49 protein-coding genes and 1 tRNA gene (1 of these 50 running past the window's edge) are annotated in these 46,615 nt (G+C 64.3%); 34 read left to right on the top strand and 16 right to left on the bottom strand.

Annotated elements, in window-relative coordinates:
• The 4 genes from I6F09_RS20030 to I6F09_RS20015 all read left to right on the top strand — a co-directional run.
• The coding region (locus I6F09_RS20030) for a phosphatase PAP2 family protein (protein ID WP_225188854.1) at positions 1–1,068 on the top strand (1,068 nt) is incomplete at its 5' end.
• A 36-nt stretch (positions 1,069–1,104) separates the two neighbouring features.
• A complete protein-coding gene (locus I6F09_RS20025; RefSeq protein ID WP_225170953.1) occupies positions 1,105–3,105 on the top strand; it encodes a hypothetical protein in 2,001 nt (666 codons plus the stop codon).
• A gap of 259 nt (positions 3,106–3,364) precedes the next feature.
• Positions 3,365–3,595: a hypothetical protein gene (locus I6F09_RS20020; protein WP_225147205.1), complete on the top strand. Its 231-nt coding sequence runs from the start codon at positions 3,365–3,367 to the stop codon at positions 3,593–3,595.
• Positions 3,596–3,597: 2 nt separating this feature from the next.
• On the top strand, positions 3,598–3,852 hold the full coding sequence (locus I6F09_RS20015; RefSeq protein ID WP_225140098.1) for a hypothetical protein: 255 nt from the start codon (positions 3,598–3,600) through the stop codon (positions 3,850–3,852).
• Here I6F09_RS20015 and I6F09_RS20010 read toward each other — a convergent pair.
• Complete coding sequence (locus I6F09_RS20010; protein WP_225156958.1) at positions 3,794–4,951, bottom strand: MFS transporter; 1,158 nt, start codon at positions 4,949–4,951, stop codon at positions 3,794–3,796. The two genes, I6F09_RS20015 and I6F09_RS20010, sit on opposite strands and share 59 nt — an antisense overlap.
• Positions 4,952–5,115: 164 nt before the next feature.
• Between I6F09_RS20010 and I6F09_RS20005 the strand changes: the two genes are divergently transcribed.
• A complete protein-coding gene (locus I6F09_RS20005) occupies positions 5,116–6,375 on the top strand; it encodes an adenylate/guanylate cyclase domain-containing protein (protein ID WP_036014983.1) in 1,260 nt (419 codons plus the stop codon).
• 114 nt (positions 6,376–6,489) lie between these two features.
• Here I6F09_RS20005 and I6F09_RS20000 read toward each other — a convergent pair whose 3' ends face one another.
• Positions 6,490–7,734 (bottom strand): MFS transporter, encoded by a 1,245-nt coding sequence (locus I6F09_RS20000; protein WP_225170952.1) that lies wholly within the window; start codon positions 7,732–7,734, stop codon positions 6,490–6,492.
• 169 nt (positions 7,735–7,903) lie between these two features.
• Here I6F09_RS20000 and I6F09_RS19995 point away from each other — a divergent pair, with 169 nt between their 5' ends.
• The gene (locus I6F09_RS19995) at positions 7,904–9,256 is read left to right on the top strand and encodes an Nramp family divalent metal transporter (protein WP_225113061.1); all 1,353 of its coding nucleotides are present in this window, start codon (positions 7,904–7,906) and stop codon (positions 9,254–9,256) included.
• Between the two features lie 56 nt (positions 9,257–9,312).
• Here I6F09_RS19995 and I6F09_RS19990 read toward each other — a convergent pair whose 3' ends face one another.
• The 3 genes from I6F09_RS19990 to hemB all read right to left on the bottom strand — a co-directional run bounded on the left by I6F09_RS19990 (position 9,313) and on the right by hemB (position 11,991).
• Entirely contained in the window at positions 9,313–10,089 is a 777-nt protein-coding gene (locus tag I6F09_RS19990) for an arginyltransferase (protein WP_036014979.1), read from the bottom strand.
• Between the two features lie 68 nt (positions 10,090–10,157).
• Positions 10,158–10,700: an RDD family protein gene (locus I6F09_RS19985; protein WP_074448003.1), complete on the bottom strand. Its 543-nt coding sequence runs from the start codon at positions 10,698–10,700 to the stop codon at positions 10,158–10,160.
• A 229-nt stretch (positions 10,701–10,929) separates the two neighbouring features.
• Entirely contained in the window at positions 10,930–11,991 is a 1,062-nt protein-coding gene (gene hemB / locus I6F09_RS19980; RefSeq protein ID WP_036025484.1) for a porphobilinogen synthase, read from the bottom strand.
• Between the two features lie 138 nt (positions 11,992–12,129).
• Between hemB and I6F09_RS19975 the strand changes: the two genes are divergently transcribed.
• From I6F09_RS19975 to I6F09_RS19920, 12 genes are all read left to right on the top strand, one after another.
• On the top strand, positions 12,130–12,633 hold the full coding sequence (locus I6F09_RS19975) for a DUF6163 family protein (RefSeq protein ID WP_025036697.1): 504 nt from the start codon (positions 12,130–12,132) through the stop codon (positions 12,631–12,633).
• Between the two features lie 516 nt (positions 12,634–13,149).
• The gene (locus I6F09_RS19970; protein WP_025036696.1) at positions 13,150–13,668 is read left to right on the top strand and encodes a MarR family winged helix-turn-helix transcriptional regulator; all 519 of its coding nucleotides are present in this window, start codon (positions 13,150–13,152) and stop codon (positions 13,666–13,668) included.
• Between the two features lie 202 nt (positions 13,669–13,870).
• Positions 13,871–14,107 carry a hypothetical protein gene (locus I6F09_RS19965; RefSeq protein ID WP_036010478.1) on the top strand — a complete coding sequence of 79 codons (237 nt, stop codon included), beginning with the start codon at positions 13,871–13,873 and terminating at the stop codon, positions 14,105–14,107.
• Positions 14,108–14,144: 37 nt separating this feature from the next.
• Positions 14,145–14,366, top strand: coding sequence for a hypothetical protein (locus I6F09_RS19960; RefSeq protein WP_025036694.1), 222 nt, complete (start codon positions 14,145–14,147; stop codon positions 14,364–14,366).
• 263 nt (positions 14,367–14,629) lie between these two features.
• Positions 14,630–15,928, top strand: a complete 1,299-nt coding sequence (glyA, locus tag I6F09_RS19955) for a serine hydroxymethyltransferase (protein WP_036010474.1) — start codon at positions 14,630–14,632, stop codon at positions 15,926–15,928.
• Between the two features lie 70 nt (positions 15,929–15,998).
• Complete coding sequence (gene nrdR / locus I6F09_RS19950) at positions 15,999–16,481, top strand: transcriptional regulator NrdR (protein WP_011087793.1); 483 nt, start codon at positions 15,999–16,001, stop codon at positions 16,479–16,481.
• Positions 16,478–17,626 (top strand): bifunctional diaminohydroxyphosphoribosylaminopyrimidine deaminase/5-amino-6-(5-phosphoribosylamino)uracil reductase RibD, encoded by a 1,149-nt coding sequence (gene ribD, locus I6F09_RS19945; RefSeq protein WP_225188853.1) that lies wholly within the window; start codon positions 16,478–16,480, stop codon positions 17,624–17,626. Before nrdR ends, ribD begins: the two co-directional genes overlap by 4 nt.
• Entirely contained in the window at positions 17,626–18,255 is a 630-nt protein-coding gene (locus I6F09_RS19940; protein WP_225188852.1) for a riboflavin synthase, read from the top strand. The genes ribD and I6F09_RS19940 overlap by 1 nt, the downstream gene beginning before the upstream one ends.
• Before the next feature lie 62 nt (positions 18,256–18,317).
• The gene (gene ribH, locus I6F09_RS19935) at positions 18,318–18,809 is read left to right on the top strand and encodes a 6,7-dimethyl-8-ribityllumazine synthase (RefSeq protein ID WP_036010456.1); all 492 of its coding nucleotides are present in this window, start codon (positions 18,318–18,320) and stop codon (positions 18,807–18,809) included.
• A 4-nt stretch (positions 18,810–18,813) separates the two neighbouring features.
• Entirely contained in the window at positions 18,814–19,311 is a 498-nt protein-coding gene (gene nusB, locus I6F09_RS19930; protein ID WP_036010453.1) for a transcription antitermination factor NusB, read from the top strand.
• A 175-nt stretch (positions 19,312–19,486) separates the two neighbouring features.
• The gene (gene thiL / locus I6F09_RS19925) at positions 19,487–20,485 is read left to right on the top strand and encodes a thiamine-phosphate kinase (protein WP_225133824.1); all 999 of its coding nucleotides are present in this window, start codon (positions 19,487–19,489) and stop codon (positions 20,483–20,485) included.
• 236 nt (positions 20,486–20,721) lie between these two features.
• Entirely contained in the window at positions 20,722–22,842 is a 2,121-nt protein-coding gene (locus I6F09_RS19920; RefSeq protein ID WP_109143543.1) for a sodium-translocating pyrophosphatase, read from the top strand.
• A 175-nt stretch (positions 22,843–23,017) separates the two neighbouring features.
• Here I6F09_RS19920 and I6F09_RS19915 read toward each other — a convergent pair whose 3' ends face one another.
• Both I6F09_RS19915 and I6F09_RS19910 read right to left on the bottom strand, forming a co-directional pair.
• Positions 23,018–24,019 (bottom strand): tripartite tricarboxylate transporter substrate binding protein, encoded by a 1,002-nt coding sequence (locus I6F09_RS19915; RefSeq protein WP_036010447.1) that lies wholly within the window; start codon positions 24,017–24,019, stop codon positions 23,018–23,020.
• Positions 24,020–24,235: 216 nt separating this feature from the next.
• Positions 24,236–24,721: an outer membrane protein assembly factor BamE gene (locus I6F09_RS19910; RefSeq protein ID WP_036010444.1), complete on the bottom strand. Its 486-nt coding sequence runs from the start codon at positions 24,719–24,721 to the stop codon at positions 24,236–24,238.
• 98 nt (positions 24,722–24,819) lie between these two features.
• Here I6F09_RS19910 and I6F09_RS19905 point away from each other — a divergent pair, with 98 nt between their 5' ends.
• The 9 genes from I6F09_RS19905 to I6F09_RS19865 all read left to right on the top strand — a co-directional run bounded on the left by I6F09_RS19905 (position 24,820) and on the right by I6F09_RS19865 (position 31,258).
• Positions 24,820–25,371 carry a ubiquinol-cytochrome C chaperone family protein gene (locus tag I6F09_RS19905; RefSeq protein WP_225188851.1) on the top strand — a complete coding sequence of 184 codons (552 nt, stop codon included), beginning with the start codon at positions 24,820–24,822 and terminating at the stop codon, positions 25,369–25,371.
• Entirely contained in the window at positions 25,368–25,931 is a 564-nt protein-coding gene (locus I6F09_RS19900; RefSeq protein ID WP_036025465.1) for a DUF177 domain-containing protein, read from the top strand. Before I6F09_RS19905 ends, I6F09_RS19900 begins: the two co-directional genes overlap by 4 nt.
• A gap of 299 nt (positions 25,932–26,230) precedes the next feature.
• Positions 26,231–27,292, top strand: a complete 1,062-nt coding sequence (gene plsX / locus I6F09_RS19895; RefSeq protein WP_036010436.1) for a phosphate acyltransferase PlsX — start codon at positions 26,231–26,233, stop codon at positions 27,290–27,292.
• A complete protein-coding gene (locus I6F09_RS19890) occupies positions 27,289–28,269 on the top strand; it encodes a beta-ketoacyl-ACP synthase III (RefSeq protein ID WP_036010434.1) in 981 nt (326 codons plus the stop codon). Before plsX ends, I6F09_RS19890 begins: the two co-directional genes overlap by 4 nt.
• Before the next feature lie 132 nt (positions 28,270–28,401).
• The gene (locus tag I6F09_RS19885) at positions 28,402–28,743 is read left to right on the top strand and encodes an integration host factor subunit alpha (RefSeq protein ID WP_225140090.1); all 342 of its coding nucleotides are present in this window, start codon (positions 28,402–28,404) and stop codon (positions 28,741–28,743) included.
• Positions 28,744–28,767: 24 nt separating this feature from the next.
• Entirely contained in the window at positions 28,768–29,343 is a 576-nt protein-coding gene (locus tag I6F09_RS19880) for a MerR family transcriptional regulator (RefSeq protein WP_225188850.1), read from the top strand.
• Positions 29,344–29,452: 109 nt separating this feature from the next.
• Positions 29,453–29,530 (top strand) — tRNA-Pro (locus I6F09_RS19875).
• A gap of 83 nt (positions 29,531–29,613) precedes the next feature.
• Positions 29,614–30,570: an outer membrane beta-barrel protein gene (locus I6F09_RS19870; protein WP_346730122.1), complete on the top strand. Its 957-nt coding sequence runs from the start codon at positions 29,614–29,616 to the stop codon at positions 30,568–30,570.
• Between the two features lie 196 nt (positions 30,571–30,766).
• Positions 30,767–31,258 carry a YetF domain-containing protein gene (locus tag I6F09_RS19865; protein ID WP_225188848.1) on the top strand — a complete coding sequence of 164 codons (492 nt, stop codon included), beginning with the start codon at positions 30,767–30,769 and terminating at the stop codon, positions 31,256–31,258.
• A 251-nt stretch (positions 31,259–31,509) separates the two neighbouring features.
• Here I6F09_RS19865 and I6F09_RS19860 read toward each other — a convergent pair whose 3' ends face one another.
• The 4 genes from I6F09_RS19860 to I6F09_RS19845 form a co-directional block, all read right to left on the bottom strand.
• Positions 31,510–32,016 (bottom strand): septal ring lytic transglycosylase RlpA family protein, encoded by a 507-nt coding sequence (locus I6F09_RS19860; protein ID WP_225188847.1) that lies wholly within the window; start codon positions 32,014–32,016, stop codon positions 31,510–31,512.
• A gap of 274 nt (positions 32,017–32,290) precedes the next feature.
• The gene (locus I6F09_RS19855; RefSeq protein WP_249784550.1) at positions 32,291–32,671 is read right to left on the bottom strand and encodes a hypothetical protein; all 381 of its coding nucleotides are present in this window, start codon (positions 32,669–32,671) and stop codon (positions 32,291–32,293) included.
• Between the two features lie 54 nt (positions 32,672–32,725).
• Positions 32,726–33,979 carry an OpgC domain-containing protein gene (locus I6F09_RS19850; RefSeq protein ID WP_225188846.1) on the bottom strand — a complete coding sequence of 418 codons (1,254 nt, stop codon included), beginning with the start codon at positions 33,977–33,979 and terminating at the stop codon, positions 32,726–32,728.
• Between the two features lie 368 nt (positions 33,980–34,347).
• Positions 34,348–34,968, bottom strand: a complete 621-nt coding sequence (locus tag I6F09_RS19845; protein ID WP_225188845.1) for a TetR/AcrR family transcriptional regulator — start codon at positions 34,966–34,968, stop codon at positions 34,348–34,350.
• A 115-nt stretch (positions 34,969–35,083) separates the two neighbouring features.
• On the opposite strand from I6F09_RS19845, the gene I6F09_RS19840 reads away from it, so the two are divergent.
• On the top strand, positions 35,084–36,055 hold the full coding sequence (locus tag I6F09_RS19840; RefSeq protein ID WP_225188844.1) for an alpha/beta fold hydrolase: 972 nt from the start codon (positions 35,084–35,086) through the stop codon (positions 36,053–36,055).
• A 151-nt stretch (positions 36,056–36,206) separates the two neighbouring features.
• Here the strand turns inward: I6F09_RS19840 and I6F09_RS19835 are convergent, their stop codons facing one another.
• Complete coding sequence (locus tag I6F09_RS19835; protein ID WP_025036674.1) at positions 36,207–36,446, bottom strand: hypothetical protein; 240 nt, start codon at positions 36,444–36,446, stop codon at positions 36,207–36,209.
• A gap of 406 nt (positions 36,447–36,852) precedes the next feature.
• Here I6F09_RS19835 and I6F09_RS19830 point away from each other — a divergent pair, with 406 nt between their 5' ends.
• Both I6F09_RS19830 and I6F09_RS19825 read left to right on the top strand, forming a co-directional pair.
• The gene (locus I6F09_RS19830) at positions 36,853–37,824 is read left to right on the top strand and encodes an SDR family NAD(P)-dependent oxidoreductase (protein ID WP_225188843.1); all 972 of its coding nucleotides are present in this window, start codon (positions 36,853–36,855) and stop codon (positions 37,822–37,824) included.
• 354 nt (positions 37,825–38,178) lie between these two features.
• The gene (locus tag I6F09_RS19825) at positions 38,179–39,291 is read left to right on the top strand and encodes an alpha/beta hydrolase (protein ID WP_036010398.1); all 1,113 of its coding nucleotides are present in this window, start codon (positions 38,179–38,181) and stop codon (positions 39,289–39,291) included.
• 10 nt (positions 39,292–39,301) lie between these two features.
• Here I6F09_RS19825 and I6F09_RS19820 read toward each other — a convergent pair whose 3' ends face one another.
• Entirely contained in the window at positions 39,302–39,808 is a 507-nt protein-coding gene (locus I6F09_RS19820) for a MarR family transcriptional regulator (protein ID WP_036010395.1), read from the bottom strand.
• Positions 39,809–40,215: 407 nt separating this feature from the next.
• Between I6F09_RS19820 and I6F09_RS19815 the strand changes: the two genes are divergently transcribed.
• Positions 40,216–41,703, top strand: a complete 1,488-nt coding sequence (locus I6F09_RS19815; protein ID WP_225188842.1) for a porin — start codon at positions 40,216–40,218, stop codon at positions 41,701–41,703.
• Positions 41,704–41,973: 270 nt separating this feature from the next.
• Here I6F09_RS19815 and I6F09_RS19810 read toward each other — a convergent pair whose 3' ends face one another.
• The 3 genes from I6F09_RS19810 to I6F09_RS19800 all read right to left on the bottom strand — a co-directional run bounded on the left by I6F09_RS19810 (position 41,974) and on the right by I6F09_RS19800 (position 43,868).
• On the bottom strand, positions 41,974–42,453 hold the full coding sequence (locus I6F09_RS19810; protein ID WP_036010389.1) for a GcrA family cell cycle regulator: 480 nt from the start codon (positions 42,451–42,453) through the stop codon (positions 41,974–41,976).
• Between the two features lie 75 nt (positions 42,454–42,528).
• Complete coding sequence (locus I6F09_RS19805) at positions 42,529–42,726, bottom strand: hypothetical protein (protein ID WP_024341172.1); 198 nt, start codon at positions 42,724–42,726, stop codon at positions 42,529–42,531.
• Between the two features lie 200 nt (positions 42,727–42,926).
• Entirely contained in the window at positions 42,927–43,868 is a 942-nt protein-coding gene (locus I6F09_RS19800; protein WP_225188841.1) for an acetamidase/formamidase family protein, read from the bottom strand.
• A gap of 168 nt (positions 43,869–44,036) precedes the next feature.
• On the opposite strand from I6F09_RS19800, the gene I6F09_RS19795 reads away from it, so the two are divergent.
• The 3 genes in view from I6F09_RS19795 to I6F09_RS19785 are tightly spaced (at most 55 nt apart) and all read left to right on the top strand, a layout consistent with a single transcriptional unit that may run on beyond the window.
• The gene (locus I6F09_RS19795; protein WP_036010382.1) at positions 44,037–44,804 is read left to right on the top strand and encodes a YdcF family protein; all 768 of its coding nucleotides are present in this window, start codon (positions 44,037–44,039) and stop codon (positions 44,802–44,804) included.
• 55 nt (positions 44,805–44,859) lie between these two features.
• Positions 44,860–45,642 (top strand): DUF169 domain-containing protein, encoded by a 783-nt coding sequence (locus I6F09_RS19790; RefSeq protein WP_225113075.1) that lies wholly within the window; start codon positions 44,860–44,862, stop codon positions 45,640–45,642.
• 9 nt (positions 45,643–45,651) lie between these two features.
• Positions 45,652–46,615: the 5' portion of a saccharopine dehydrogenase NADP-binding domain-containing protein gene (locus I6F09_RS19785; RefSeq protein WP_225125136.1), read on the top strand. The gene runs 215 nt beyond the window's last position; the window shows 964 of its 1,179 coding nt (coding positions 1–964); the start codon lies at positions 45,652–45,654; its stop codon lies off the right edge, out of view.

Below are 46,615 nucleotides of genomic sequence, written 5' to 3'. Positions count from 1 at the left end.
GGTGCAGGCGGAGCGGGCGGCGCTGGAGGGGCCGGTGGGGCGATAATTGGCACGCTCGGCGACGTCTGGGCCAATCCCATCATGGTGGATGCACTCATCCACGCTCGCGAAGGGACAATCGTTGTTCCGGAGCGACCGACCTCTCCGTATTTTTACTACTACGCGCCGGCCTTGCCGGCGATCGAAGACCCAGCCCAATTGGATCGCTGGGAGCCGTGGGTGCGCGCCTACACAGCGGTCGGGGAGATGCTGCAGGGCATCACCCTTCAGGTGTCGGGCGCCGATCCGAACGCATTCCTGGTTCGCTCGCCCGCATACGTGATTGCGGAGTTAGGGCGTCCGGTCCAATCGACGTTTCAAGACCAGATTGAGATGGTCGTGAGCTGGGCCGAGCTGCGCAACGAACGCGCCACAGAAATCATGGCGCAGATCGATCCCCAGTATGCCTTCTGGTCCTCGATCGTCTACCTGCATCCCGAGAGGACCAGGCGGACATTCGAGCTCATCAACATGGTCCTGCAATTCTGCGTTTACGTGGAAATGCGCTTCAAGCATGCGCTGGGGTGCTCGCGTCCCGTGGAATACAACGCCCAGGTTCAGCCGATGATCACGACGCCGGGACACGGAAGTTTCCCGAGCGGACATGCGACGCAGGCTTACGCGGTAGCCTACGTGCTGAAACGGCTATTGAGCCTGCACAAGACGACATCCGGATTCCCGGAGATCGTCGAGCAGCTCGACCGGCAGGCCGCACGAATCGCAACCAATCGGGTCGTGGCCGGAGTCCATTTTCCAGTCGACAGCATGGCAGGGCGGATGCTGGGTATCGCCTTGGGCGAGTACTTCGTCGGCCGTTGTCTCGGGAGCACGGCAACCAAGAGCCGCAAATTCAACGCCAGCCACGCCGACAGTAACTCTCGCACGGATTTCAATCCCTTCCATGCTGACCAGGCGCTCAATGCCAACAAGTTCTATTCGGAAACCACAGGAGGGACTGTTACGCAGTCCCTCCTGATGAAGGAACTATGGGACAAGGCCTACTACGAAGTTTCGACAAGATTTCCGTAGGAAACACGTCCCTGCAACCGAAGTGGAGAGCATTCCATGGCCGAGGAATTGCCGAGATGCTTCGACCCGTACCTCCGGTACGCAATCGCGAGCGAATTTAAGAACTTCGATTTTTTCGACAAGCAGGAGTCCAAGCTATTCCTGTTCGTGGAGCTTAAGCACGTCGGGCTGGCCGATAATTTTGTGAGAGCCATGAGTCCTAGTGACTTCGGCGCCGAATTCGGGCTGACCAGCCCGAACTCGCGATATCTGACCATGCGGGCTTACATAAGGGCTGTCGAGAAGGACAGTTTCCGGGCGTGGGACGACAACGTATCCCGGGTCGAGCTGTCCCTCCCGTTGAAGCCGACGGCCATACAAAAGGGTGCGCAGCGCAACAGGTCCGCGAGCGAACAACCACCGACACCTCTCCTCATCGGCGTGATCGACGATGGCTGTCCGTTCGCGGCCGCTCAGTTTGTCAAAAGGATCGCGGGTGTCGCATCCGGGACACGCGTGCGCGGTGTCTGGGATCAGAACGAGCACGCAGGCCGAGTCCCGATTCCGGTAGGTGCCGACGTCTTTGGCGAGAAGCCGTTCGATTTCAATTACGGCCTCGAGTTCCTTCGAGACTCCATATCCGGCGTGGTTGGGCTCAACGACTGGATCCAGTTGCACAAGAGGGCAAACACGATCGACGAGGATGGCTGCTACGCGCGTGGAGGTTTCAAGACCCTCAACCATCAGGCCTCGCATGGTGCACATGTAATGGATGTCCTCGCCGGACGCATTCCGCTCTCGGCACGCATCGCGCGCCGCGATCCGCCAAGTTGGCAGCCCGGAGATCCCCTGACCGATCCCGCTTGCGAAGCAGATATCGTGTTCGTGCAGTTTCCCGAGAGCTGCCTTCGTGACGCGACCGGCGTCTGGCTGAAGGGTTACGTCGCCGATGCAGTCGATTACATCATGTCATTTGTCGATTCTGGCACAACGAACGTGGTGATCAATGTCAGCTACGGGCCGACAACCGGACCTCACAACGGCACGTCGGAGCTCGAGGGCAAGCTGAGGGAGCTTGTCACCCACTATGACGGCGTTTCCGTAAGTCCAAAGCTCGACGTCTTCCTGCCTGCCGGCAACAACTATCTGAGCGATGGGCACATCCATTTCGTCAGGCAAACCATGGCAGAGCCCGACCATGTCGAATGGACGTGGCGCCTTCCCCCCGACAATACCGTGCTCTGCTTTGCCGAAGTCTGGATGAAGAAGAACTGCACGGACAATGTCATTGTTACGCTCACCTCGCCCGGCGGTCGTAGCTCCTCGTCGACTGCCGGTCCAGCGCCTCCCGGTCCCCCACCCCCGCCGCCCGCTGCACCGGCGCTTCCGCCCTATACCGGTGCGTATGCCCCCGTTGACTGGGGTGACAACAGGGTGTGGCTGATTGCGGTCGAGCCCACCATCGCGGGAGCCGGCATGGTGCCCGAGCATGGGAATTGGAAGATCAAGGTGGAGGGCATCGAGTTGGGGAGCGAGGTTCATGCCTATGTGGCACGTACCGATCCAAACATGAACATGCGCACGGGTGCGAAGCGTTCGTACTTCATCGACGCCGGATGGGAGGCGGGCCGCGCGGCCGAGGCCGGCTGCACGTATGCCGGTGGGGAATTTGACAAGACCGGCTCGCTTGTTTCTCGCCTGGGCACCCTCAACGGGATCGGTACGGACAGCGTCGCGGGTGTGCACGTGGCCGGCGGCTACATTCTGTCGGCGCCGAAACGCAAGTCGCCTTATTCGTCGGCGGGCCCCGCACGAACCGGGCCGCTCCCACGGCGAGTTGGTCCCGACTATGCGCTGTTCTGCGACGAGTCAGATGCTCTGCAGGGTGTACGTGCCGGGGGCAATCGAAGCGGCGTGGTGTTTCGGCTCATCGGTACCAGCGCCGCCGCGCCGCAGCTGGCGCGATTGGTTGCGGATCGGCGACCGTTGACGGTGCACGATGCTCCAGCCAGCCCTCCGGACGAGAAGCGAGGTGATGGCGATCTCTATCCGCCGTGATGTGGGCGAAGAGCGCGCCAGCTGGAAGGGCATCCGGTCGGGGCAAGCTTCCGGCCGCCGCCGGCCTCGATGCAGAAGATCGCAGACACGCTCGCCAAGGAGAAGGCGCAGCTCTGGATCAACCACGACAACCGCCCAGCGCGACAGCCAGAGGATGGCGCCGGAGTTTTACCGACTGACCTTTCCCTGAGGCCGCTGCCACAAGGGTGGCAACAGCATCATGCTAGGGCCCGCGAAAGCTCCGTGACAGGAGAAGGTCGTGGGCGAGTGGGGCGGAGTTACGATCGCGCTTGTCTCGAGCAGCTTCGGCGGGACTGCCGCGGCCGTCACCCGCTACCTCGTCGGCGGCGCCGATCCCGTCCTGCTCGCGGCCCTGCGTTGGGGGATCGGCTTTCTCTGCCTGTTGCCTTGCGCGTTTCTGCTCGGCGTGTCGGCGGCGCTGGCGGCTGGCCTCGCGCAAAGCCCACCGGGCGCATGGCGCGGCGAGTGATCATGACCGGTGCGGTGTTCTGCATGGCGTTCTACAACGTGCTGTCGCGACCGCTGATGCAGCGCTCGAGCGCGCTCGGTTTTCTCACCGTCGGCATGGGCGCGGGCGCCGTCGTACTGGTGCTGGCGGGGTTGGCGAAAGGCAGCTTTGCAGCGCTCGAGCACTTCACGGCGGCGCAATGGATTGCCGGCGTGCTGGTCAATCCGGCCGCCGGCCGGCGCGGATCAGGAACAGCGCGGCCAGCGCCGAGAGGCTGAGCGCGGATGAGACGATCAGCACCTTGGCGCCCATGAGGTCGATGAGCAGGCCAAAGGCGAGCGGCGCCACCGCCTGCGCCATCCGTGCCGGCGCGCCGATGATGCCGAGGCGATAGCCGAAATCCTTCGGGCCGAAGATCGACAGCGGCAGGGTGCCGCGGGCGATCGTCAGGATGCCGTTGCCGGAGCCGTGGAACAACGCGAACGCGCTCGCCGCAGCGCCGCCAAAGATTGCGACGGTCACGGCGCCGAGCGGGTGGGTGAGGCTGGCGAGCCGCGTCGACCACAGCGGATGGAAGCGGCTGAGGAAGCCGGCCTCCAGCATGCGGGCACCAACTTGCGCCGGCCCGATCAATGCGCCGGCCGCGATCGCCTCGGCTGGCGTTGCCCCCATCGTTTCCAGGATGCGCGGGAAATGCGCGGCCATCGCGCCGGTGACAGTCCAGACCGCCGCGAAGATGAAGGCCAGCAACATCATGGTGCGGTCGAGCGGCACATGCGGCTTCGCGGCCGCGGCTGCCGCCTGCTTGGCGCCCTTGATGACCGGCAGCATGAAGAAATTGAGCGGCAGGCCGATCAGGATATTGGCGGCGGCCCAGGCAAAACAGGTTTCGCGCCAGCCGATATGCGACAGGCCCCAGGCGGTGAGCGGCCAGCCGACGGTGGAGGCGAAGCCCGCCATCAGCGTGATGCCGGTGATCGGCCTGCGCGCCTCGGTGCCGTAGATGCGCCCCAAAGCGGCGAAGGCGGCATCGTAGAGCCCCATTGCCATGCCGATGCCGAGCACCAGCCAGGCGATCGCCATCACCATCACCGACTGCGAGATGCCAAGCAGCACGAGGCCGGCGGCAATGGTCACGTTGGACGCCGACAGCACCTGACGGCCGCCGACGAGATCGATCTGCCGTCCAATGCGCGGGCCCAGCATTGCGGAGATCACCAGCGCGGCCGAAAACGCACCGAAGATCCAGTTGGAGGAGACACCGAGCTCGCGTCCCATTGGGTCGGCGAGCAGCGCCGGCAGATAATAACTGGAGGCCCAGGCGAGGGTCTGCGTGGTGCCGAGCGCCAGGATGATCGGGAGCTGGCGCTGGGTCATGTCCTCGTATTTCTGATCGGCCGTGTCATCGGCGCATTTGCAGCTCGCGGCGAGAGCGCGTCAACCGCGTCTGCGGCATATTCGACCTGCTGCCGGCGGGGAGCCTTTGGGTTGTATGCAGACATCCGCCTTCCGCTCGTCACGAATGCACGCCATAATGGCGCATGCAATTGACCTCGCGCCTTACGCTGATGAACTGGCTGACCGGCCAGGGGCTCACGGGCCTGCCTGAAATTGAACTGCTCCGCGGCTTCTGCGAGCGTTGCTGCGCCGAGGGGCTGGAACTGTCGCGTGGCCTCGTCGTCATCGACACGCTGCATCCGATCTATGAAGGCCGCGGCTTCCGCTGGAGCGATCGTCCCAGCAACGAGAGCGATGCCTTCGAATACGGCTCGACCGCCGACGGCGACGCCGCCAAGAGCTGGCGCCGCTCGGTGTTCTTCCACATGCTCGAGAATGGCCACGACGAGATGGTGATCGATCTCGCCGATGCGCCGTCGATGGATTTCTCGCAGATCGGCGAACTCGCCGAGAAGGGCCACAAGCACTATCTCGCATTCGTCCACCGCTTCGGCGAGAACGGGGCGCTCGGCCTGATGGATTGCCTCTATTCCTGCTGGACCACCCGCCGCGCGAGCGGGTTCTCCGGACTGGAGCTGGAAGCGCTGCGCGATCTGGTTCCGGTGTTGGGGCTCGCGATCAAGTCGGCGCAGCAGGTCGACATCGCGCGCACGCTCGGCCGGGTCTATCTCGGCCGCGACGCCTCCGAGCAGGTGCTGCGCGGGCGCATCTCGCGCGGCGTCACCGAGCGCATCAATGCCGTGCTTTGGTATTCGGACCTGCGCGGCTCGACCGGCATCAGCGAGAGCATCGGTCCCGACGAGATCATCCCGTTCCTCAACGACTATGCGCAGGCCGTGATCGATCCGATCCACGAAGCCGGCGGCGACGTACTGAAGCTGATCGGCGACGGCGTGCTCGCGATGTTCTGGGGCGAGGACATGGCGGATGCGCGGCGGGCCGCGCTCCGCGCCGAGCACCTGTTCCGCAAGAATGTCGCTGCGCTGAACGAACGGCGGGCGGCGGAGGGCCGTCCGACCACGTCAGCCTATATCGGCCTGCATGTCGGCGAGGTCTTCTACGGCAATATCGGCAGCGAGGACCGGCTTGATTTCACCGTGGTCGGCCCGACCGTCAACGAGGTCAGCCGCATCGCCTCGATGAGCCGCTCGGTGGATCGCGAGCTCTTGGCCTCGTCCGAATTCTACAAGGGCCTAGATGCCGCCGGCCGCCGCTACCTCGTCTCCACCGGCCGCTACGCGCTGCGCGGCATCGGCCGCGCGCAGGATCTCTACACGCTCGATCCGGAAGTCGACGCGAGCGAGCCGGTCAGGGGCAGCTACGAGCGCTATCTGGCGGGTTAGTCTCCGCGGCCTCAACAGGCGCCGTCATTGCGAGCGCAGCGAAGCAATCCAGAGTCCCTCAACGGAGGGACCCTGGATTGCGTCGTCGCTACGCTCCTCGCAATGCACTTGTGGTCAGCACCGCGCCGCCACCTCATCTCCCACCATGTCCGGCTGCCGGTCCAGTCCCACTGCCGGTGACAGCAGGATCACCAGCGCCTGCACGCCGAATATCGCCGCGGCGAGATAGAGGCATGCCTCCGCGCTCCAGAGGCCGCCGACGAGCGCGCCCAGCACTGAACCGAGCGGGCGGGCGCCGTAGCTCATGATGTTGATGGCGGAGACGCGCCCGAGCAGTCTCGGCGGCGTCACGGACTGACGCAGCGTCGTGGTCGAGATCACCCACAGGATCGGGCCGACGCCGAGCAGGAAGAAGCTCAAGCCCGCGAGCCAGGGCGAGGGGACCAGCACCGTCAGCGCCATCACCAAGGCGGCGACGAAGCCCGTGACCGGGCCGAGCCCCACCACGGTGCCAAAGGCGATGCGCTTCATCACGCGCGTGGCGAGGAGCGCGCCGATCACCATGCCGACGCCGTACATCGTCAGCACCGTGCCGACACCGGCGGCGCTCAGACCGAGATGGCGCACGGCGTAAGGCACGAACACCGCAATTTGCAGGAACCAGCCGGTGTTGAAGATGAACTGGGTGATGAAGACCGGCCGCAGCAGCGGATGGTGAAACACGAAGGCCGCGCCCTCGCGGATCTCTTGGAGCGGATGCCGCCGGGGCGCTGGCGCACGTGCGGGCTCGTAGATGCCGGAGAGCAGCACGACCGCGATGGCGGAGAGCGCCGCGGCAAAGCCGAACGCCGGGCTCGCGCCCCACCACCCAACCAGCGCACCGCCGAGTGCAGGCCCGCTGGCGAAGGCGATGGTGCGCGCCAGCTCGATGCGCGCATTCGCCGCCGGCAACAGGTTGGAACTCACCAGCGAGGGCACCAGCGCCGGCGCGGCCACGCTGTAAACCACGGTGCCGCACACGGCGGCGAAGCCGAGCAGGGCCAGCAGCGGCAGGTTGAGGGCTCCCAGCGCGAGCAGCAGCACGACGGCCGCGAGCGCCACCGCCCGCAGCGCCTCGGCGCTCGCCATCAGCCTGCGGCGGGAAATGCGGTCTGCAAGCACGCCGGCGGGGATGGCGAACAGGACGAAGGGCAGGGTGAGCGCGGTCTGCAGCAGGCCGGTCTGGCCTTCGGCCACCCCCAGCGTCAGCACGGCGACGATGGGCGCTGCCGCGAGCGCAATCTGCTCGGCCGATTGCGCCGCGAGATTGGACCAGGCGAGGCGGTTGAAGGTGTCCGGGAGGCGAGACGGCGTTGACATAGCGCATATCCTGCTGAGGCGAATTCGCGCCAATGTTCGGCCTCGATGATCACGAAACCCACCCGCTTCCCGACAAGAGGCGATCTCCGCGGTCGGCGGCGGGAATGCCCGCCGCTAGATGCAGTTGCAAATGAGTTGCAATAAGAATGAACTTGGGTATTCTGCCGATATGGATGCCCGATCACCCCACATGACTCCCGACCTCGCCGGCTGGCGCGCCGACGCCCCCATCACCAAGAGCCTCGCTGAGGTCAATTCCACAGTCGCCATTCCGGCCGCCGGCCGGTGGTGGCGGCGGTTGCTGGCCTTCGTGGGGCCGGGCTACCTCGTCTCGGTCGGCTATATGGACCCCGGCAATTGGGCGACCGATCTCGCCGGCGGGTCGAAGTTCGGCTACACGCTGCTCTCCGTCATCCTGATCTCGAACTTGATGGCGATCCTGCTCCAGTCGCTGGCGGCTCGGCTCGGCATCGTCACCGACCGCGATCTCGCGCAGGCCTGCCGCGCCTCCTATCCCCGGGTGGTGAACTTCCTGCTCTGGCTCGCCTGCGAGGCGGCCATCATCGCCTGCGATCTCGCCGAGGTGATCGGCACGGCGATCGCGCTGAAGCTGCTGTTCGGCATTCCCCTGATTGGCGGCGCATTGATTGCAGCCCTCGACGCCTTCCTGCTGCTGCTGCTGATGAACCGGGGCTTCCGCTTCCTGGAGGCTTTCGTCATCGCGCTGCTGGTGGTGATCGCCGTTTGCTTCGCGGTGCAGATCGCGGCGGCGGCTCCGCCGGTGGCAGAGGTCTTGCGGGGCTTCGTGCCCAAGAGCGAGATCTTCACCAATTCCGACATGCTCTACATCGCGATCGGCATCATCGGCGCCACCGTGATGCCGCACAATCTCTACCTGCACTCCTCGATCGTGCAGACGCGCGCTTATGAACGCAACGACACCGGCCGGCGCGAAGCGATCAAATGGGCGACGACGGACTCGACCATCGCGCTGATGCTGGCGCTGTTCATCAACGCCGCGATCCTTGTCGTCGCTGCTGCGACCTTCCACAAGAGCGGCCACTCCGACGTGGCCGGGATTGAGCAGGCGTTCGAACTGCTGTCGCCGCTGCTCGGCCTCGGCATCGCCTCGACGCTGTTCGCGGTGGCGCTGCTCGCCTCGGGCCTCAACTCGACGGTCACCGCGACGCTCGCTGGCCAGATCGTGATGGAGGGCTTTCTCGACCTGCGCCTGCCGAGCTGGGCGCGCCGCCTCTTGACCCGCGGCATCGCCATCATTCCCGTGATCATCGTCACCGCGATCTACGGTGAGCGCGGCACCGCGGATTTGCTTGTGTTCAGCCAGGTCGTGCTGTCGATGCAGCTGCCTTTCGCGGTGATCCCGCTGGTGCGCTTCGTCTCGGATCGGCGCAAGATGGGCAAGTTCGCGATCCCGATGTCGGTTGCCGCGGTCGCCTGGATCGTCGCGGGCATCATCGTGATTTTGAATCTGAAGTTGCTGGCAGATACGTTCTTTGGGTGAGTGGCGAATGGCGAGTAGCGAGTGGGGGCGTTCTCCTATTCGCTACTCGCCATTCACTAATCCTGCGGCTCGGACGCCGTGTCGCCCTGCGCGTCGATGCGCAGCCAGCCTGAGGGGGCGAGGCGCTGCTGCGGCAGGAAGCGGGCCTTGTAGTCCATCTTCTTGGAGCCTTCGATCCAGTAGCCGAGATAGACGTAAGGCAGCCCTTGCCGTCGCGCACGGGCGATATGGTCGAGGATCATGAAGGTGCCCATCGAGCGGCTGACCTGGCCAGGCTCGAAGAACGAATAGACCATCGACAGGCCGTCGCTGAGAACGTCGGTGAGCGCCACTGCGATCAGCTCCTCGCCGCGGCCGGTGATGCCGCTGTCGGGGCCGCGCTTGCGGTATTCGATGATGCGGGTCTCGACGTGGCTGTCCTCGACCATCATGGCGTAGTCGAGCACGGTCATGTCGGCCATCCCGCCGTGGCGGTGGCGGGCGTCGAGATAGGCGCGGAACACCGAATATTGCTCGGAGGTCGGCACCGCGCTGCGCTGCTCGCCGATGATGTCGGCGTTGCGGGCCATCACCTTGCGGAAGTTGCGCGAGGGGCGGAACTCGTTGGCGATGACCCGGACCGAGACGCAGGCCCGGCACTGGTCGCAGGCGGGACGGTAGGCGATCGACTGGCTGCGGCGGAAACCGCCATGGGTGAGCAGGTCGTTGAGGTCACCGGCGCGGTCCCCGACCAGATGCGTGAACACCTTGCGCTCATGTCGGCCCGGCAAATACGGGCAGGGCGAGGGCGCCGTGAGGTAAAACTGGGGGGTGTCGCGCGAGTGCTGGGTCAAGGGACGTCGTGGGCCTCCGAAACAGGCATCAGCATCGCGCTCCAAAAGCCCCCGGTCAATCGATTAGCTCACCACGTCCGCGCCGCCTGCGGAGTGGGTATGCGAACCGAATTGTTGATCACGACCGTTCCCAGCACGAAATCGTGCAGCAGGCGACGGCGGCCGTTGAACAGGCCGACCAGCACCACGAACGGCGACAGGAACGAGACCGTCACCCAGAACAGCACGGCATGGGTGGCGCCGAGCACGAAGTAGCCGGGCGCGCCGTACCAGGTGCGCAGCTCCAGGTCCATCAGGCGCATGCCGACCGTGGCGGAGGACGCACCGCCGATGCTGGCGCCGTAATAGACGATAGCCCAGATCACGGAGGCCGGCCAGGCGATCCAGAACAGCGCCCAGCCGATGCCGAGGGTGACCACGCCGAACAAGGCGATGAAGATGTAGCCGAGGATCACCGGCACCGAGATCACGACCATGTCGATAAGGAAGGCGAACACCCGCCGCGTCGCGACGCCCCGGAACAGTTCCGGATGCAGGTCAGGGTCGTAGGCATGCGGTTGCATGGCGCCGTCATCGCGCCAGCCTCCTGAATTGCCCGAGTTGTACGACATGGACCGTTCTCCCAGCGAAGCCCCCCCGCAGGACATGGGAACAGGCCATGCCCGTGCCAAGGGCGCGCGGGCGGCAGCAAGCCGAAATATTCCGGCGATTCGGGGGCGGCGGATCGGGCGGTCCTCTAGGGTGGGCCAAGGCGCGCTTGCGCCGTGCCCACCATTGCCCGCCGACTTACACGATGGATGAATCGGTGGGCCCGCTTCGCTTGGCCCACCCTACGACAGCTTACGTCTGGCCCCGCAGCTTCTCCGCTGCCTTCGGCGCAAAATAGCTCAACACACCGTCGGCGCCGGCGCGTTTGAAGGCGAGCAGGCTTTCCATCATGGCACGGTCGCCGTCGAGCCAGCCGTTGTTTGCGGCTGCGGCGATCATCGCGTATTCGCCGGAGACCTGATAGGCGAAGGTCGGCATCGCAAACGTGTCCTTCACGCGGCGGACCACGTCGAGATAGGGCATGCCGGGCTTCACCATCACCATGTCGGCGCCCTCGGCGATGTCGAGCTCGACCTCGCGCAGCGCTTCATCGGTGTTGGCGCTATCCATCTGATAGGTGCGCTTGTCGCCGGTGAGCGTCTTGGCCGAGCCGATGGCGTCGCGGAACGGGCCATAGAAGGCGGAGGCGTATTTCGCGGCATAGGCCATGATCTGCACGTCGAGCAGGCCGGCGCGGTCCAGCCCCTCGCGGATCGCGGCGACGCGGCCGTCCATCATGTCGGAGGGCGCGATGATGTCGCAGCCGGCTTCGGCCTGCACCAAGGCCTGACGCACCAGCACGGCGACCGTCTCGTCATTCAGGATCTTGCCGTCGGAGATCAGGCCGTCATGGCCGTGGCTGGTGAAGGGATCGAGCGCGACGTCGCAGAGGATACCGATCTCCGGAAACTCCTTCTTGATCGCGCGCACGGCCTGGCAGACCAGGTTGTTCGGGTTGGTGGCTTCCGAGCCTTCCTCGTCGCGCAGGGACGGATCGGTGTAGGGAAACAGCGCGATGCAGGGGATGGTCAGCTTCATCGCGCGCTCGGCCTCGCGCACGGCCTGGTCGACGCTGAGGCGGTCGACGCCGGGCATCGAGGCGACCTGCTCGCGCTTGTTGGTGCCGTCGATCAGGAACAGCGGCCAGATCAGGTCGTCGGTGGTGAGGACGTTCTCGCGCACCATGCGCCGGGCCCACTCGGCCTTGCGGTTGCGGCGCGGACGGACGGTCAGATCGAGGGCATGCGGCACTGCCGTGCTGTCCCGGCGCGAAACGTCGCGCAATTCGATCGGACGTCCGTATTTGATCGCCATCACTCTTCCTCCGGCTGGAATTATTCTTATACCAGCTCGCATGGTTCCCGTCACCGCGGCTTGACCTGCCGCAAGGCAGATCTGAACCTGACTTGGGCAGCCGATTGATTTTGCGGGCCGAAGCAGCCAGAAGGGGCCATGTCCGAGATCTCCACCCGCGATGCGGCCCAAGGCGGCGCCAATGCCAGGGACGCTGCCCGTGACACTGCCCGAGAGAGCGCGCTCTCAGTGGCGGCGATCTCCTCGGAGCGCTCGGAGTCCGACGACAATGTCTGGACCCGACGGCTGGTGCTGTTCCTGCGGGTGATGGCGCTGCTCTCGATCCTGAAAGGCCTCTATCACTGGGCGCAGGTCACGGGCTTCGTCGGCGGCGAGGACGAGGCGTTCGAGAACCAGTCGATGGCCTGGCAGGCCGCGACGGTCTACTTCGCGGTGATCGAGCTCGTCGCCGCCGTCGGCCTCTGGCTGGCGACGCCCTGGGGCGCGGTGGTGTGGCTGACGACCGTGGTGTCGATGGCCGTGATCGAGCTGATGTTCCCGGGAATCTACGGCGGCAGCCTCGTCGTGGTCGGCGTCGAGGTCTTCATGCTGGCCGCTTATCTTGCGCTCGCCTGGATGGCCGCGCGCGAGCGGCCGCCGTAGCGCGCAGAGATTCACGCTCACGCTCTCGTGCCCCGGACGCAATGCAGCACGCCGAAGTTTGCGGCGTGATGCGTTGCAGAGCCGGGGCCCATCTTTCCGATATCTCGCTTTTGGCTTCTGGGATCCCGGGTCTGCGCGCCGCTTGCTGCGCTTGTCCGGGACAGGAGAATGTTGCGTTTGGTTGACCGCTGGTTGCCTAAAATTCGCGGTAAGTTTTCATTGACCAGCCGGTTCCGCCACAGCTCTTACGCGTGCGTTTCGAAACGGGGCGGGGCTGTTCTGGAATGCGACAACAGCGGCGGACGGAGGGTGAACAGGACCTTGCGAAGGTCAACAGAGGCTTTCAAAAAGTACTTGTGGCACAGGCTTAATGCGCAATTCACTGTCTTAAATTCATGATCTCTTTATTCTCTTATTTAAGCCGATCTTCAAACGCCCCTCTTAAGTTGCACCTATCAGACGGGACACAAGTTTCGTCGAATAAGTGTCGATAAAAACGACAACAGGGGAAGTGTCATGATGAAAGCCGTCGCAACTGCGGCAGATACCGCAGAGCGCGTCTCCGGCCAGCAGGGTTCGGTGCAGTCGCTCTATCTGGAAGCTTTGACTCTGGTGGAGCGGCTGCATCGCCGGCTCCTCGACGTGATCAAGGACGAATTCGATCGCCGCGGCCGCGCGGACATCAACTCGGTCCAGGCGCTCTTGCTCTACAACATCGGCGACAAGGAGCTGACCGCGGGCGAATTGCGCACGCGCGGTTACTATCTCGGCTCCAACGTCTCCTACAATCTGAAGAAGCTCGTCGAGCTCGGCTTCCTCGATCATCAGCGCTCGCGGGTCGATCGCCGCTCGGTGCGCATCCGCCTGACCCCGCAGGGCCAGGAAGTCCGCCGCATCGTCGATGCGCTCTACCAGAAGCACGTCAAGACGGTGGAGCAGGTCGGCGGCATCTCCGGCGACGAGTTCGCGACCCTCAACAAGTCGCTGCACCGCCTGGAGCGGTTCTGGACCGACCAGATCCTCTATCGCCTCTGAGTTCTAAAGGGATCTGGGCGAAGCCGGCCCGCAACAAGACCGGCAGCCCTCCCGAACGTGCCTGACTTCCCCAAGCGCGCTGGTCCGGAGTTGCCCCGGACCGGTGCGTTGATATTTTTTTGCACCTGCGAAAAAATCCCCCCGGCAGCCAGGAACCAGTTCCGGGCTCGGCGCTTATCTTCTTCGGATCGGAGAAACGGCGATGCTGGTCGAGCGCGGGCTTCGGGTGATGAACGTGGAACTCGTCAGCGAGGCCTACGCCATCGCCGCGAACTACCTTCGCCGCTCCGGCGCAATCCCGGACACTCTCGTCACCGACGACCGCCTGCTTCACCTGATCGTCAAGCTGCTCCAGCAGGGCGAATTCAACAAGATCAGGCTGGCCAACAGGGCGATCGCCCGGTTCCAGGCGCAGACCGAGGCCAGAGCGGTTGCCTGATCAAAACCCCCAAGATCCCGACCAACCAGAGGATGCCATGGAAGCTGCCATCGACCGCATCATGCAGACCTACGACCTGCTCGCCAACCGCACCGCGGCGGCCAGCGCCGAGGCGCGTGAAAAGGTCACGAACTACCTCAACATCCTGATGGAAGCCGGCGAGACCGACACCCATAGGTTGACGGTCTGCGGCCTGACCTATCTGCGCCAGCTCGACGGCAGCGTCGACCCCGTGAAGGCGGGGTATACCGGGCTGTAAAACGACGCCGGCTGCCCCGGCGGCAGCTGGCAAGAAATAAGGCCCAAAGCGGCCCCACCCGGATATTGACGGGGAGCGGATCTCGCAAGACCGCTCCCGGGCTGAAAACCTCCAATCCCACCATATCTTGCATAAATATCAGGCCCGACCCGCAAATGCTTGGCCGCGGTCGGCCGATGTGGTAGATCGCGCGTGCTTCCGACCGCCACACCAGACCCGCCCGTAGCCCGCCAAAAGGCTGCGGCGGTGGAGATATTCGCAAGATGACCGCACCCAAGTCCGCCTCCGCGCCCGATTCGTTTTTCACCGCCTCGCTCGAGCAGGCCGATCCGGAAATCGCTGCCGCCATCAAGGGTGAGCTCGGTCGGCAGCGCCACGAGGTCGAGCTGATCGCCTCCGAGAACATCGTCAGCCGGGCCGTGCTGGAAGCGCAGGGTTCGGTCATGACCAACAAATACGCGGAAGGTTATCCGGGCGCGCGCTATTACGGCGGTTGTGAGTGGGTCGACGTCGCCGAGAACCTTGCGATCGATCGTGCCAAGAAGCTGTTCGGCGCCAGTTTTGCCAACGTGCAGCCGAACTCCGGCAGCCAAATGAACCAGGCGGTGTTCCTGGCGCTGCTGCAGCCGGGCGACACCTTCATGGGTCTCGATCTCGCCGCCGGCGGCCATCTCACCCATGGCTCGCCCGTGAACATGAGCGGCAAGTGGTTCAAGGCCGCGCATTACACCGTGCGCCGCGAGGACCAGATCATCGACATGGATGCCGTGGCCAAGCAGGCCGAAGAGGTCAAGCCGAAGCTGATCATCGCCGGCGGCTCGGCCTATTCGCGCGCCTGGGACTTCAAGCGTTTCCGCGAGATCGCCGACAGCGTCGGCGCTTACCTGCTGGTCGACATGGCGCATTTCGCTGGGCTCGTCGCCGGCGGCGTGCATGCTTCCCCGGTGCCGTATGCGCACGTCACCACCACCACGACGCACAAGTCGCTGCGTGGTCCGCGCGGCGGCCTGATGCTGTGGAATGACGAGACGCTGACCAAGAAGCTCAACTCGGCGATCTTCCCGGGCCTGCAGGGCGGTCCTTTGATGCACGTGATTGCAGCCAAGGCGGTCGCCTTCGGCGAGGCGCTGCGTCCGGATTTCAAGGTCTACGCCAAGAACATCGTCGAGAACGCCAAGGCCTTGGCCGAGACGTTGAAGGGCCATGGTCTCGATATCGTCTCCGGCGGCACCGACAATCATCTGATGCTGGTCGATCTCCGGCCGAAGGGCCTGAAGGGCAACGTCTCGGAGAAGGCGCTGGTTCGCGCGGCCATCACCTGCAACAAGAACGGCATTCCGTTCGACCCGGAATCCCCCTTTGTGACCTCGGGCATTCGGCTCGGCACGCCGGCTGCGACCAGCCGCGGCTTCGGCGTGGCCGAATTCCAGCAGGTCGGCGGCATGATCGCAGAGGTCCTCAATGCGATCGCGCAATCCTCCGACGGCAAGGCGCCGCTGGTGGAAGCTGCGATCAAGGAACGGGTCAAGGCGCTCACCGACCGGTTCCCGATCTACCAGTAAGGCGCCGCATGATCCGGAAAAGTGGGTACCGGTTTTCCGAAGAGATCATGCGAAAATAAAGGTCACACGGATGCGCTGCCCGAACTGCAACAGTCTCGATACGCAGGTAAAGGACTCGCGTCCGACCGAGGACTCGTCCGTGATCCGCAGGCGGCGCGTGTGCGTCGCCTGCAATTTCCGCTTCACCACCTTCGAGCGCGTGCAGCTGCGCGAGCTCACGGTGATCAAACGCAACGGCCGCCGCGTGCCGTTCGATCGCGACAAGCTGATGCGCTCGGTGCAGATCTCACTTCGCAAGCGGCAGGTCGAGCCGGAGCGCGTCGAGAAGATGGTCTCCACCATCGTGCGCGAGCTCGAGACCGGAGGCGAGGCCGAGATCTCCTCAGAGGTGATCGGCGAGACCGTGATGGAGCATCTGCGCACGCTCGACGACGTCGCCTATGTGCGGTTTGCCTCGGTCTACCGCAATTTCCGCGAGGCCAAGGATTTCGCCGACGTGCTCGGCGAGCTCTCCGGCGAGGAGGAAGCGCGGCTCGCCGCGATCCGCAAATGATCTTCCGCATTCTGGAAGACCAGTTCGCGCAGAAGGCCCGCGAGGCCAAGGATGCTGATCGCCGTTTCATGGAGCTGGCGCTTGCGCTCGGTCGGCGCGGGCAGGGCCGGACCTGGCCCAATCCGGCCGTGGGCGCCGTCATCGTCAAGGACGGCGTCATCGTCGGCCGCGGCTGGACGCAAGCAGGCGGACGTCCGCACGGTGAGCCCGAGGCGTTGCGGCGGGCGGGCGAAGCAGCGCGGGGTGCCACGCTCTACGTCACGCTGGAGCCGTGCTCGCATTTCGGCAAGTCGCCGCCTTGCGCCGATGCGGTGATCGCCGCCGGCATCAAGCGCGTGGTGGCGGCGATCGAGGACCCCAATCCGGAAGTTGCGGGGCAGGGCCATGCGCGCCTGCGCGCCGCCGGCATCAATGTGGACGTCGGTCTCTGCGCGGCCGAGGCCGCGTTCGACCATGCCGGCCATTTCCGCCGCATCCGTGACCAGCGTCCTCATGTGATCCTGAAGCTCGCGGTCTCGCCTGACGGCAAGATCGGTGCGGCCGGCGGCAAGCCGCTTGCGATCACGGGGGAGGCGGCACGCAACCGCGTGCATCTGCTCCGCGCGCAAAGCGATGCCATCCTGGTCGGCATCGGCACGGTGCTGGCGGATGATCCGCAGCTCAACTGCCGCCTGCCGGGCATGGCGGCGCGCTCGCCGGTGCGTGTGGTGCTCGACCGGAGCCTGCGCATTCCCGCATCGAGCCAGCTGGTTCGGTCCGCGCGCGAGACGCCGCTTTGGGTGATCGCGTCCGAGCTTGCGGAAGCGGCCGCCGCGACGCGCCTTGGCGCGGCCGGTGCGCAAATCATGCGCATGCCTCCGGGGAGTCCATCCGGGCTCGATCTTTCGGCCGTGCTGCATGCGCTGGCGGACAAGGGCATCACACGGCTGATGGTCGAGGGCGGCAGCCGCGTTGCGGCATCGTTCGTTGCGGCCGATCTCGTCGACGAGGTCTGGCTGTTCCGCGGAGCGGAAGCGGTCGGCGAGGGCGGCGTCGATGCGCTCGATGCATTGCCCCTGTCGAAAATCACGCAGTCGCCGGCCTACAAGGTTCATGCTAGCGAGACCTGCGGCAAGGATAACCTCACCATCTACGAGCGCGCGTAATGTTCACCGGCATTGTCACCGATATCGGCGAGATCGTCAGCTTCACGCCAACGGCGAAGGGGCAGCTGCATCGATTGCGCATTGCCTGCGGCTATGACCAGACCACCATCGCTGACGGGGCCTCGATCGCCTGCAACGGCGTCTGCCTGACGGTGGTTGCCTCGGGCGTTGCGGATGGCAGGGACTCCAAGCAAAGGACCTGGTTCGACGTCGACACCGCGGCCGAGACGCTGGCGCTGACGACGGCCAAGCACTGGAAGGTCGGCACCAGGCTCAACCTCGAGCGCGCGCTGAAGATCGGCGATGAGCTCGGCGGCCATATCGTCGCCGGCCACGCCGATGGCATTGCAACCATCGTCAGCCGGGAGGACTTGCCGGATATGGCGCGGTTCGTGCTCTCGACGACGCGGGAGCTGGCACGGTTCATCGCCACCAAGGGCTCGATCACGCTCGACGGCGTCTCGCTGACGATCAATACGGTTGCAGACGTGACCTTTTCGGTGCTGATCATTCCGCACACGCTCGATGTCACGACGATCGGCAGCTGGAAGGCGGGGGATGAGGTTAATATCGAGGTCGACCTGATGGCCCGCTACGCGGCGCGGCTGACGGAAATGACGGTCTCTTAGAACTTGGCTTACCTGCTTCCGGCGACTACATAGCGCCGACCCCTTTCGAAACGGATTGAACGATGGCAGACGCGCGGCGCGCACCCCTGAAGGACCAGACCGATATTTCCGGCGCGCGCGCGCTGATTGTCGAGGCGCGGTTCTATGACGATCTCCAGGATGCGCTGCTGGACGGCGCGGTGGCCGAGCTGAAGGCGGCCGGCCTGACCCACGACGTCATTACGGTTCCCGGTGCGCTGGAGATCCCCGCGGCAGTCGCCATCGCGGTCGATGCCGCGGCGGCGAACGGCAGGCCCTATGATGCGGTGATCGCGCTCGGCTGCGTGATCCGCGGCGACACCATTCATTTCGAGATCGTCTCGCAGGAATCCTCGCGCGCGCTGATGGACCTCGCCGTGGCGCGGAAGCTGCCGCTCGGCAACGGCATCCTCACCGTCAACACCGAGGCGCAGGCCTGGGCGCGGGCGCGTGCCAGCGAGCTCAACAAGGGCGGCGATGCCGCGCGCGCCGCGCTTGCGATGCTGCGCATTAAACGCCGCCTGGCGCGGGCCTGAAGCCATGGCCGATAACACCAAGAAGCCGACCGGCGTTGTCGAGAAGAAGGCGAACCGGCGCGGTGCGGCACGGCTCGCAGCCGTGCAGGCACTGTACCAGATGGACATCGCCGGTGCGGGCATCAACGACATCTTTGCCGAATTCGAAAGCCATTGGCTCGGCAACGAGGTCGAGGGCGAAACGTATCTGCCGGCGGAAGCCGCCTTTTTCCGCGACGTCGTCTCCGGCGTCGTCCGCGACCAGAAGAAGCTCGATCCTCTGATCGACGAGGCGCTGTCGAAGGGCTGGCCGCTCAAGCGGATCGAGGCGATCCTGCGGGCAGTGCTGCGGGCAGGAGCCTATGAGCTCCAGCATCGCAAGGACGTGCCGGGCCGGGTGGTGGTCTCCGAATATGTCGACGTCGCCAATGCTTTCGTCGACCGCGAGGAGACCGGCATGGTCAACGCCGTGCTCGACCAGATCGGCCGGCAGTTTCGCGGCGACGAGTTCGGGCGGGGGTAGTTTCCCGCGAGGGCGGTGAAGTGATGCGAGACGACTGCCCCATTCTCCGTCGTCATCACCCGCGAAGGCGGGTGATCCAGTACGCCGCGGCCCATCGGGCTAACACGACTGTCTCTCGAATACTGGATCGCCCGGTCAAGCCGGGCGATGACAGCGGTGGATGGGGCTGACGCCGATGGAAACCACACAAAATCCCTCCGGCGAAGACTCCCTCATCGCGCGCTATTTCAAACCGCTGGCGACCGATCCCGGCGCGTTCGGGTTGGTCGACGACGCGGCGGTGCTGTCCTCGTCCGGCGAGGACATCGTCGTCACCACCGACGCGGTGGTGGAGGGCGTGCATTATCTTGCCGGCGATCCGCCTGACACCATCGCGCGCAAGGCGCTGCGGGTGAACCTGTCCGATCTCGCGGCGAAAGGAGCGACGCCGGCAGGCTTCGTGCTGACGCTGGCGCTGCGCAGCAAGGAGGATGCCTGGCTGCGTCCCTTTGCGGACGCGCTGGGCGATGATGCGAAGACCTTCGCTTGTCCTCTGCTCGGTGGCGACACGGTGTCGACGCCGGGCCCGCAGATGATCTCGATCACCGCCTTCGGCCGTGTGCCTCAGGGGCGGATGATCGGCCGCACCGGCGCAAGGCCGGGCGACCGCGTCCTGGTCACGGGCACGATCGGCGATGCCGCGCTCGGCCTCGACGTGCTCAAAGGCGGGGCTGCCGCCAGCGCGCTGACCTCCGATCCCGCGGCACGGGATTTTCTGGTCTCGCGCTATCGGGTGCCGCAGCCACGCAACGTGCTGGCGCCGGCCCTGCGCGATCATGCCACCGCGGCGATGGACGTCTCCGACGGCCTCGCCGGCGATCTGACCAAGCTCTGTGCCGCCTCCGGGGTCGCGGCTTCGGTCGACGTGACGAGCCTGCCACTCTCGGCCGCGGCAGCCGGCCTTCGCGCCCGCAACGTCGCGTCTGTCGAGACGCTGCTTGCCGGGGGCGACGACTACGAGGTGCTCTGCACCGTTCCGCCGGCACAATGCGAGACGCTGATTGCCGCGGGGCAGTCCCTCGGCGTTGCCGTGACTGCAATCGGTACCATCACGGAGGGGCAGAAGCCGCTGCGCTTCCTGGACGGGCAGGGCCAGGATCTGCTTTTGACGCGGCTGTCCTACAGCCACTTCTAGGAATTGCTCCAAACCGGCATCTGAGTTCTCAGCGCTTGGCCCTAAATACCTGCCAAGATCGGCCTTTTCGGGCTGATCCGGCGTTGCACCCTCAATGTGATTTTGGCAAGCTCGCGGCCGACTGGAGCCGTCCCTTAAGGGCAAGGGGGCGGCTTTGTTCAAAATCAAGGCGCTGCACCGCACGACGGACAACAAAAGGCGCCGGGGGTACATCAAGGATCTGAGGCAAACATCACATGACAGCATTATGGTTGATAGTGCTCTGCGGAGCGCTTTCCGTCGCCTACGCGATTTGGGCGACGTCTTCGGTCTTGGGCGCGGATGCGGGGTCGCCGCGCATGCAGGAGATCGCAGGGGCGGTGCGCGAAGGCGCACAAGCCTATCTCCGGCGGCAATACACCACGATCGGTATCGTCGGCATCGTCATCTTCGTGCTGCTTGCCTATTTCCTCGGGCTCTATGTCGCGATCGGTTTCGCCATCGGCGCGATCCTGTCCGGCGCTGCGGGCTTCATCGGCATGAACGTCTCGGTCCGCGCCAATGTGCGCACCGCCCAGGCCGCGACGACGTCGCTGGCCGGCGGCCTGGAGCTCGCCTTCAAGGCGGGCGCCATCACCGGCCTTCTGGTGGCGGGTCTGGCGCTGCTCGGCGTGACGCTCTATTTCGGCTTCCTGGTCCATTCGCTGAAGCTCGCGCCGGATAGCCGCGTCGTCGTCGACGCCCTGGTGGCGCTCGGCTTCGGCGCCTCGCTGATCTCGATCTTCGCCCGTCTCGGCGGCGGCATCTTCACCAAGGGTGCGGACGTCGGCGGCGACCTCGTCGGCAAGGTCGAGGCCGGCATTCCCGAGGATGACCCGCGCAACCCTGCGACCATCGCCGACAACGTCGGCGACAACGTCGGCGACTGCGCCGGCATGGCCGCCGACCTGTTCGAGACCTATGCGGTGACCGCGGTCGCCACCATGGTCCTGGCGGCGATCTTCTTCGCCAAGACGCCGATCCTCGCCAACATGATGACGCTGCCGCTCGCGATCGGCGGCATCTGCATCATCACTTCGATCATCGGCACCTTCTTCGTCAAGCTCGGGCCGAGCCAGTCGATCATGGGCGCGCTCTACAAGGGCCTGATCGCAACGGGCATCCTGTCGCTGATCGGCATCGCCCTGGTGATCTACTACCTGATCGGCTTCGGCAAGCTCGAGGGCGTCAACTACACCGGCCTGGCGCTGTTCGAGTGCGGCGTGGTCGGTCTCGTCGTCACCGCCCTGATCATCTGGATCACCGAATACTACACCGGGACCGACTATCGTCCGGTGAAGTCGATCGCCCAGTCCTCGGTCACCGGCCACGGCACCAACGTGATCCAGGGCCTCGCCATCTCGATGGAAGCGACCGCGTTGCCTGCGATCGTCATCATCGCCGGCATCCTGGTCACCTACAGCCTCGCCGGGCTGTTCGGCATCGCGATCGCGACCGCCACCATGCTGGCGCTGGCCGGCATGATCGTCGCCCTCGACGCCTTCGGCCCCGTCACCGACAATGCCGGCGGCATTGCCGAAATGGCGGGACTGCCGAAGGAGGTGCGCAAGTCGACCGACGCGCTCGACGCGGTCGGCAACACCACCAAGGCGGTCACCAAAGGCTACGCGATCGGCTCCGCTGGTCTCGGCGCCCTGGTGCTGTTCGCGGCCTACAACGAGGACCTCAAGTTCTTCGTGGCCCGCTCCGCGCAGCATCCCTACTTCGCCGGCGTCAATCCGGACTTCTCACTGAACAATCCCTACGTCGTGGTGGGCCTGCTGTTCGGCGGTCTGTTGCCGTACCTGTTCGGCGCGATGGGCATGACCGCGGTCGGCCGTGCGGCCGGTGCGATCGTCGAGGAGGTCCGTCGCCAATTCCGCGAGAAGCCGGGCATCATGCAGGGCACCGACAAGCCTGATTACGGCAAGGCGGTCGACTTGCTCACGCGCGCGGCAATCAAGGAGATGATCATCCCCTCGCTGCTGCCGGTGCTGTCGCCGATCGTCGTCTACTTCCTGATCTATGCGATCGCGGGCGGCGGCGCGGCCGGCAAGTCGGCGGCATTCTCGGCCGTCGGCGCCATGCTGCTCGGCGTCATCGTGACGGGCCTGTTCGTCGCGATCTCCATGACCTCGGGCGGCGGCGCCTGGGACAACGCCAAAAAGTACATCGAGGACGGTCATTTCGGCGGCAAGGGCTCTGATGCCCATAAGTCCGCGGTGACCGGCGATACCGTCGGCGATCCCTACAAGGACACGGCGGGACCTGCGGTGAACCCGATGATCAAGATCACCAATATCGTGGCCCTGCTGCTGCTGGCGATCCTGGCGCACTGAGCGGCGCTGACGCGACAAGAGAAAACCCCGCGGCGTGAGCCGCGGGGTTTTTGATTTGGCGATCCGACGCTCTCCCGACGTCATTGCGAGGAGCTCTTGCGACGAAGCAATCCAGCATCGTTCCGCAGAGACAGCCTGGATTGCTTCGCTTCTCTCGCAATGACGTGAGAGAGACCTACTGCACGTCCATCTGCAGGCCTTCCTTCTGGATGATGCCGGCGAACTTCTTCGTCTCGGCGTCCACGAAGGCGGCGAACTGCTCGGGCGTGCCGTAGTCGGCGCGGGCGCCCATGGCGGCGATCTGCTTCTTGACGTCCTCGCGCTCCAGCATCGCCTTGACCTGGAGATTGAGCGCGCCCAGCACCTCGGGCGAAGCGCCCTTCGGCAGGAAGACCGCGAACCAGGAGGACACGTCGAAATTCGCCAGCTCCGGCGCGCTCTCGCGCATGGTCGGCAGGTCTTTGGCGAGGTCGCTGCGCTCGGGCGTGGTGACGCAGAGACCGTTGAGCGTGCCGCTCTGCACCTGAGGCAGGGTCGGATAGAGATTGTCGAACAGGATCTGGATGTCGCCGGCAAGGGCGGCCTGGAGCGCGGGGCCGGCGCCGCGGAACGGGATGTGCGTCATCTTCAGGCCGGTGAGCTGGAGAAACCAGGCGCCGGTGAGGTGGGGGCTCTGGCCGACGCCGGAGGAGGCGTAGCTGAGCTTGTCCGGATTGGCCTTCAGATACGCGATCAGCTCGGGAATCGTTTTGATGCCGGTCTTCGGATGCGCCGAGACGATGTTCGGAATCCGGATCATGTTCGAGACCGGCTGAAGCTGGTCCGGCTTGTAGCTGAGGTTCTTGAAGATGCTGTAGGCGATCGCGTTCGGGCCGGGGTTGCCGACCAGGATGGTGTGACCATCCGGCTTGGCGCGCACGGCCTCGGCGGTGCCGATCGTGCCGCCGCCGCCGGAGCGGTTTTCCACCACAGTCGACTGACCCCAGGCGGTTTGCAGATGCGCGGCCAGGAGGCGGCCCATCACGTCCGTCGAGCCGCCGGCCGCGGCCGGCACGATGAGACGAACGTTTTCAGTGGGCTTCCAGTCGGCAAGGCTCGATCGCGGTAGAATCGCTGCGGCCGAAAGGCCGGCAGCACCGGCGAGCACACGACGGCGGGACAACAAAGGCTTATGCACGAATCCACTCCTGCTTTTTGCTTTGCGGGAACCGTAGGGAACGGCACGTGCGACCGCAAGTCGCGCGCGACGACAAGTGCCGCGCAGAGAGCGGCACGACGACGCAGGCGTAAGCCCATATACCTTGCGATGGAATTAAGCGGCTTCAGGAGCCTCGTTCGACGCGCATTTTCGACGCGAAGCGACAAGCCGCTTCGATCGAATCCTTCGACGGCCTCAGTTGAAGCTGAGCAGCTTGAACAGCGGGGTGAGGTAGCTCATCTCCTGACCCGACGTCGGCGTGGTGCGGCTGATGAAGTCGAAGATCTTGCCGTCCTGGAGACCGTAATTCGCAAGCCGGCGCACGCGCCGGGTCTTGTCGAAATAGACTGCGATGACACGCTGATCGACCACCTTCTGGTTCATGAAGGCGACCGGGCGCTCCGAGCGCTGCGAGATGTAGTAGAACACTTCACCGTCGAGGGTCGCGACCGTCGAAGGCGTGCCCATCACGATCAGCACCTGATCCTGGCTCGCGCCGATCGGAATCTGCTCGAGCGCGCCGGGCGGCAGGATGTAACCCTTCTGGAACTGCTCGCCGGTGCAGGCTGCAAGGGCCACGCCGATCACGGCGGTGGCCGCGAGCATGCGCAGGCCACGCCAGCAGGCATGAAGGCCGCGCCGCATATCCGCGCGCAGGCTGATCTGGTTCGTTGTCGTCATAGCGGAACTGATTCCGTCCCCTTGCGTCGCGCGAGGCGCTGAAGTACCGGGCTGGGCGTCTGAATGCAACTCGCGCGCGCCCGCTTGCGGAAACCACAATGCTTTGGCCGTTCAATCACTTCAGGAAACCCCGGCGAACCCCGCCCGGCACCATTGAGGCCATCTATGGCATGATCGTGACGCAGGCGCGAGAACCCCTGTTTTACCGGGTCTTTGGTGTGCCCGATACGGTTAACGGGCGTTTCGACCTGTTGCTGCTGCATCTCTGGCTGCTGCTGCGCCGACTGCGCGCGGTTCAGGGCGCCGCGGAGCTGTCGCAGGCGCTGTTCGACCGCTTCTGCGAGGACATGGACGACAATCTGCGCGAGATGGGGGTGGGCGACCAGACCGTGCCGAAGCGGATGCGGGCCTTCGGCGAGGCCTTCTACGGCCGCGTCCAGGCCTACGACCAGGCGATGGAAGCCGGCGGCGAGGCGCTGGCAGCGGCGATCTGCAAGAATATCTTGAATGGGACCGGCTTCGACCAGGCGGAGCGGCTCGCGGCCTATGCGAGGGCCAGCGAGGCCGATCTTGGCCGGACCGACGAGGCCGCGCTGCTGCGCGCGTCCTTCAAGTTTCCCCGGGCGCTGTCAGAGGATGTCACGCCATGAGCCGACCAGATACCGAGCGCGATCCCTGGCGGGCGCCCGTCATCGTTGCGCAAATCCCGGACGGCGGGTTGCATCGCGAGCTCGAGGCCTCAGTGGCCGAGCGGCAGGCGATGGCGGAGGTCGCGGGCTTGCGCGAGATCCTGTCCGCCCATGCCAGCTTCGATGTCGTGCCGAAAAGCGGCGGGCGGGTCCAGGTCACGGGCCTGGTTCGAGGCCGGATCGGCCAGACCTGCGTCGTCACGCTGGATCCGATCGAGAGCGAGATCGAGGAGGAGGTGGACCTGATGTTCGCCCCCGAGGCCGAGGCGCGCCGCCTGGCCGATCTGATCGAGGAGGGGCAGGACGACGAGGCGCCGCCCGAGGTTGCCGACCCGCCCGAGCCGATCACGGGCGGCATCATCGACCTCGGCCGGCTCGCCACCGACGTCCTGTTCCTGGCGATCGATCCCTATCCACGCAAGGAGGGGGCCGTGTTCGAGGCGGAGGTCACCGCTCCCGACCCCGAAGACCATCCCTTCGCCGTGCTGAAGGCATTGCAGGACAAGAAGAAGGGCCAATGAGGGGCATTTTGGCTCGCGGCTGCCTTGCCAGGGGACGCGAGCCATTTGCCCTGATGGTTTGAGACAGCTGTTTATCTCTCTGATTTCAATGGATTTCTCGCGAAATCCGCGCCCGGCGGCCGGATTGCCCCGAATGCAAAAGGCTGGGGGCAAGAGGTTGTTTCGGGGGTACAAAACGCTATTGTCGCGCCCCGGTCCGGGTGCGGCGTGGCGCTTGGCCGGCCGCCGTACCGGTGGCGAACCCATTTTGCGGCCCCGCTGATCCCAAGACCGCACCAGACCAGGTTTCCAGGACTTACATGCCAAGCAAGGTTCGCATCGCGCTGGACGCCATGGGGGGCGATGTCGGCCCCGCCGTGGTCATTCCGGGCGCCGCCATCTCGCTTGGCCGGCATCGCGACACCGAGTTCCTGCTGGTCGGCGACCGCGCCAGGATCGAGCCCGAGCTCGACCAGCACCCGAAGCTGAAGGCCGCCTCCAAGATCATCCATACCGACGTCGCCGTCAGCATGAAGGACAAGCCGAGCCAGGCGCTGCGGCGCGGCCGCAAGACCTCCTCGATGTGGCTCGCGATCGACGCGGTCAAGAAGGGCGAGGCGGACGTCGCGATCTCCGCCGGCAATACCGGCGCGCTGATGGCGATGGCGCGCTTCCATCTGCGCACCCTGCCGGGCATCGACCGGCCGGCGATCTCGGCGATCTGGCCGACCCTGCGCGGGGAGTCCGTCGTGCTCGACCTCGGCGCCACCCTCGGCGGCGATGCCCACCATCTGGTGTCGATGGCGGTGATGGGCGCGGCCAAGGCGAGCGTGCTGTTCAACAAGACCCGGCCCACGGTCGGGCTGCTCAATATCGGCGCCGAGGAGATCAAGGGGCACGAGGAGATCCGCGAGGCCAGCGAGATCCTGCGGGCGCGGAACCTGCCGGAGCTCGACTATATCGGCTTCGTCGAGGGCGACGGCATCGGCAAGGGGCTCGCCGACGTGATCGTCACCGAAGGCTTTAGCGGCAACATAGCGCTGAAGGCGGCCGAGGGAACCGCACGGCAGATGGCGGAATTGCTTCGTCACGAGATGCAGCGGAGCTGGATGTCCAAGCTCGGCTACCTCTTCGCGCGCAGCGCCTTCCAGGCCCTGCGCGACAAAATGGACCCCAACAAGTCCAATGGTGGCGTGCTGCTGGGACTGAACGGGGTGGTGGTCAAGAGCCACGGCGGAACCAACGCCGAAGGCTTTGCCTATGCGATCGATGTTGGCTATGAGATGGCTCACTACGATCTCCTGAACAAGATCAATCAGATGCTCAACCGCGAGGGTGGTGCACTCAAATTCGTGCAGCCCGCGCCGGAGGATGTTTCGTGACTCAGATTCGTTCGGTCGTGCTCGGCTGCGGCTCTTATCTGCCGGAGCAGGTGGTGACCAACGCCCAATTGGCGGCGCGCATCGATACCTCCGACGAGTGGATCGTGCAGCGCACCGGCATTCGCGAGCGGCACATCGCGGCCGAGGGCGAGTTCACCTCGCACCTCGCCATCAAGGCGGCACAGGCGGCGCTCCGCGATGCCGGCGTTGACGCGCAATCGATCGAGCTGATCGTGCTGGCGACCTCGACGCCCGACAACACCTTCCCCGCGACCGCCGTCGCCGTGCAGCACGGCCTCGGCATCAATCATGGCGCGGCCTTCGATCTGCAGGCAGTGTGCTCGGGCTTCGTGTTCGCGCTCGCCACCGCCGACAATTTCCTGCGCACCGGGGCCTACAAGCGCGCGCTGGTGATCGGCGCGGAGACCTTCTCGCGCATCCTCGACTGGAACGATCGCGGCACCTGCGTGCTGTTCGGCGACGGCGCCGGCGCCGTGGTGCTGGAGGCGCAGGAGCAGCCCGGCAATGCCGCGACCGACCGCGGCATCGTGACCACGCATCTGCGCTCCGACGGCCGCCACAAGGCAAAGCTGTTCGTCGACGGCGGGCCGTCCTCGACCCAGACCGTCGGCCATCTGCGCATGGAGGGCCGCGAGGTCTTCAAGCACGCGGTCGGTATGATCACCGACGTGATCGTCGATGCTTTCAAGGCGACCGGGCTCGATGCCGACGGCATCGACTGGTTCGTGCCGCACCAGGCCAACAAGCGAATCATCGACGCTTCCGCGCACAAGCTGCACATCGCGCCGGAGAAGGTGGTGCTGACGGTGGACCGCCACGGCAACACCTCGGCGGCCTCGATCCCGCTGGCGCTCTCGGTGGCGCGCAAGGACGGCCGCATCAAGAAGGGCGACATGGTCCTGCTGGAGGCCATGGGTGGCGGCTTTACCTGGGGCTCCGCGCTGGTGCGCTGGTAAGCCACACCGATAAAATTTTGCCGGAATCCGCGCCGATTATCGCGACGTGTGCATTGATGTGCGGTGTTGACCGCCGTATCGTAAGCTCATAATTTCAGACAAGAATTGTTCGCCGTGAGGTGGGGCAGGGCGATGAGCGAGACCAGCAAAACCGTAACGCGTGTCGATCTGTGCGAAGCCGTCTACCAGAAGGTAGGCCTGTCGCGCACGGAATCGTCTGCCTTCGTGGAACTCGTGCTGAAGGAGATCACTGACTGCCTGGAGAAGGGCGAGACGGTGAAATTGTCCTCGTTCGGCTCATTCATGGTGCGCAAGAAGGGCCAGCGCATAGGCCGCAACCCGAAGACCGGCACCGAGGTGCCGATCTCGCCGCGCCGCGTCATGGTGTTCAAGCCGTCGGCGATCCTGAAGCAGCGGATCAACGCCCAGCACCGCACCAACGGCGACGCCACCCCGGCTCAAGAAGAGGCTTAACCGCCTTTCGGAAAGGACTGGCCTTTGGACAAGGCGCCGGATGCGTTCCGAACCATCAGCGAAGTAGCGCAGGAACTCGACATTCCGCAGCACGTGCTGCGGTTCTGGGGGACCCGCTTCTCCCAGATCAAGCCGATGAAGCGCAGCGGCGGCCGGCGCTATTACCGCCCCGACGACGTCGATCTGCTCAAGGGCATCCGCCGGCTGCTCTACGGCGAGGGCTACACCATCCGCGGGGTGCAGCGGATCCTGAAGGAGCACGGCGTCAAATCGGTGCAGGGTCTCGCCGACAGCGCGGCCGCGGTCTCCTTCGGCGCCATCGAGGACGCGATCGGCGCGAGCCTGATGGAGCCCGAGGACGAGGCTCCCATCAAGGGCGTCACCGACACCGACGATGACGACTATCAGGGCGATGAAGAGGAAGGCATCGACTTCCGCTTCACCGAGATCGACGACGAGGAGATCCTCACCACCTTCCGCAAAGGCGGCGCCGCCGCGCCCGCCGGCCCCAGCGCGCTCGACCGCGAGCGGCTGGAGCGGGTCCTCGGCGACCTCGTCGCCTGCCGGGAGATGCTGGATCAGGCCCTGAAGGAGAGCTAGGGCGGTCCCCGGCTTTGCGGGGCAGTTCCGGGAGCTTGGGGGCGGATACACCAAAATGCTTCGGCCTCGCCTTGCGCAAAGCGGCGATCCTAGCTAATGGAACGGCATTCGGAGCGTGGCGCAGCCCGGTTAGCGCACTAGTCTGGGAGACTAGGGGTCGGAGGTTCAAATCCTCTCGCTCCGACCAAATTCCTCAAGAACGGAATTCCTTTCCGGGCCGTCGGTTGCCACGGGCCGGCCGTTTGCGGTTGATTTTGCAACGTTCCGCAGGTGTTGCGCTCGCGTCACAGCATCCAGCGTCAACATGATTTAAGAATTTTGGGCACTTTGGAATCGCGGAGGGGGCGTCCCGTGAGAAGAGCACTGGCTGCTGTAGCAGTCTTGGCGAGTGTCGCGTCGGGGGCGGAAGCTGCTGACCAAAGTCCTGCACTTTTCACGAAAGCGCGCACGGCTGAGCCCAGCCCAAGCTGGACGGGATTTTATGCTGGCGGCAACGTTGGCGGCGCATGGGCAGACCGGTCGGTCAATTTTACGAGTGACGCGGCCTCCGCTTTCATCTTCAATCCTGGAGTTCCGATTCTGCCTCCGTTTGCGGGGCAGGTTGCTCCCAGCCCTCACGATTTTTCGATGAGTGGTGTAACGGGAGGCTTGCAAGCCGGCTACAATTGGCAACTCGATAGCAAGTGGTTAGTCGGCGTAGAAGCTGACTTGAGCGCATCCAGCTTGCGCGGTGGCGGTCGTGAAACAACGCCGATTCTACCCCCAGCCTTCGCACAGACCATCTCGGCTGAGCAAAAGATTGACTGGTGGGGGAGCGTTCGTGGTCGTCTGGGGGCGCTGGTCACGCCTAGCGTTCTTCTGTATGGGACCGGCGGCTTTGCTTTTGGTCGAGTAGCGACATTTGACGACTACATTGTGAACGGACCGGGGGGCGCTTTGAATATCTCCGTCGCCGGCACTTCATTCAGCTGTACGATCGGATCGACTTGCTTCACGGGGAACGATTCCCGCATTCAGACTGGCTGGACGGTCGGCGGAGGCGGCGAATGGCGCTTTGCGCCTGGTTGGAGCTTCAAGGCCGAATATCTCTACGTCGACCTCGGCAAATCGTCGGTGACGGCCACCGCACTCGCAAGGGGCATTGGTCCGAACCTGTCCAGATACACCGCAAATTTCGGCCGGGCGGATTTCCACGTCGCCCGAGTGGGCGTGAACTATCATTTTTGACCTTTTGAGCAGATCGTGCCCTAAGGGCCCACCTACCTCAAATATACGCGTCGTCTCGCCCACCAGCGTCCGCACCATCTCCGTGCCATCACGCCAGTACGGTTCAGCCTCCCAGAAGACGCTACGATCAGCCGCCTCATGGCGGACCATCGATACGTGGTATCAGGACGCTTCCATTTAGGTGCGAGGGCAACACATGTTTCAGCTATCGTGGAACGAGATCTTCGTCCCGACGCATTCCATCATGGAAATGATCGTGCGGGGCACCATCATGTACCTCGGCATCTTCACCCTGATGCGCTTCATCCTGAAGCGGCAAACCGGCGGCCTCAGCATCCCCGACCTGCTCCTCGTCGTCCTTCTGGCGGACGCGGCGCAGAATGGCATGGCGGGTGAATACCACTCGATCACAGAAGGTATCGTGCTCGTTGCCACTATCATTTTCTGGAATCTAGCCATCGACTGGGTCGGGTATCACGTGCCTTTCGTGGAGCGGCTTGCTCGGCCGGCGCCGCTCCTCCTCGTCAAAGACGGGCAGGTCCTTCGCCGCCACATGCGGCAGGAACTGGTGACGATGGACGAGTTGATGAGCAAGCTTCGCGAGGAGGGCATAGCGAGCCCCTCGGACGTCGTAGAGGCCTATATCGAGGGCGACGGCAATATCAGCGTGAAAAAGAAGGAAGCCTGACGTCCTTCGTCTGCCCGCCGAAATGATCGGCGTTGCAGAGCATCGGCGATGGACGACTTGTTACCCTGCGAGGTTTTCGCAGGCTTCCCTAAAGCCACATGCGCTGACGTTGACGCCACCTACCTCAAATACCCAGCTCTCCGAGTGGTTTCGTCCAGCAGCGTCCGCTCCATCTCCGCGGCGAGCACTTGAGGGGCCGTATCCACAAGCGCGTCGGGTTATTTGATGTCAGGCCCTTGGGAAGTCATCCGCTACAACACCTCGGCACGAACCTGAGCTACGCCGCGATTCGTAATCCCCAGGTTGCGCGCGGCAGCGAGCGAGAGATCGAGGACGCGGCCACGAATGAACGGGCCTCGGTCATTGATTGTGACGATGACGCTGCTCCCTCCATGGGTCACGCGGACCTTGGTACCGAACGGCAGGCTGCGATGCGCTGCGGTGAGGTGATCCCGATTGAATACCGAACCGCTCGCTGTCTTGCCTTTGGAATACGAATAATAGGAGGCCTTTCCCGAAAAGACTCGATTGAAAGATCGCGTGCCCGAGCGATCAGCCGACGGCTGTTGTGCGGTTGGAGGTGGAGCCTCAATCTGATCCTTCTTCGTCTGTTCGAGTCCAGCCGGCGCCGGCTCTGCCTGAGCCCTCGGAATGATCGACCATCGGTCATTGAAATCCTGTGCCGCAGCGCCGTTCGCGCTCAATCCAATCCAAGCAGGGAATGTCGCAATCGCCGCCATTCTGATGAGAAGATGCATTGTCGACCTCATGAACGATTGAAGAACAAGCCGACAATGCAAGCTCCCGAGGTTGCGTTCCTGAACACGCGCAGAATGGTGATGACATACCGACATCGCGGAGCAAGAACGCGCTGATTGAGGTTGACCCACGGTCGGGCTCTGCCCGACCTCAAATAACAACTATTTAATTTGGTCAAAATTAAATATATTTAAATATTTAAATTCGCGGGCTGAGTTACCGCGCTGCGACTGACGTGGTCGGGTCTCGGCGGAGGTGAGTCGCGCATTACGATCAGCTTTGGATGCGGGGAGAGCGATCGTCATCAGGCCAGATGCGAAGCTGAAGAAGCCTCGTGCGTAGCTGGATCGCAAGTGCCCTGGCTTGTCGTCCACCTACCTCAAATACTCCACCACCATCCGCGTTCGTCTCGTCCACCAGCACCTTCACCATCTTCTCCGACAGCATCTCGCCGCCGTTCAGCACCGTGTTGTGCGCGATGGCTTCGATCGTGCTCACGCACATGAACGCTGCGAGGGCGGGGTCGATCTTGCGCATCTCCTTGCGGTGGCGTTCGAGATAGGCGCGGACGAGGCCGTGGATTTCGTGATTGTAGGCTTCGACCTCGGCGAGGTGGCCGGAGCGGGGAATCTGCTCGGCGAGGACGCGATGCAGATTCGGGTCGATGTGATGGGCCTCGATCGCGACCGTAACGAGGCGGCGCGGTTGTCAAACTTCCGTTAGCGGCTGCTGCTGCGTATCAGTCCCGCAAGCGACCTGCGGCACCGTTCCGGTGGCGCGCACTACAATATGCTCGAGGGGGCCGGTGCTTTCCGGCGCGCTCTTTCCATCCACCGGACTCTCATGTGAAGGTTTCTCCACTCGCTTTGACCAGGATCTGTAGTAGGCAACCGCCGTCATGATCGCGATTCCCGCAGCTCCGACGAGCAGTTGAGCGAGGATGCCGTTCCCTGCCAACTGCAGGATGAAGTACCCGATGAAGGCCAGGAGAATGCCCACACAGAACACTTCGAGGGACTGCTGGCCGCACTTTACCAGGGGTCGCAAGACGGTGGCTTGTAGCCCGCGCGCATCGATCGGTATGAACCGGGCACCAAGGATAATCAGCACCATCAAATGAAGATAGCGGTAGGGCGCCAGATTGGTCTTGTCGTTGGGATTGAAAAGCTCGAACAAGGCAGGCGCAAACAAGGTCCGGATCTGAGGCTGGTGAGCAGCTAACGTCATGATCGCCGCAAAAATCAAATAGGCAACCGCAACAACCAGCACGAACCTGGATCGCAGCAAGAAATGCAGACGCCCCGCACCCGTCAACGCGAGCCATGCGCCCGTGACAAACAGAAGCTGCCACGCCAGCGGATTGAAGTACCAGCTTCCCGACGGATAGGAAGGCAGGTTCCAATGGAATTGCCGCGCAGCCAGATACAACAGCACCGACCCGATCATGGCGGCGTCGGGAAATCTCAACATCAACCAGAGGATCGGCGGAAACAGGCCCATCAAGACGACATAGAGCGGCAGCACGTCCAAATTCAGAGGCTTGTATCGCAGCAAAAGCCCCTGCGTCATCATCTCGATCGGCGCGCTGGTGACCGGTCCGGCGTTGAACAGATCGACCAGATCAGGCGCGTTGAACCTCTCCGACAGGAAATGGATGAAAGCCAGGTAGATCATGAATAGCACGATATGGGCGGTGTAGATTTGCCATACGCGCCTGAAGAGCCTGCTCGTTCCGAACACAAAGCCTTGCTCCATCTTTCGGGTATAAACGAGCGCCGAGGTGTAGCCGGAGATGAACACGAACAGGTCGGCCCCGTCGCTGAATCCATAATTTCGGAACGAACACCACACCAGCACTGTGCCGGGCACATGGCCGAGAAACATCGCCCAGTTGGCGAGGCCGCGAAACAGGTCGAGACGCAAATCACGTTGCGGTGGTGGCAGCGCAAGCGCGAGCTTCATTCTGCTTTCCGTCGTGTCACGATTCACGATCGATGTCCGCGCCCCGGCACTCCGCTGGGATCGCTCACGCTAGATGGCAGGCAATACAACACCCATATGACAATGTTGGCGCGCTGAGGCCCGCGGGATATTGACCTGAGTCAAGCGGCCCGCCGAGAGCCCCGGTACTATGCATGGTAACTTGGTCCCGAACAAACGCGGTGCGCTTTGTGTCATCGGGCCTGGCGAAGTGGGCGCTTCCTCGATCCGTCGTGTTCGGACATTACGGTGACAGTGCTGGACTGCATTCTGGCGCGCCTCTCAGGGCGCAGGACGCTGCCTCATCCAAATGGGCGCGCTGTCGCCGATTTCCGTAATCTCGGGCTCCGCTACCTCAAATACCCCACCACCATCCGCGTCGTCTCCTCCACCAGCACCTTCACCATCTTCTCCGACAGCATCTCTCCGTTCAGCACGGTGTTGTGCGCGATGGCCTCGATCGCGCTCACGCACATGAATGCTGCGAGCGCGGGATCGATCTTGCGCATCTCCTTGCGGTGGCGTTCGAGATAGGTGCGCACGAGGGCGTGGATTTCGTGGCTGTAGGCTTCGACTTCCGCGAGGTGACCGGAGCGGGGGATCTGCTCGGCGAGGACGCGATGCAGGTTCGGGTCGATGTGATGGGCCTCGATCGCGACGGTGACGAGGCGGTGCACGGCCATCTCGATCGGCAGGTCGGCGACCTCCGCGAAGGCGGCGCGGACGACATTCATGATCGCATCATTGTGGCGATCGATCACGGCGGCGACGAGTGCCTCCTTGCTGGGAAAATATTGGTAGAGCGAGCCGACGCTGACGTCGGCGATCTCGGCGATGCGGTTGGTACTGGCCTTCTCGAAGCCTTCCTTGACCAGAATGCGAGCAGTTGCCTCGACCAGCGCGTCGACTGTGGCACGGGATCGCTCCTGCGAGGCATTTTTCCGGGGTGTTGTGGACGGTTTGCGGGCCACGGACTTGTGATCTGAATGCGAGTAGGAAAAGCGAGTGAATGCTCGCATTATATCGACCAATGGCGGCGGGTCGGCAACCCTCTTCGTCGCCGGGTCGAAACATGGGGATGTGGCGATGAGCGTTGCGAGACTTGTATCGGCCTTCCAATTCTGTCCGGGCGGCTGCGTATTCGGCGCGCGGGCGCCGCGCGATCCAGCACCAAGCCTGCAAAGCCGGGCCTTCAACCTGCTGCTGCGGCAGCTTCCCTACAAGCAGCAGCTCGCATCCGCCGAGGCGGTGCTGGCGCGTGTGCAGAAGCTGGCGCTGGCGCCGGCCTCTCACGAGCCGATCGGGGTCGGCAACGTCGAGGTGACGCTGACCAAGATGGGCGGCTGGCCGGTCTACTACACCGAGCCGGCGTCAGGCCACGAGGGCTGCAACTACGTCATGTTCCTGCATGGCGGCGGCTACATCAACGAGATCGCGCCGGCGCATTGGCGCTTCATCGGTGAGATGACGCGCAAGGCGCGAATCTGCTGCGTCGTGCCGATCTACCCGCTGGCGCCGCGGGCGACCGCCAAGGACGTCGTGCCGGCGACGGCCGAGCTGCTGCGCATGCTGCTGGAAGACGCTGGCGATGCAAAAGTGACGGTCGTCGGCAATTCGGCCGGCGCTGGGCTTGCGCTCGCCGCCTGCCAATGGCTGCGCGATCGCGGTCATCGGCAGCCGAGCCGGTTGCTGCTGATCTCGCCCGCGGCCGATGCCTCGGTCGGCCGTCCGGAGCAGGTTGCGATCGCGGCGCGCGATCCGATCCAGGATATTCCGGGCATCGTCGAGGCCGCGCGGCTCTATGCCGGCGAGCTCGAAGTCGGCCATCCCTTCGTCAGCCCGCTCAACGGCAGTTTCCGCGGGCTCGCGCCGATGACGATTTTTTCGGGCACGCGCGATCTTCTGTATCCGGACAGCGTCGACCTTGCCGCAAGAGCGAGGGCGGTGGGCGTGCCGATCGAGCTGCATCTATCGCGCGAGCAACCGCACAACTTCGCGCTGATGCCGACGCCGGAAGGACGGCGGGCACGCGCGATCATCTTGCGTGAAGTGGCTTAGAGGGAGGGCGTGATCATTGTCACAGAGCGCCTGCCGTGATCGGTCTGGCGCTGGCAGTGTCCGCACGCAGGGATAAGCGGCCCCCGGGCGTTTCCTCTTGGATCGATCGTTCTGGTATCCGTGGTCTCGGTACCAGTGGTTTTGCGGGGCCTTAGGCGTGGCCCTTGATCTCGTAATGACCCGGCACGCATTTGTAGCGCTCGAGGCGCCAGTTCGCGTGATAGATCGGATGCTCACCCATCCACTTCGCGAGAGGCGCTTGTGCGCCGATCGCGCACTGCATCAGCGAAATCTCGGGTGTCATGTTGCTGTCGGTCACGATTTCCTCGACGCAACTGCCTGAGCTGGCTGCGCCCAGCCGGCAAAGCACGGCAACGACGGTCACGAACATTCCTATCACCTCGTTGGTTGTTTCTGACCACGAAGAGGATGCAAGCGGAGTGCCAGAGCCTGTGACACGCAAACAACACGCTGGCCTGGCCGACTCAATCCAGCGTCCACCCCCATTTGGCGATTCGGATTGTAGAAAAATTGCCATTAACCCGAAGCCGGACAAATACCGGAACCCGTTGGAAAATACTTAGGAATGATCGATTATCCGGGCCGTGTCGCCTATGAGCCACTTCACAAGGCCCGCGCGCAGCATCGCGCGTAGTCCGCCCGCCGAAATTACCGAAGGCGAGGAGGGCAGCGCACGGCTTTTACCCGCGGATGTCGCGCTGCTACAGTTTTGCGCGCGCCGCGGTCAGCGGTGCCGTGACCAAGAAACACACCGACAAGGGGAGGGACCGAAGTCCATGAAGGATTTTGCTGGAAAGATCGCAGTCATCACCGGCGGCGGCACGGGCATGGGGCGCGAGCTCGCGCGGCAGCTCGTGGCCGAGGGCTGCAACGTCGCCATGTGCGACATCTCGGATGCCGCGATGGCCGAGACCAAGCGGCTGTGCGAGGCCGAGAAGCTGCCGCAGGGGCTGCGCGTCACGACGCACGTCGCCGACGTCGCGATCGAGGACCATCTGAAGCGTTTTCGCGACGAGCTCGCCGAGCAGCAGCAGACCGACAAGATCCATCTCTTGTTCAACAATGCCGGCATCGGCGGCGGCGGCAGCCTGTTCACCAACACCCGCGAGCAATGGGAGCGCACCTTCAACATCTGCTGGGGCGGGGTCTATCTCGGCGTGCGCACCTTCCTGCCGATGCTGGTCGCGGCGGACGAGGCCCACATCGTCAACACCGCGAGCGTCAACGGCTTCTGGGCTTCGATCGGCATGGGGCAGGCGCACACCGCCTATAGCTCGGCGAAGTTCGCGGTGAAGGGATTTACCGAAGCGCTGATCAACGATCTTCGCCTGCACGCCCCGCACGTCAAATGCTCGGTGGTGATGCCCGGCCATATCGGCACGTCGATCGTCTCCAATTCGCGCAAGGTGCAGAGCGGCGACGGCTCGGAGCGGCTCAACGCCGACGAGGTGGCACTGACCCGCAAGCGAATGGCCGCCGCCGGCGTGCCGGATGCAGACAAGATGTCGGACGAGGACATCCAGGCCGCGTTCGCCGAGCGCGCCCGCAGCTTCCTGGAGGACGCGCCGACCACGGCCGCCCAGGCGGCGAAGATCATTCTGGACGGCGTCAAGGCGGAGCGGTGGCGCATCCTCGTCGGCGAGGATGCCGAGCGCCTCGACGAGCGCGTGCGCGCCGCGCCGGAGCAGGCCTATGACCGCGCCTTCTTCGAAAGTTTTACGCAGGAGGTCGGCTGGCGGCTTGGTTGAGGCCGCTGCCGGGGCGCCCACCCATCGCACCCGAGGAGGCACGTCAGCGCCGTCTCGAAGGAGAGGCGTGCGCGCACGCCGCCGCTAGGGGTCATATTCTTTAGCGCGCCCAGCAAGGCGCGCCGATATGGCTATGATGGTCGTCATGGCAAGAGATACTTGGACAATTCTAAGTGCCAGCTCCCGCCAATGTTCGTCGCGCACCATGATCTGTTGCAATGTCACGCATCCGTCATGACGTTGTTCAAGCGATGTTGATCTCACATGCCTGTAATGACGCGCGCGCCGGCTTGGTCGGCGACTTGAAATGGTTTAGTCAATCGGGGTAACGCGACGATTAGAGCGTAGCTCCCAATGATGCCCGCATGCCTCTCCGACGACTGGACCTTTTGCCCGGAGCGAGAGGACATTTCAGCTGAGTTCACGCGGCTGCTCGCGGCGGCCCAGGAGGGCGGCGCCACGATCGCGGAATGCCTGATGATCGCGCGGCAGCTGAAGCGCGGCGACGACCGCTCCTGGCACCGCGAGTGGAAGAAGCTGGCGCAGACCAATCGGCAGCGCGCGGAGACCGCGTTCGCGGAGGGCCACCGCGCCAGTGCGCAGCGCAATTGGCTGCGCGCCATGAACTATTATGGTGCCGCAGCGATGCCGCTCGATCCCGCCGACGAGCGCCGCTGGGTCGCCGTGCTGGCCATGCAGGAATGCGCGCGCCGCTATCTCGCCGCGCGCAGCCCGGCCGGCGAGGTGGTGACGATACCCTGGCTCGACGGGCACTCGCTGCAGGGATACTTCCTGCCCGCGCCATCGGGGAAGGAGCCGGCGCCGACCGTGATCTGCATCGGCGAGCCCGGCCACCGCAAGGAAGAATTTCTGTTCAAGCTCGTGCCGCACGCGCGCGAGCGTGGCTTCTCGATGCTGGCGCTCGACCTGTTCGGCGACCAGCGCGACGATTTTCTCGAGGCGCTATTGCGGCGCCAGGATCTCGAGAGCGCGATCCCCGGCGTCATGGATTATCTGGAGATGCGGCAGGACGTCGATTTCGCGCGGGTCGGGATCATCGCCGATGGCTGGGGCTCGTCCTTCGTGGCGCGCGCGGTGCTGCAGGAGCCGCGGCTTGCCGCCGCCGTCTGCGACGGCGGCCTGTGGGATCTGCACGAGCGGGCCTTTTTCGCCAGCCGATTCGCGATGAGCGACGTCAGCATCGTCCCTGTGCCGCATGCGCCGCTGATGGCCTCCAGCGCCGACTGCCCGGTGCTGATCACGCTCGGGGAGGACGGCTGGCTCAAGGCCGACCGGGCGCGTCAGCTCGTCCGGAATTCCCGGCTCGGCAGCTCGGATGTCACGCTGAAAGTGTTCACCGCGGCGGAGACCGGCGCCGCGCAGGCCCATGCCGACAATCCGAGCCTTGCCAACGAATATATATTCGACTGGCTGGAATCGCGGCTCCGTGGCGCGGGGCGGATCTAGCGGCGAGCCGTCAGAGGTCCAGGCTGAGGCGGACGCAGGCCTTTTCCAGCCGGGTCTTCAGCGTCGCGAGCTTGGTGGTGAATTCGGCGAGCTCGGCCTCGTCGAACTCCTGGAAGACGAATTCCTTGATGGTCTTGTACTGCTCGTTGAGGCTCGCCAGGTGCTTCTGCGTTTTCTCGGTCAGGGATAGCCGGACCACGCGCGCGTCGGTCGGCGAGGGGCGGCGGCGCAAAAGGCCCTTCTTCTCCAGCAGCTTGGACTGGGTGGTGACGAAGGACGGATCGACGTGGAGGAGCTTGGACACGACGTTGACCGGAATGCCGTCGTCCTTGTCGAGGTCCGAGATGGCCATCAGGATCAGCCATTGCGGTCCGCTGATGCCGAGCGTCCTCGCCCAGAACTGACGCAGCTCCTCGAGATACATGTTGATCGACGATATCTCCCAGGTGAATCGCCTGATGATATCCAGGTTGCCGATGGTGCGCAGGCGCGCGCCTTCCTTCCTCGTCGCGGACACAGCGTCACTCCCGCAAGCTGATTCTCTTTCCGGCTCATTTTCGGCGGGCATAGTCCACGCAACTCTGCTCTGACGCAAGTGCAGAGCAGGGTAATGGTGTCACGAAAACTACAAATATGACCCGATCAGGCTTTTTGGCTCAACACCGGTGTTGCGTTGCGGCCACAGGGTTAGTGAAACCACAAAGCTGATCTAATAAACTATTTTGATTAACGGAACGGCGCGGGCATATTGATCCCGACGGTGGGGGGTTCTCGATCGTCCCGTTGCAGGTGGTTCGCTCACGTCCCTCGCGAATGCAGGTACGTCCGAAAACGCGAAGCGGCCGAGCGGATTTGATGAAGAGACGGGGATCTGGGGGGCCTCACGGTCCGGTCTCCGTGAAATGAGCAACTTGGAGGTTTTAAATGAAAGTGGTGAAGAGCCTTTTGCTCGGCACTGCGGCGGGACTGATCGCCGTTGGTGGAGCTCAGGCGGCTGATCTTCCGGTCAAGGCCAAGGCAGTCGAATACGTGAAGATCTGCTCGCTCTACGGCGCGGGTTTCTACTACATGCCGGGCACCGATACCTGCATCAAGTTTGGTGGTTACATCCGCGCTGACATGCTTCTCGGCGGCGGCGGCGACTATGGCTTCAGGAACAGCTCGAGCAGTGTGAACGGCGGGTCCAACAACCGTCTGACCAACTACTACTACAGCCGCGCTCGTCTGGACTTCAACATCGATACCCGCACGGCGACCGAATACGGCGTTGTTCGCACCTACGCCGACCTGGTCGTCAGCTACGACACCACGAACGTCACCGGCAGCAACCCGTCGGCGTTCTCGACCAGTTCGGCCTCGCTCGGTCTCTACCATGCGTTCATCCAGTTCGCGGGCTTCACCTTCGGCCGCACGGTCTCGATCTTCGACGCTCCCTGGCAGAGCTATCCGGCCGGCGGCCCCGATACCCTTCCGGGCGGCTCCAACCACGTCAACGGCGTGAACCAGGTTGCCTACACGGCTGACTTCGGCCAGGGCATCACTGCTTCGTTCGCGCTGCAGGACGAGACCTCGGCGAACAATGGTCAGTCGAACCTCTGGAACGTGTCGTCGGGTACGGCGGCGCAGTTCGTGACCGGCGTCTATGGCGCCAGCGCCTGGGGCGGCACGCGCATGCCCGAGGTGATCGGTCAGGTTCGTGTCGACCAGGCCTGGGGTCTGGCGCAGATCTCGGTCGCGGCCCATGAGCTGCATTCAGCCTATTACGGCGCGACTGAAGTCACCGGTCATCCCTCCGACAAGTGGGGCTGGGCCGTGCAGGGCGCCTTGTCGATCAAGAACATCCCGACCGGCGCGGGTGACGTCATCAACCTGCAGGCCGTCTACACCGACGGTGCGACCCGCTACAACTTCCAGAGCCTGTTCCCGCAGAGCTTCTTCATGTTCAGCGGCAGCGGCAACGGCGCGTATCAGAGCACCGGGTTCGCCGGTCTCGCCGACGGCGTGTTCGGAACCGGTACCGGCATCGATACCGTCAAGACCTGGGGCTTCCGTGGCGGCTATACCCACAACTGGAGCCCGAACTGGGCCAGCGCCATCTACGGTGGATACGCCCAGCTGAAGTACGGCAACACGGGCAAGGCCCTGATCTGCACCAACTTCGCCGCAATCGGGTTGGCCGGTTCGACCTGTAATCCGGACTTCAACTTCGCGGTGGTCGGTGTGAACACCGTGTGGACCCCGGTCAAGGGCCTGGCGTTCACTGCCGACTTGAGCTGGTCGCGTCTGGACCAGAAGTACTCCGGCTTCATCGCGAGCCCGGGCATTGCCAGCGCTGCGAAGCCGGCGGCCGTGTACGAGCTGAAGGACCAGGACTCGGTGAGCATGCTGCTGCGCGCTCAGCGCAACTTCTGATCCTCGATCCCGCAAATCGATCGGAGACCCCCGGCGGGAAACCGCCGGGGTTTTTCATGGGCAAGAGTTTCGGAAAATCGAATGCCGTTGCGGAACACGAAGGCGAGCCATGCGATTCCGTCGCGTCAAACTTATTTACTTACTTGAGCTACTAAGCTATATCACTGCCAGCCAGATACGAAAGTTGCGGCTCTTAGCTTCATGCTAAGCCTCCAGAAACCTCCGGCGATGCCCCGCCGGAGGTTTTTTGTTGTCCAGATGCCCGCAACGTCAGCCGCGTATCACGCGGGTGCGCGCCGGCGGCCGGTAGGCGAGGCGGCTGTGGCCGGCGCAATAGGGCTGGCCGTCCGGCGCCGTGTTGCCGCAGAAGCAGAAATCGGCTGCGCCCGGCGTCGAGATCGGCCAGCGGCAGCGATTCTCCGACAGCTCCAGCAACGAGCAGCGGTTGGCCTCGTCGATTGGGCCGGCAAACACCGGCGCATCGGTCTCGCCATAGATCGTGGCGAGCATCTCGTATTGCAGCCGCGGCACGGCCTTGCGCATCCGCGCCGGCGCCAGGCCTTTGTCCTGGACCTTTCGGTCGTCGACCGTCCGGCCGCGCGTCAGATTGAGCCGCGACAATTTGCCGATCACCGCGTTGCGGCTGACGCCGATGTCGGCGGCGATCTCGCGACAGGAGAGGCCGGCCTCGAAGTGCTGCTTCAGGAGTTCGATTCGTTCGTCGGTCCAGGTCGGTGAGAGAACAGGCATTTGTCGGCGATCCCAGGTTGCAGATGTCGGCCATCCGCGGTCTCGAGATCCGTCCGCCTCACGTACCGAGCGCGCTCACGTCCTGCCATTGTCGCGGATCGACAGAAGACCGTCTTTGATGGCGAGACGGATGCCTTCCTCGATCAATGTCCGTGCGACGCCGGGAACGCTGGTGCCGTGGGTGCCCTGTCTCACCAGCTTCTCCAGATACGCGATGGTCGAGAGCGCCAAGGTTACGGGAATGCGGTCAGTCTCGGCTTTTTCGGTGGCCATGGCCCGAACGCTAGCCTCTTACTCGGGTACATAAAAGTAACGATTAAGACTCTATTTAGGTTCGGGGGTGGAAGTCAAATCAGCGCTGGGGCCGAAGCTCACGTGATTGGAATCGCTTGGGAATCAGGCACGCCACGACGCGCCGCCGGGAAGACCGGGCGGCGGCGTGATGTCGGCAGGTCAGGAAAGGGCGCGGCGGCTCAGCCGTGCACGATCGCCTTTTCGATCATGCAATGGATGCCTTTGGCGCCGTTGACGGTCTGGGTCACCCGGAGATCGGCGGCGAGGCTGCACAGCGTGTAGGCATCCTCGCGCGACAGATTTCGCGTTTCGCCGAGCAGCGCGATCATGTCGCGGAGCGCGCGCACCACGCATTGGTCGAGATCGGGGTCCATCGCCATGGTCATGTAGTGCGTCGGCGTCTCGGCGCGGGGGTAGTCTAGCTTCAGGTCCTTGCGCAGCGTCAGGCGGAAGCGGCCCTGCAGCGCGGTCTCGATCGCGGTGACGCAGACCTCGCCGTCGCCCTGCACGCCATGGCCGTCGCCGCAGGAGAACATTGCCCCCGGCACGAACACCGGCAGATACAGCGTCGCACCGGCTCCTAGCTCCTTGTTGTCGAGATTGCCGCCCATCGCTCGCGGGATCAGCGAGGAGATGCGGCCCCAGGCTGGCGGCGGCGATACGCCCATCACGCCGAAGAACGGCTTCAGCGGCAGGTCGAGGCCCCACGGCATGCGGCCGACCATCGTGGTAGGGTCGAGCGGAATGTTCAGGATCCGCGTCTCGTGGAAATCGTCGGGCAGGGTGCCGGACAGCGGCTTGATCATGTTCCAGCCCCAATCCTGCCGGAGCTGCACGTCGAGGATCTCGACCGCGAGCACGTCGCCGGGCTCGGCCCCTTCGACCGCGATCGGACCGGTGAGGATGTGGCCCGGCAGCATGCGCTCGCTCCTGGCATGAACCTGGTGCATCTCGGGGGGAATGTGAAACCTGTCGCGATCAGGCAGCATGTCGGGACCGCCGCTGATGGTGTCGACCGTCACCTCGTCGCCGCTGGCCACGGTGAGGACGGGCTCGAGTGCGGCTTCGAAGAAGCCCCAATGGCAGGTTTCGGGGCTGGAATGCAGATGATGATGGGTCATTTGCCGCGTCCGGTTGGTTTGATCGGTCCGGGCTTGACCCGGCGATCGATCCTCTTTCAAGAAGGATTTCCGAACAAGGCCGTGCCGGCCAAGCCCGCGCATGGCAGGCACGATCATTCCAGCGAGGCTCCTCTGTTTTTCGCTCTCTCCAAGACCATCGGCGTCGCGCTGCTGCCGATCAATCTTCTGGTCGAGCTCGGAATTGTGTCTGTCGTGCTGATGGCGACGCGCTTTGCCGCGTTTGGCCGCCGGCTTGCCGTGACCACGCTGGTGCTGCTGGCGCTCGCGGCGTTCTCGCCGCTCGGCAATCTCTTGATCTACCCGCTGGAGTCGCGCTTCCCGGCGTGGGACGCCTCGCGCGGCGCGCCCGACGGCATCATCGTGCTCGGCGGCTCGGTCGACACCGATCTGTCGGCGGCGCATCGCACGCCGGTCGTCGCGCACGCGGCCGATCGTCTGTTTGCGCCGGCCGAGCTTGCGCGCCGCTACCCCAATGCGCGCATCGTCTTCACCGGAGGCTCCGCGAACCTGGTGTCGAGCGAGGCCAGGGAGGCCGACTATTCCGCGCCGATCCTGGAGAATCTCGGCATCGCGAAGGACCGCCTGATCCTCGAGCGTAACTCCCGCAACACCTGGGAGAATGCGATCTTCACCAAGCAATTGGTATCGCCAAAGCCCGGCGAGCGCTGGCTCCTGGTGACGTCGGCCTTCCATATGCCGCGCTCGATGGGGATCTTCCGCAAGGCCGGATTTGACGTCGAGGCCTATCCGGTGGACTGGCGGATGGGAGGACGTGAGGATCTATTCTCCTTCACCAACATGGGCGCGGACGGCTTGAGACGAACCGAAGTTGCGGTGCGCGAGTGGATCGGTCTTACCGCTTACCGTCTGATGGGCAGGATCTCCGAGTTGCTTCCGGGACCGGGCAGGGACTAGAACAAAGCCGCAAAACAAGAATACGCGGCGCACCATCGCCGGCGCGGAGGAAGCCATGCAACAGCAGAGTACGGGCAGGATCGACCTTGCCGGCCTGGTCGCCGATCTCAACAGCCTGCTGCGGCTGAAGACGAACGTGATCGGCATGAAGCTGTTCGCGAGCGTCGCAGAAATGGAGGCGATCCCGAAGATCCGCCGCCCGAACGCAATTCACACCACCGATCAGATTGTCAGCATGGCCGCGCGCCTGGGCTGGACCGTCGGCATCACCGCCGACGATCTCGTAGGCGCCCAATGCCGCGCGGTGATCGGTCTTGCGCCGCAGGACGAGAAATGGCTCGCCGGCGAAAACTATGTCGGGGTCTGGCACGGCACGGCGGAGGACGCGCGCAAGCGCCAGGCGGCGCTGGACGTGGTTCCGTTCGGGCACTATCAGGCGCTCGCCGTCAGCCCGCTCGCGAGCGGCCGGCTCGATCCTCCCGATATCTGTCTCGTCTATGCGACGCCGGGGCAGATGATCATCCTGATCAACGGGCTGCAATATACCGGCTACAAGAAGTTCGAATGGGGCGTGGTCGGCGAGACCGCCTGCGCGGATTCCTGGGGGCGGGCGCTCAAGACCGGGGAGCCCAGCCTGTCCTTGCCATGCTATGCCGAACGGCGCTATGGCGGCGTGCCGGACGAGGAGATGCTGATGGCATTGAAGCCCTCGCATCTCGCCAAGGCAATCGAGGGCATGAAGGCGCTGGCGAAGAACGGCCTGCGCTACCCGATCCCGCCCTATGGCATTCAAAGCGACGTCCGTGCCGGCATGGGCGTGAGCTACGCGAAGAAGTAAAGGCCGATCATGAGCTCTGCGAAATTCGACATCGTCGTCTACGGCGCGACCGGCTTCACCGGCCAGCTCGTCGCCGAATATCTGGCGGCGCATTACAAGGACGACAAGGCGCTGAAATGGGCGATGGCGGGCCGCAGCCTCGACAAGCTGAAATCGGTGCGCGATGCGATCGGCGCGCCGGCCGACACGCCGCTGATCGTGGCGGATGCGTCGGATGCGGCGTCGCTGAAGGCGATGGTGGCGCAAACCAAATCGGTGATCACGACGGTCGGCCCCTACCAGTTCTACGGCGAGGACCTGTTAGCTGCCTGCGTCGCTGCGGGTGTCGATTATTTCGATCTCTGCGGCGAGCCGGTCTGGATGCGGCAGATGATCGACAAGTACGAGGCGGCGGCCAAGGCGAGCGGCGCGCGCATCGTGTTCTCCTGCGGCTATGATTCCGTGCCGTTCGAGCTCGGCACCTTCTTCGTGCAGGAGGAAGCCAGGCGCGTGTTCGGCGCGCCGGCACCGCGCGTGAAGGGCCGCGTGCGCGACATGCGCGGCACGTTGTCAGGCGGCACGGCGGCGAGCGCGAAGGCGACCTTCGACGCCGTCGCCAAGGATCTCAGCCTCGTCGCCATCCTCAACGACCACTTCGCGCTGACGCCTGATTTCACCGGCCCGAAGCAGCCCAAGGGCAACAGGGCGGTCTTCGAGGAGGACCTGCAATCCTGGGCCGCGCCGTTCATGATGGCGCTGATCAACACCCGCAACGTCCATCGCTCCAACATGCTGATGGGCTTTCCCTACGGGAAGGACTTCGTCTACGACGAGATGGTGCTGACTGGCCCCGGCGAGAAGGGTGAGGCCAACGCCAAGCGCGTGATGGCGGCCAATGCCGAGAAGACCGGCCCGAACGCGCCGAAGCCGGGCGAGGGGCCGTCGAAGGAGGAGCGGGAGAACGGCCTGTTCAACCTGCTCTATGTCGCGATCG

The organism is Bradyrhizobium sp. IC3195, assembly GCF_020193585.1.
Taxonomy (GTDB): Bacteria; Pseudomonadota; Alphaproteobacteria; order Rhizobiales; family Xanthobacteraceae; genus Bradyrhizobium; species Bradyrhizobium yuanmingense.
The sequence above is the reverse complement of the archived record's forward strand: the minus strand, read 5'-3'. Positions and strand labels throughout refer to the sequence as shown.

Bases quoted from the DNA above. Each gene is read 5' to 3' on its own strand.
- I6F09_RS20025 (WP_225170953.1), top strand. From the start codon at position 1,105: ATGGCCGAGGAATTGCCGAGATGCTTCGACCCGTACCTCCGGTACGCA.
- I6F09_RS20015 (WP_225140098.1), top strand. From the start codon at position 3,598: ATGACCGGTGCGGTGTTCTGCATGGCGTTCTACAACGTGCTGTCGCGA.
- I6F09_RS20010 (WP_225156958.1), bottom strand. From the start codon at position 4,951: ATGACCCAGCGCCAGCTCCCGATCATCCTGGCGCTCGGCACCACGCAG.
- I6F09_RS20005 (WP_036014983.1), top strand. From the start codon at position 5,116: ATGCAATTGACCTCGCGCCTTACGCTGATGAACTGGCTGACCGGCCAG.
- I6F09_RS20000 (WP_225170952.1), bottom strand. From the start codon at position 7,734: ATGTCAACGCCGTCTCGCCTCCCGGACACCTTCAACCGCCTCGCCTGG.
- I6F09_RS19995 (WP_225113061.1), top strand. From the start codon at position 7,904: ATGGATGCCCGATCACCCCACATGACTCCCGACCTCGCCGGCTGGCGC.
- I6F09_RS19985 (WP_074448003.1), bottom strand. From the start codon at position 10,700: ATGTCGTACAACTCGGGCAATTCAGGAGGCTGGCGCGATGACGGCGCC.
- hemB (WP_036025484.1), bottom strand. From the start codon at position 11,991: ATGGCGATCAAATACGGACGTCCGATCGAATTGCGCGACGTTTCGCGC.
- I6F09_RS19975 (WP_025036697.1), top strand. From the start codon at position 12,130: ATGTCCGAGATCTCCACCCGCGATGCGGCCCAAGGCGGCGCCAATGCC.
- I6F09_RS19970 (WP_025036696.1), top strand. From the start codon at position 13,150: ATGATGAAAGCCGTCGCAACTGCGGCAGATACCGCAGAGCGCGTCTCC.
- I6F09_RS19965 (WP_036010478.1), top strand. From the start codon at position 13,871: ATGCTGGTCGAGCGCGGGCTTCGGGTGATGAACGTGGAACTCGTCAGC.
- I6F09_RS19960 (WP_025036694.1), top strand. From the start codon at position 14,145: ATGGAAGCTGCCATCGACCGCATCATGCAGACCTACGACCTGCTCGCC.
- glyA (WP_036010474.1), top strand. From the start codon at position 14,630: ATGACCGCACCCAAGTCCGCCTCCGCGCCCGATTCGTTTTTCACCGCC.
- nrdR (WP_011087793.1), top strand. From the start codon at position 15,999: ATGCGCTGCCCGAACTGCAACAGTCTCGATACGCAGGTAAAGGACTCG.
- ribD (WP_225188853.1), top strand. From the start codon at position 16,478: ATGATCTTCCGCATTCTGGAAGACCAGTTCGCGCAGAAGGCCCGCGAG.
- I6F09_RS19940 (WP_225188852.1), top strand. From the start codon at position 17,626: ATGTTCACCGGCATTGTCACCGATATCGGCGAGATCGTCAGCTTCACG.
- ribH (WP_036010456.1), top strand. From the start codon at position 18,318: ATGGCAGACGCGCGGCGCGCACCCCTGAAGGACCAGACCGATATTTCC.
- nusB (WP_036010453.1), top strand. From the start codon at position 18,814: ATGGCCGATAACACCAAGAAGCCGACCGGCGTTGTCGAGAAGAAGGCG.
- thiL (WP_225133824.1), top strand. From the start codon at position 19,487: ATGGAAACCACACAAAATCCCTCCGGCGAAGACTCCCTCATCGCGCGC.
- I6F09_RS19920 (WP_109143543.1), top strand. From the start codon at position 20,722: ATGACAGCATTATGGTTGATAGTGCTCTGCGGAGCGCTTTCCGTCGCC.
- I6F09_RS19910 (WP_036010444.1), bottom strand. From the start codon at position 24,721: ATGACGACAACGAACCAGATCAGCCTGCGCGCGGATATGCGGCGCGGC.
- I6F09_RS19905 (WP_225188851.1), top strand. From the start codon at position 24,820: ATGCTTTGGCCGTTCAATCACTTCAGGAAACCCCGGCGAACCCCGCCC.
- I6F09_RS19900 (WP_036025465.1), top strand. From the start codon at position 25,368: ATGAGCCGACCAGATACCGAGCGCGATCCCTGGCGGGCGCCCGTCATC.
- plsX (WP_036010436.1), top strand. From the start codon at position 26,231: ATGCCAAGCAAGGTTCGCATCGCGCTGGACGCCATGGGGGGCGATGTC.
- I6F09_RS19885 (WP_225140090.1), top strand. From the start codon at position 28,402: ATGAGCGAGACCAGCAAAACCGTAACGCGTGTCGATCTGTGCGAAGCC.
- I6F09_RS19865 (WP_225188848.1), top strand. From the start codon at position 30,767: ATGTTTCAGCTATCGTGGAACGAGATCTTCGTCCCGACGCATTCCATC.
- I6F09_RS19860 (WP_225188847.1), bottom strand. From the start codon at position 32,016: ATGCATCTTCTCATCAGAATGGCGGCGATTGCGACATTCCCTGCTTGG.
- I6F09_RS19850 (WP_225188846.1), bottom strand. From the start codon at position 33,979: ATGAAGCTCGCGCTTGCGCTGCCACCACCGCAACGTGATTTGCGTCTC.
- I6F09_RS19840 (WP_225188844.1), top strand. From the start codon at position 35,084: ATGAGCGTTGCGAGACTTGTATCGGCCTTCCAATTCTGTCCGGGCGGC.
- I6F09_RS19835 (WP_025036674.1), bottom strand. From the start codon at position 36,446: ATGTTCGTGACCGTCGTTGCCGTGCTTTGCCGGCTGGGCGCAGCCAGC.
- I6F09_RS19830 (WP_225188843.1), top strand. From the start codon at position 36,853: ATGAAGGATTTTGCTGGAAAGATCGCAGTCATCACCGGCGGCGGCACG.
- I6F09_RS19825 (WP_036010398.1), top strand. From the start codon at position 38,179: ATGATGCCCGCATGCCTCTCCGACGACTGGACCTTTTGCCCGGAGCGA.
- I6F09_RS19815 (WP_225188842.1), top strand. From the start codon at position 40,216: ATGAAAGTGGTGAAGAGCCTTTTGCTCGGCACTGCGGCGGGACTGATC.
- I6F09_RS19810 (WP_036010389.1), bottom strand. From the start codon at position 42,453: ATGCCTGTTCTCTCACCGACCTGGACCGACGAACGAATCGAACTCCTG.
- I6F09_RS19805 (WP_024341172.1), bottom strand. From the start codon at position 42,726: ATGGCCACCGAAAAAGCCGAGACTGACCGCATTCCCGTAACCTTGGCG.
- I6F09_RS19800 (WP_225188841.1), bottom strand. From the start codon at position 43,868: ATGACCCATCATCATCTGCATTCCAGCCCCGAAACCTGCCATTGGGGC.
- I6F09_RS19790 (WP_225113075.1), top strand. From the start codon at position 44,860: ATGCAACAGCAGAGTACGGGCAGGATCGACCTTGCCGGCCTGGTCGCC.